The sequence below is a fragment of the Paramylibacter ulvae genome (assembly GCF_014652655.1).
GTDB lineage: Bacteria > Pseudomonadota > Alphaproteobacteria > Rhodobacterales > Rhodobacteraceae > Amylibacter > Amylibacter ulvae.
Map to the genome: position 1 here is coordinate 57,672 of NZ_BMZF01000005.1, position 57,671 is coordinate 115,342.

Consider the following 57,671-nt stretch of genomic DNA (forward strand, 5'->3'; position numbering starts at 1 on the left):
TTGATCCCAGGGCGCGATGCGCCAAAGCTTTGGCTCGAAGATATGGTTGCCTTGCAAAAACCAGGTTCGGTTGTTGTTGATTTGGCAGCGGAACGTGGCGGAAACTGTGATTTGACAGTTGCCGATGAAAAGATCGTTTCAAAAAATGGTGTCACAATCATTGGCTATACTGACCTTCCATCACGCATGGCGGCGCAGTCATCCACGCTTTATTCCACCAACATTCGCCACATGATGACGGATTTGACCCCTGAAAAAGACGGTCAAATCAATCACAATATGGAAGACGACGTTATTCGCGGTGCAACGGCAACGTTTGAAGGAGATATTACATTCCCGCCGCCGCCGCCAAAGGTGGCTGCGATTGCTGCGAAAAAACCAACCGCACCAGAACCAACAGCCGAAGAAATAGCCGCCGAACAGGCCGCCGCGATGAAAAAGGCAGGAACACAGCAAACAGCATTGCTCGCAATTGGCGGTGTTTTGATGTTGTTGATCGGTGGCTTTGCCCCGGCATCATTCATGCAGCATTTCATCGTATTCGCGTTGTCGTGTTTTGTCGGCTTCCAAGTTATCTGGAACGTGAGCCATTCATTGCATACGCCATTGATGGCCATCACAAACGCGATTTCAGGGATTATCATCCTTGGCGCGTTGCTCCAAATCGGGGGTAATGGTTTTATCGTTGGCCTGTTGGCAGCGGTGAGCGTTTTGATTGCAACCATCAACATTGTGGGCGGGTTCATGGTGACGCGTCGCATGTTGAACATGTTCCAAAAATCATAAGGGGGCGATCATGAGCATTGGTATCGTTACCGCTGCATATATCGCAGCATCTGTTTTGTTCATCCTCGCACTTGGCGGGTTAAGCAATCAAGAAAAAGCCAAACGTGCCGTTTGGTATGGCATTGTTGGCATGGCAATCGCCGTGATCGCAACGGTGTTTGGGCCAGGCGTTGGTGGTTGGTCATATGCCGTATTGATTCCACTATTGGGGATTGGTGCATTTTTGGGCATGACCGTAGCACAACGTGTGGAAATGACAGAAATGCCGCAATTGGTTGCCGCATTGCACAGCTTTGTCGGTTTGGCGGCGGTGTTTATCGGTTTAAACTCCGATATCGTTGGCACGCATGATTTAACCCGAGCGGAAATTGTGATCCATGAAATCGAGATTTTCCTTGGCGTGTTTATCGGCGCGATTACCTTTACCGGTTCAATCGTTGCCTATGGTAAACTGGCGGGAAAATTGGACGGCAAGGCATTGGTTTTACCATATCGCCATGGATTAAATGCAGCCGCATTGGTGATCAGCTTTATCCTGTTGATTATGTATATGAACCATGCGGGAAGTTGGACATTATATTTGATGATGTTCATTGCATTTGCCGTTGGTGCGCATTTGGTTGCGGCCATTGGTGGTGCGGATATGCCCGTCGTGGTGTCAATGTTGAACAGCTATTCTGGCTGGGCGGCAGCGGCAACGGGCTTCTTGCTCGGCAATGATTTGTTGATTGTGACGGGTGCGCTTGTTGGGTCATCTGGTGCGATCCTGTCATACATCATGTGTAAGGCGATGAACCGTTCGTTTATCAGCGTTATCCTTGGTGGTTTTGGTGGGGCAACTGGCCCTGCGATGGAAATCGATGGGGAAATGGTGGCAACAGATGTGAATACGGTTGCCGCACAGTTGCAAGATGCTGACAGCATCGTGATTGTTCCAGGCTACGGTATGGCCGTGGCACAGGCACAGCAATCCGTGTCCGAGCTAACCCGTCGTTTGCGTGACAAGGGCAAAAATGTGCGTTTCGCCATTCATCCCGTTGCGGGTCGATTGCCAGGCCACATGAACGTGTTGTTGGCAGAGGCCAAAGTGCCATATGACATCGTGTTGGAAATGGATGAAATCAACGATGATTTCCCTGAAACCGATATGGTAATCGTGATTGGTTCAAACGACATTGTTAATCCAGCCGCACAAGAAGACCCCAATTCACCCATCGCGGGCATGCCCGTTTTGGAAGTGTGGAAAGCGAAAAATGTGATCGTGTCCAAACGGGGCCAGGGTACGGGTTATTCCGGTATCGAAAACCCGCTGTTTTTCAAGGAAAATACGCGGATGCTCTATGGCGATGCCAAGGCAAGCCTTGATCAATTGCTACAATCCATCAGCTAAGTTTAAGGGCCCCATGTGGGCCCTTTTATTTGCGTGCATCGATAAATTCAAAAATCGCGGGTTGCCCGCCAACCGACCATAAATCGGTATGATGCCCGCCCTTTACAATTTCCATCACTTTGTCCGCAGCAGGGGATGCGGCGAACACAGATTGCCCAATGGCAAGCGGGACTTCTTGATCTGCATCACCATGAATAACAAACAGCGGTACTTCGATATTTTGCAACGTATCCTTTGACATCCACATCGGGCCAAGCGCAAGGCGCACGGGAAAATATGGATACATGCCCGCCGCCACGTCGATTAGGGATGTAAACGGTGCCTCTAACATCAATGCCGCTGGTGGGTGTGTGTTGGCAAGTTGGATTGCAACGGCCGTGCCAAGACTTTCGCCATAATAGAAAACTTTGCCCGCTGGTGGGGTTCCCAATATCGCGGATAGGTTTTCAATCAGATAAATCGAATCTTGTCTGATCAAGGCTTCATTTGGATCACCCTCTGATCCTGATGAACGCCGATAGGCCATTGCCACCAATCCATATCCACGATCCAAAATGGCCTGAAACCGTGCCGCACGATTGGCCAGATTGCCCGCATTCCCATGAAAATAGATTATGGTCGGATTGTCTTCGATTGCGGGCTGAGCCCAAACGATCAAATTGGTGTTGTCAAAGCTTTTGAAATCAATGGTTTTGACTTGCGGCAAGCTAAACGCAGCAGGGTTATGTTCGGTTGTGTCAAACGAATAAATGACATGGAGCCGCAACGCGTATAGCACCGCGAACGCCCCAAGATATAATATAACCCCTGCAAGAATAAGCTTTCGCATCTTGAACCCTTTTGATGCCTAAAAACAGCAGGATAGTACGGATTATATTTAATGCAACTCGCTTCGATAATGGTCATCAATGCGATCGGCAATCAAATCAAAGATTTCTACAGCAAACCAGCCAACGATAACCCCGACGCCAGCGCCCAAAAGAAAAGACATTTTTTATTCCTTTTCTACTAAAACTTGTCGTTATTTTAGGATGTAGTTTATTAAAATTTGGTTAGCCTGCGCATATGCGAGAGGTTTTTTTTACAATTATTCACGCATGGACGGCATCACACAAAGGAACGGACATGACCAAAGCACCCAATATTTTGATCATTATGGTCGATCAATTAAACGGCACGCTTTTCCCCGATGGACCTGCGGATTGGTTGCATGCGCCCAATTTGAAAAAACTGGCAGCGCGATCAACACGATTTAAAAATGCCTATACCGCATCACCGCTTTGTGCACCGGGGCGTGCATCGTTCATGTCTGGGTTATTGCCAAGCCGAAGCCGCGTTTATGACAATGCGGCGGAATTTGCATCCGACATTCCAACTTATGCCCATCATCTGCGCCGCGCGGGATATCAAACCTGTTTGTCAGGCAAGATGCATTTCGTTGGCCCTGATCAAATGCACGGGTTCGAAGAACGCCTTACCACCGATATTTACCCCGCTGATTTTGGCTGGACTCCAGATTATCGCAAACCGGGTGAACGCATTGAATGGTGGTATCACAATATGGGATCTGTCACGGGCGCGGGTGTGGCCGAAATTTCCAACCAGATGGAATATGATGATGAGGTTGCTTATAATGCAACGCGCAAGGTTTACGATCTGGCGCGTGGGCTGGATGACCGTCCGTGGTGTTTAACCGCCAGCTTTACCCACCCGCATGATCCCTATGTCGCGCGCAAAAAATATTGGGATTTATATGAGGATTGCGAACATCTGTTACCCGAAGTTCCTGCAATGGCATACGATGATCATGATGCACATTCCAAACGCATATTTGATGCGAATGATTGGCGCAGTTTTGATATTACACAGGATAATATCAAACGCGCACGGCGGGCATATTTTGCCAACATCAGTTATCTTGACGATAAAATCGGAGACATTTTGGATGCGTTGGAAACGACGCGCCAAGAGGCAACGATTTTATTTGTATCCGATCATGGCGATATGCTGGGCGAACGTGGGCTTTGGTTTAAAATGTCGTTTTTTGAAGGATCGGCACGTGTGCCATTCATGATTTCATCACCAGAAATGGATGCAGGGCTGATTACCGCACCCGTGTCCAACATCGATGTCACACCAACGCTTTGCGATTTGGCAGGGGTGAGCATGGATGAAATCGCCCCTTGGGTCGAAGGTGAAAGCGTTGTGCATTTGGGACAAGGGGGTGAACGTACATCCCCCGTGGCAATGGAATACGCGGCAGAGGCATCCTATGCCCCGATGGTTTCCCTGCGATATCAACAATGGAAATATAACCGCTGTGATTTGGATATGGATCAGTTGTTTAATCTCGACGATGATCCGCATGAATTAAACAATCTGGCAGAAGCCCCCCAACACCAAGGTACCTTGGCACAATTGCGCGCAAAATCAGAAGCGCGATGGAATCTGGATGCATTCGACGCCGCCGTGCGCGAAAGCCAAGCACGACGATGGGTGGTTTACGAGGCATTGCGCAATGGTGAATATTTTCCATGGGATTACCAGCCACTTCAAAAAGCATCGGAGCGTTATATGCGCAATCACATGAATTTGGATAATCTGGAAAATGACAAACGTTTTCCGCGCGGTGAATAATTACCGCGCAAGCAATAATGCCGCCACATCGCGAACAGCGCGGCGTGCGTCGGCGGGGGCGAGCGGCTCTTCTGCCTCTGTTTGCGCCTCTTCCAACCAAACCCCGTCCATATAGGCTTGCAGCGCACGGCGCACGGTTTCACGGGTGTTCGCTGGCAACAGTCGTTTCAGCTCTGCGCGAAAATGCGAACGGACACGTGATCGGTTTATTTGATGCAAACGCGATAGGCGTGGGGAATAGGGCGCGTGTGACCAAAACTGAATCCACACGCTTGTCTGTTCGACAGTAAATAATGCGTCATCAAAATTGGCATCGCAAATCGCCATCAGCCGTTCATGCGGTGTGCGTGCCGTTTCAAGCCGGCGCAACAATGCCTGTTTCAAAATATCTAGTAAACGGCGCATCGTTGCTTCCATCAATTGTTCTTTGCTACCAAAATAATAATTAATGCTAGCCGCAGACGTACCCGCACGCGCCGCGATTTCAGACATGGTCACAACACCATACCCGCGTTCATGCACTGCAAGAATCGCTGCATCTATCAATTCTTCGCTTCGAATATCGCGGATGGTTTTTCGTGTCATGAAATTACAGTGCAGATTTTTCTCTGCTCTTTCAATAGTTTAATTGATTGTTAAAAACTTAAATGGCTATTTAAATTTTTGTTTTGAAATATTAAATTTGCTGCGTATGCTCTGATCACCAAAAAAGGGCCAAAAAGGTCTGATAAAGGGAGGGTACCAATGCAATTAATACTGACTTTTGGCGTATTGCTGGCGTTCGCGCTGGTGATTTTTTGCGTCATCAAATGGTGGAACGTGAAATGTATCGGGGTAACACCGGTGCCATTGTTCACATTCATCGCAATTTTGTTCACGTCCGGATTGGATGTTGGGCTGATTATGTTTCCGTTGACGGAATTTGGGGGATACGCGGAAGAGGCCGCATATTCATTCACAAATCCATTGGCAATTGAATTTGGATTTTGGGGGTTCCTGATCTGGGCCTTTTATTTCCTGACAGCGTTTTATTTCTGTGTCATCGAACCAAGGGTGAAATTTTTTGAAATTCCTGCCGTTCGGATATTAAATAACATCGTGATTATCGGCACATGCGCGTTCACGGCCAGTTTGTTTTTAATCTATCTGCCCGGGTATATTCCCGAAATTGGGGATGGTGAATCGGTGGTTGCCACATTTTATGTGATCGTGTTTGCGGTGATTTTGGCCGCAGCATATTCCAGTACGGACATTAAATTTGTGCGTATCCTAAGTGTGGGATCAACATTTTTATTCATGGCGCTGATATTGGGCATGTGGATTTACGCTGGAATGAGCCTATCTGAATTTGGTTCAACCATTGGCAATATCGGTGGTTATTTTGGCAATCTGCATAAATTCGTTTTGCCACTGACGGATTATCATGAATTCTATCTGTTCTGGTGGTTTGCATGGTCAATCATGATCGGGCAATTTACATCCCGTTTTGTGGGCGGGCTGACAACTTGGCAAGTATTGCTATCGTTGTTGATATTCCCATCCATTCCGTTGGCCGTTTGGTTTAGCGTTTTGTATTTCTATCATCTGAATGAAATACCAACCGCTGGTGTTGTGAATTTGGCCATGATCGTGGTGGGCATTACATTTGTGATTAACTCGCTGGACAGTTTGATCCGCCTTTACACCGATAACCTTTCGCTGACCGCGGAACGTTTCGGGCGCCCGTTGTATATCGCGGGTAACGTTGCGGTGCTATTCTTGTTGACCATTTTGTTCAAGAGCCAATGGTTGCAAATCCAATGGATTGGTGCTGTGGTTGTCGGAATTTACTTTGCATGTTTGTTGTTCATCTTGTTCACAAAACGCAGCGAAGTGACGGCCATTACTGCGTCACCCAAAGATCGCACCGTTGATTTTACGAAAATCGACAATGCACATTAACATATAACTTATTGCGGTTTTCGGCACTGTCGAAGACCGCGCAAATCAAAAAGAAAGTATCGCAAATGCGCGCACAACCCAAAGCAAGCCATTTTATCAATGGCGAATATGTCGAAGACACCGCAGGCAAAGTGATCGAATGCGTTTACCCCGCCACGGGCGAAGTGATTGCAAAACTTCATTCGGCGACACCAGCCATCATTGAACAGGCCTTGAATGCCGCGCGCGATGCACAAAAAGCATGGGCAAAATTATCGGGCACCGAACGTGGCCGTGTATTGCGCCGCGCCGCCGACATTATGCGCGAACGTAATCATGCATTGTCTGAATTGGAAACGCTGGATACTGGCAAACCAATGCAAGAAACGCTTTATGTGGATGCAACATCGGGTGCGGATGCATTGGAATATTTCGGCGGCTTGGCGGGCAGCTTGACAGGTGAACATATCCAATTGGGTGAAGATTGGGTTTATACAAAACGCATTCCATTGGGTGTGTGTGTTGGGATTGGTGCGTGGAATTATCCAACGCAAATCGCATGCTGGAAAGGTGCACCAGCATTGGCATGTGGCAATGCGATGATATTTAAACCATCGGAAACGACGCCGCTTTGCGCATTGAAAGTTGCAGAAATTTTGATCGAGGCGGGCGCACCCACTGGTATTTACAATGTTGTCCAAGGATATGGCGATGTGGGTGCGGCATTGGTCACAGATCCGCGCGTGGACAAAGTATCACTCACAGGTTCCGCGCCAACAGGGCGCAAGGTTTATGCCGCCGCGGCCGAGGGTATGAAACATGTCACCATGGAACTGGGCGGGAAATCCCCGCTGATCATTTTTGATGATGCGGATGTCGAAAACGCCGTGGGTGGTGCGATGCTGGGGAATATGTATTCCACGGGTCAGGTCTGTTCAAACGGGACACGTGTGTTTGTGCAAAAGGGGATTAAGGATAAATTTCTGAAACGTTTCGCTGAACGTGCAGAGCAGATCAAATTGGGTGATCCATTGGATGAAGAAACCCAAATGGGCCCGATGGTTTCGAAAAACCAACGCGATATCGTTTTGGGTTTTATCGAAAAGGGTAAATCAGAGGGCGCGACCCTAATCACAGGTGGCAACGCTGTGGATGGTGACGGGTATTATATCCAACCAACCGCATTTGCCGATGTGACCGATGATATGACCATCGCACGCGAAGAAATTTTTGGCCCCGTGATGTCTGTGCTGGAATTTGACACAGAGGAAGAGGTGATTAAACGCGCCAATGATACCGATCTTGGTCTTGCTGCCGGTGTGTTCACCAATGACATCACCCGCGCACATCGTGTGATTGATCAATTGGAAGCGGGCACATGTTATATCAATACCTATAACGATGCACCTGTCGAGGCACCGTTTGGTGGTGTGAAAATGTCGGGTGTTGGGCGTGAAAATTCCAAAGAAGCGATCAACCATTACAGCCAAATGAAAACCGTCTATGTGAAAATGGGCCCCGTGGATTCACCTTACTGATATGACTATCACTGCTGATTATGTAATTGTTGGTGCTGGCTCTGCTGGTTGTGCCATGGCCTATCGCCTGTCCGAGGATGGGCAACATTCTGTGCTGGTCATCGAACATGGTGGCACAGATATGGGGCCGTTTATTCAAATGCCTGCGGCACTGTCATATCCGATGAACATGCCAATGTATGATTGGGGATATCAAAGCGAACCAGAACCTCATCTGGGTGGGCGCAAATTGGCCGCCCCACGGGGCAAGGTGATTGGTGGATCATCATCCATCAATGGTATGGTTTTTGTGCGTGGTCATGCACGTGATTTTGATCATTGGGACGAAAGTGGCGCGCAGGGCTGGAGCTATGCCGATGTGTTACCGTATTTCAAACGGATGGAAACATGGCATGGCGGTGCATCTGAATTTCGCGGCACTGATGGCCCATTGCATGTCACACGCGGCCCACGCAAAAACCCACTGTTCCATGCATTTGTGAATGCCGGTGAACAGGCGGGTTACGAGGTGACAGATGATTACAACGGTGAACAGCAAGAGGGCTTTGGCCCGATGGAACAAACCGTTTACAAGGGGCGGCGTTGGTCGGCGGCAAATGCATATCTGCGCCCTGCGTTGAAACGCAAAAACTGTAATCTTGTAAATGGTTTGGCGCAAAAAGTTATTGTTGAAAATGGCCGCGCCGTTGGAGTGCAAATCGAACGCAATGGGCGCATCGAAACAATCCGCGCAAACCGCGAGGTGATTTTAGCCGCATCATCATTCAATACGCCAAAATTGTTGATGTTGTCGGGCATTGGTCCCGCGGCGCATTTGCGCGAACATGGCATTGATGTCGTTGCGGATCGCGCAGGTGTTGGGCAAAACCTACAGGATCATTTGGAATTGTATATGCAGGTCGCAAGCCTGCAACCGATCACGCTTTACAAACATTGGAATATTTTTAGCAAGGCTGTGATTGGTGCGCAGTGGTTGTTTACCAAAACGGGGCTTGGTGCATCAAACCAATTTGAATCGGCGGCGTTTATACGATCGGACAAGGGTGTTGATTATCCAGATATTCAATATCATTTCTTACCCATGGCGGTGCGCTACGATGGTAAAGCTGCTGCCGAAGGGCATGGATTTCAAGCACACACGGGGCCAATGCGCTCTACTTCGCGCGGGTCTGTGACGCTGAAATCATCGGATCCCAAGGATGCGCCCAAGATCCTGTTTAACTACATGTCCACCGAACAAGATTGGGCCGATTTTCGTAATTGCATCCGCTTGACGCGAGAAATCTTTTCCCAAGATGCGTTTAAGCCATATGCAGGCAAAGAAATTCAACCAGGTGCAGCGATGCAAACGGATGAAGAGCTGAATGAATTTATCAGCGAACATGTCGAAAGCGCGTATCACCCCTGTGGCACGTGTAAAATGGGTGCGATTGATGATCCAATGGCGGTGGTTGATCCTGAATGTCGCGTGATTGGTGTTGACGGTTTGCGTGTTGCTGACAGCTCTATTTTCCCACGAGTGACGAATGGGAATCTCAATGGCCCATCGATTATGGTTGGGGAAAAGGCGTCGGATCACATTTTGGGTAAAAAGATGTTGCCAAAATCAAATCTGCAACCTTGGCTGCATCCCGATTTTGAAAGCACTCAGCGCTAATATTTACGCTGCGATCCGCACGGCACGTTCGATGCGGATCGTAAAAACCGACGTGATTAGTGCGATGAGAGAGCTTGCAAAAATACAGGCAACCAGTGGAATCGCGGTGGTGCTGTCCACCAACAAATAACCAGTAAGTCCCGCCAGTAGCGCACCACCAAATGTTAACAATGCACCACCAAGACCAGATGCAGATCCCGCGAGGGCTGGGTTCACATCCAGCAAACCCGCATTTGCGCTGGGTAACACCATGCCATTGCCAAACCCGATGAAAAACGTGAATGCAAACAGGCCCAGTGGATGGGTTACACCCGCCGCAATAACTGCCATGGAAATAACCATGGGCACGACAGTAACCATCCCACCGACAAGAAGCATACGTTCGATCCCCATCACCGTTGAAAACCGCCCACTGATGCCATTACCGATCATATACCCAATCGGTGTGATCATCAGATAAATGCCGATTGTGCTTGGTCCCAATCCGTACACCTCTTTTGCGATAAACGGGGCACCGCCAAGATAGGCAAAAAACGTGCCCGCCGCGAATGCGTTGGTGGCTGCGTATCCCCAAAATCGCCGCGATGTTAACAATTCGGGATAGGCACGAAACTGTGCGCCGATGCTGGTGGATTTATTGATATTGGTTTCGCCCTGATCAAAATATGCAAGCAAAAATACCAACGCACCAGCGCCCGTGAGAACATAAAAATTGGCCTGCCATCCAAACGCGGCACCCAAAAAACCACCGATGGGTGGTGCAATCATTGGCGCCAATGACATGCCCATGGTGACATAACCGATCAAGCTCGCAGCCTTGTTGCGGGGCACCATATCACGCACGGTAGCACGAGAAATCGCCATACCAGTGCTCGCTGCGGTTTGAAATGCCCGAAAAATCATGAATATGACAAAGCTTTGGGATAATGCCGCGCCGACCGATGCCAATATGAAAATGGCCAATCCAACCAGCGTTACAGGCCGCCGTCCGAACCTGTCCGACAGTGGGCCGATGATCAATTGAATCACTGCCGTCAGCGCCAAATACCCAGATACGGCCAATTGCATCATTGAATTGGGCGTATCAAAATATTCGGCCATCGCGGGCAGGGTTGCCAAAAAAATGTTGAGCGGGATCGCGGCAACACCCGCAATTGCAACAAGTGTGAGGATATGCGGCGGGGTCTCTTTGTTTAGAAACGTGGGGGGTGGAAGATGTTTCATAGGGGAATTGCTATGCCCATGCCCATGGCTTGTCCAGAATAAAGTTAACCTTGTTATCTTTTATCCTAGCCGATACGGCACTACTCCGCGCGCCTGCATATCAATATCCAATTTGCGTTCCAGCGGGGGCACCGAACGTTGATGGCAATTTTCCCGCTCGCATATGCGACAGGATATGCCGATGGGTTCAAATGCGCTGTCTTTGCGTGGGGCAAGGTCATCGGCGTAAACCAACGAAGCGGCATGTTTCACCTCGCATCCCAGCCCAATAGCATAGCGCCGTGTGGGTGCGTGAAATGATCCGCCCGGTTTACTGACTTCGCGGGCCAAACACAGATATCGCACGCCATCGGGTGTTTCCGCCAGTTGGCGCAAAAACTGCCCCGGTGTTTCAAATGCACGGTGCACATTCCACAGCGGACAAGCGCCGCCAAATCGGGCAAATTGCATCCGTGTGGATGAATGTCGTTTGGTAATCGTACCCGCCTGATCCACACGAACAAAGAAAAACGGTATCCCCTTTAATCCTGGGCGTTGTAATGTGGACAGGCGATGTGCAACCTGTTCCACAGAAGCCCCAAACAGATGCCCCAAATGTTCCAAATCATGGCGGTGTTCCTGTGCAGCCTGCAAAAACTTTGCATAGGGCATCACTGCAGCACCTGCGAAATAATTCGCCAGCCCGATTTTGCAAATCGCGCGCGCCGCATCGGATTGAAACCGCGCAGTATCCAATGTCATTTCCAACAAATCGTCATGTTCGATCAGCGCGGTTTGGTGAATGATTTGAAACAATTGCGTTTCGGCGCCCACATGTTGGTTTAAAAACAGGATGTTTTGATCGGGATCAAATCGGCGCAACTGTGTGTCGTGATCATAGGACACGCTGACACCGTGGCGCGCCATCAACCAATCCGCGGCTGCCTTGCGCCCATCGCCATCCAAAATATCCGCCTTGGCGGCATAGCTTTCTGCGGCCTTGTCCACGGCATCAATGTAATTATCGCAATAATGGAAAAAATCGCGCACTTCTTCCCATGGGGATTGCACGATACCGGTTTCTTGACGGCCCAATGCCTCGTCAAGTGATGCGAGGCGCTCTTGAGTTTGTTTGTAATTGCGATGCAATTCTAAAAAAGCACGCGTTAGGGTGGGCGCGTTGGTGGCCATCAATTGCAAATCGGCCATGGGTGGAGATAGTTCGGCAAACACAGGATCGGCCAATGCTTCTTTCATATCCGCAAGGGATCGTTCCGCGCCCCCTTGGCGAAGTTGCGTCACATCAAACCCAAAATTCTGAGCAAGCGCCAAAATCACCGAACTGGCAATCGGGCGATGGTTGTTTTCCATCTGGTTGAGATAGGGCAGGGACACGCCCAAGCGCTGCGCAAATTCTTTTTGCGTTAAATCAAATTTCTGGCGTGTTTCGCGCAGGGCAACGCCCGCATAAAGCTTGTTGGACATATTGAAAACTTTGCAAATTTGCAGTTTGCAATACAGTAATTGCCAAATATTTGCAACTATGCCATCTAATTCTTTATTGCAGGGCAAAATTTGCTACAACCAAGAAACACTTAAGGGAGGATACCGTGCAAGATATTATTCAAGCGCTGGAAGAGCGGCGTGACCAAGCGCGCCAAGGCGGCGGAGCAGAACGCGTTGCCGCGCAACATGGCAAGGGTAAATTGACCGCGCGTGAACGTATCGAAGTCTTGCTCGATCTGGATTCCTTTGAAGAATACGACATGTTCGTTGCGCACCGCTGTACCGATTTTGGCATGGCGGATAACAAGGTTCCTGGTGACGGTGTGATCACGGGGTGGGGCACGATCAATGGGCGTATGGTTTATGTCTATTCCCAAGATTTCACCGTTTTGGGTGGGTCATTGTCCGAAACACACGCCAAAAAGATCTGTAAAATTCAAGAAATGGCGATGCGCAATGGCGCACCGATCATTGGCTTGAACGATTCAGGTGGTGCGCGTATCCAAGAGGGCGTCTCGTCCCTTGCGGGTTATACGGATGTGTTTCAAAATAATATCCTTGCCTCTGGCGTTGTACCACAGATCAGCGTGATCATGGGGCCATGTGCGGGTGGTGCGGTGTATTCGCCAGCGATGACCGACTTTATCTTTATGGTCAAAGGCAGCTCTTATATGTTCGTGACAGGCCCCGATGTGGTGAAAACCGTCACAAACGAAGTCGTCACCGCAGAAGAGTTGGGTGGCGCCAAAACCCACACAACCAAATCATCTGTTGCCGATGGTGCATTTGAAAACGACATGGATGCATTGATGGAAGTGCGCCGCTTGGTTGATTTTTTGCCTTTAAATAACCGCGAAAAACCACCCGTGCGCCCGTTCTTTGATGATCCAACGCGCCGCGAAAAATCGTTGGATACGTTGATCCCAGAAAACCCCAATACGCCTTATGATATGCACGAGCTGATTGAAAAAATCGGCGATGAAGGTGATTTTTACGAAATCCAACGGGATTTTGCGAAGAATATCATAACGGGCTTCATGCGACTTGAAGGCAGCACCGTTGGTGTTGTTGCCAATCAGCCGATGGTGATGGCGGGTGTTCTGGACATCGATAGTGCCCGAAAGGCTGCGCGATTTGTGCGTTTTTGTGATGCATTTGACATTCCGATCCTGACCTTGGTTGATGTGCCAGGGTTTATGCCCGGAACATCCCAAGAATATGGTGGTGTGATTAAACATGGTGCGAAACTTCTCTATGCCTATGGCGAGGCAACAGTGCCAAAGGTTACGGTGATTACACGCAAAGCATATGGCGGCGCGTATTGTGTGATGGCCCCCAAACATTTGCGCGGTGATGTAAATTACTGTTGGCCAACAGCAGAAATCGCGGTGATGGGCGCCAAGGGCGCAGTTGAAATTTTGTATCGTTCCGATTTGGGTGATCAGGAAAAGATCGACGCCCATGTTGCCGATTACGAAGACCGCTTTGCCAATCCATTTGTCGCAGCAGAACGTGGTTTCGTGGACGAAGTCATCTTGCCCCGCAACACCCGAAGCCGCATTTGCCGCGCATTCGCAGGATTAAAAACCAAGAAATTGGATAACCCGTGGAAAAAGCACGACAACCTGCCGCTATGATCAAATATGGCGCGATAGGATTGCTGGCAATTGCTGGTGGGGCAATGGCACAACCCGTGCCTGATTTGCCATCTGGCTTGGTGGTGCAGCTTTATGATCTGCGCCAAATTGTCGAGGATGGTGAACCATCGCTCTTATATCTTGGGTTTCTTGCTGATGATCTTTCGTCTGTTGAATATGAAACGGCATCGGTTGATCTGGATTATCTTTGCGAAAACTTCGCACTGGCAGAGGTTGCGCAAAGCGGACAAGAAACAGACGAAGTTTCGATACGCATCATGGATCAACCAATCGCATATGGCGATGCCGATCCGGACGTAAAACAATTCATGTCATTTTATGACATCACCACGGGTCAATGCACGTGGCACTAACAAAAAAGGCTGAAATCAAATGATCAAACATCGTGGGTTTCCATCACGTCTGCCCAGTTCAGACTTTCAATTCACTATCCGCCGTCCCAACAAGGCGGGTGCAACACCGCTCAAGGCACGCGAACGTTATGCGGATCGCCGTCATGCGGATCGGCTAGCCGATCAGGCATTTTTGGAAGCACTGATCGAGCATTTTGGCGAAGAGCCGTTTGAGCGCGGCAATCTGGATGCTGGGCGGCTTGGTTGGCTGTTGGGGCGCGAGGTCATGCCCGTGGGTGAATTTGATCCAGCAGATTACGAAGCATTGCTACAGGTGAATCTGGCCAAGGCTATGGTGAATTTTCCACAGATATTTGAAGAAGAATGACCATGAATTGGCCCGTAAATCACCAAATTTGGCGGCAAACTGCCGATAATGTATTCACGAAAATGTTAAGAATTGCCGTGGCGCCAATGTCGCCCTACGCTCGTTCTGGGCACATGGAAAACACCGTTTTTCATATGGGCACTAAACGGTCGTTGATGCCGTTTGTGGACGCCTGTCCAACACCTATCAACACTGTTGAGATGGCCAATTTGGTTAATCCAGTTCGCTGTTTCATTTCCCCTCTACTGACCCCCATTCGCAATTGGCGAGCGGGGGTTTTTTTCATGGCGCGCGCGCCTGAAATCCATTCCCCAATCCGTAATTCCAATGCAAAGGGCATATGATGTTTGATAAAATTCTGATCGCAAACCGTGGTGAAATCGCATGTCGTGTCATCAAAACCGCGCGCAAAATGGGCATCAAAACCGTGGCTGTTTATTCCGATGCGGATAAAAACGCGCTGCATGTGGAAATGGCGGACGAGGCTGTGAATATTGGCGCTGCGCCCGCATCCGAAAGCTATCTTGTGATTGATAAAATCATGGATGCAATCAAACAAACGGGGGCACAGGCGGTGCATCCGGGTTATGGGTTTTTGTCCGAAAACAAACTGTTTGCGCAGGCCTTGGAAAAGGCAGGTATCGCATTCATCGGTCCAAACCCGCACGCGATTGAGGCGATGGGTGATAAAATCACGTCCAAAAAATTAGCCGCAGAAGCAGGCGTTTCAACGGTTCCCGGTTACATGGGGCTGATTGCCGATGCAGATGACGCTGTGAAAATCAGCAACGAAATCGGATATCCTGTGATGATCAAAGCCTCCGCCGGTGGCGGGGGCAAGGGCATGCGTGTGGCATGGAACGATGCCGAAGCCCGCGAAGGTTTCGCCCTGTCAAAATCAGAGGCTGCGAATAGTTTTGGCGATGATCGCATTTTCATTGAAAAATTTGTGACCCAACCGCGCCACATTGAAATTCAGGTACTTGGTGATGGGCATGGCAATTGTATCTATCTAAATGAGCGTGAATGTTCCATTCAGCGGCGCAATCAAAAGGTGATTGAAGAGGCCCCAAGCCCATTTTTGGATGAAAAAACCCGCAAAGCCATGGGGGATCAATCCGTCGCGTTGGCCAAGGCCGTTGATTACAACTCCGCAGGTACGGTCGAATTTATCGTAGACGGAGATCGCAATTTCTATTTCTTGGAAATGAATACGCGCTTACAGGTGGAACATCCCGTGACCGAATTGATCACAGGTGTTGATCTGGTGGAACAGATGATCCGCTCCGCGGCAGGTGAAAAATTGACGCTTAAACAATCGGATATTGGCATTAACGGCTGGGCGATTGAAAGCCGTCTTTACGCCGAAGACCCATATCGCAATTTTCTCCCATCCATTGGTCGCCTGACACGTTATCGCCCGCCAGCGGAAATCCAAACTGACAGTGCAATCGTGCGCAATGATACTGGCGTTTTTGAGGGCGGCGAGATCAGCATGTTTTATGATCCGATGATCGCCAAACTGTGTACATGGGCGCCAACACGCGCTGATGCGATTGACGAAATGCGCACTGCATTGGATAGCTTTGAGTTAGAAGGCATTGGCCATAACTTGCCGTTCCTGTCTGCTGTGATGGATCATGAACGATTTGTTTCAGGCAATATTACAACCGCATTCATCGAAGAAGAATACCCAGACGGTTTTGCTGGTGTGACGCTCCCTGATGTATCCTTGCGCAAGGTCGCCGCATCCGCCGCCGCCATGCACCGCGTTGCCGAAATTCGTCGCGCACGTGTTTCAGGGCGGCTTGGCAATCACGAACGCAAAGTGGGGCGCGATTGGGTTGTCACATTGCAAGACACCCAATTTGCGGTGACGATTGATGCAGATCGCGATGGCTCAACCGTGGTGTTTGATGATGGTGAAACTGTGCGGGTAAAATCAGATTGGAAACCGGGCACGAAACTCGCGACATTTTTGCTCAACGACGAACCATTTGTGATGAAAGTGTCCAAGGTTCCCGGTGCAATCCGCATGCGTGTACGCGGCGCTGATTTGGTGGTGAATGTGCGCCTTCCACGCCACGCGGAGCTGGCCGAATTGATGCCCGAAATCATTGTGCCGGATACGTCAAACATGCTTCTCTGCCCAATGCCTGGATTGATCGTTTCCATGGATGTTGCCGTGGGCGATGTTGTGGAAGATGGTCAGGCATTGTGTACTGTTGAAGCGATGAAAATGGAAAATGTACTACGTTCTGAAAAACGCGCAACCATCACCAAAATCGCGGCACAAACAGGTGACAGCTTGGCCGTTGATGACGTGATCATGGAGTTTGAATGATGTCTGACGTTGAAAACTGGAAAATCGTTGCAAATAAAGAGCTTCGCGGCAAATCTTTAAGTGATCTTACGTGGGATACACCCGAAGGTATCGCGGTAAAACCGCTTTATACCGAACAGGATACGACTGGTTTGGGTCACTTGGGTTCAACACCTGGGTCCGCGCCATATCTGCGTGGCCCAAAGGCCACGATGTATGCAGGGCGCCCATGGACGATCCGCCAATATGCAGGGTTTTCCACGGCCGAAGAATCCAATGCGTTTTATCGCAAAGGTTTGGCCGCTGGCCAACAGGGCGTGTCTGTTGCATTCGATCTGGCCACGCATCGTGGATATGATTCCGATCATCCGCGTGTGACGGGTGACGTGGGCAAGGCGGGCGTTGCGATTGATAGTGTTGAGGATATGAAAATCCTGTTTGATGGCATCCCGCTGGATCAGGTTTCTGTATCAATGACAATGAACGGCGCGGTGATCCCGATTTTGGCCAATTTCATCGTCGCTGGCGAAGAACAGGGCGTATCTGCGGATAAACTGGCGGGCACCATACAAAATGATATTTTGAAAGAATTCATGGTGCGCAACACCTATATCTATCCGCCTGCGCCATCGATGCGGATTGTGTCAGATATTATCGGTTACACCTCTGAAAAAATGCCAAAATTCAATTCCATTTCAATCAGTGGTTATCACATTCACGAAGCGGGTTCGAACCTTGTCCAAGAACTGGCGTTCACACTTGCCGATGGTAAGGAATATGTGAAAGCGGCAATCAAGGCAGGGTTGGATGTGGATGCGTTTGCGCCGCGCCTGTCGTTCTTTTTCGCTATTGGCATGAATTTTTTCATGGAGGCGGCAAAATTGCGCGCCGCGCGGTTGTTGTGGCACCGTATCATGGCAGAATTTGAACCAAAGAACGAAAAATCAAGCATGTTGCGCACCCACTGCCAAACCAGTGGCGTATCATTGCAAGAACAAGATCCGTTCAACAACGCGATCCGCACTGCATACGAGGCCATGTCCGCCGCATTGGGTGGCACACAATCCTTGCACACCAATAGCTATGACGAAGCAATTGCGTTGCCAACGGATGAATCTGCGCGACTTGCGCGGAACACCCAGCTGATTTTGCAAAATGAAACGGGGATAACCAATGTGGTCGATCCGTTGGCGGGGTCTTATTATGTGGAAAGCCTGACCAAAGAATTGGCGGATAAAGCGTGGGAATTGATCTGCGAGGTTGATGCATTGGGTGGCATGACCAAGGCCGTTGAAAGCGGAATGCCCAAGTTGCGGATTGAGGAGGCCGCCGCCCAACGCCAAGCACGCGTTGATCGCGGCGAAGATGTGATCGTTGGGGTGAACAAATTCCAACGCGAGGAAGAGCCCAAAATTGACGTGCGCGAAATTGATAATGCGGCTGTGCGTGATGCACAGATTGCGCGACTGAAACAGGTGCGCAAGTCCCGCGATACGGCGGCTTGTGACGCCGCACTGGCGGCATTGGAAATGGGTGCGAAAAACGGTGGCAACCTGTTGGCACTGGCCGTTGATGCGGCGCGTGCGCGTGCAACGGTTGGTGAAATTTCCGATGCGATGGAAAATGTATTTGGTCGCCATAGCGCCAAGGTGAAAACCCTCAAAGGCGTATATGGTGCAGCTTACAAAGACGATCCTGATTTTGCAGCGTTGCAAACGGAGGTGACAAAATTTGCAACAGATCATGGCACGCCGCCCAAAATGTTGGTGGTGAAGCTTGGTCAAGATGGTCATGATCGCGGCGGCAAAGTGATTGCATCTGCATTTGGCGATATCGGGTTTGATGTCACCATGGGCCCATTGTTCCAAACACCGGACGAGGCTGCATATGATGCGGTGGAACAAGGCGTGCATGTGGTTGGCATTTCATCACAAGCAGCGGGGCATACCACGCTTGCTCCGCAATTGATCCATGCGCTCAAGGATAAAGGCGGTGAAAATGTGATTGTGATTTGTGGCGGGGTGATCCCGCCCGATGATTACAATTATTTGCGCCAATGCGGTGTACGCGCAATTTTCGGCCCCGGTACGAACATCCCGCAAGCGGCAAAAGAGGTTCTGCAATTGGTACGCCAAGTGCAAAAATAATATCACATATCGTAAGAGGAGACGATAATGTACAAACAGGTTTACAAAGCATGGCAACAAGACCCGGAAAAATTCTGGATGAAGGCCGCAGAGGCGATTGATTGGGTTAAACCACCCAGCAAAGCATTGTTTGATGACAATGCGCCGCTTTACGAATGGTTTTGCGATGCCGAGGTGAATACCTGTTACAACGCCGTTGATCGCCATGTGGAAAAGGGCAAAGGTGATCAAACTGCAATTATTTACGATAGCCCAATCACAGGGCGCAAATCCAAGATTAGCTTTGCTGAATTGCAAGTCAAAACTGCCAATCTGGGCGGTGCACTCTTGGCGCAGGGCGTGCAAAAAGGTGATCGCGTCATCATCTATATGCCGATGGTGCCAGAGGCGATGGTGGCAATGCTGGCCTGTGCACGTATTGGTGCGGTGCATTCCGTGGTGTTTGGTGGATTTGCCGCGAACGAGCTGGCGACACGTATTGATGATGCCACGCCCAAGGCGATTATCGCCGCATCTTGTGGGATCGAACCATCGGGGGTGATCGCCTACAAACCACTGGTGGATGGCGCAATTGAATTGGCCAAACATAAACCCGACACGTGTATCATTTTACAACGCGATGAATTACAGGCCGATATGGTTGCTGGGCGCGATGTGGATTGGCATGAATGCCAACAAGGTATCAGCCCCGCCGAATGTGTGGCGGTTAAGGGTAATGATCCGCTATATATTCTTTATACCTCTGGCACGACGGGTCAGCCAAAAGGCGTTGTGCGCCCCAATGCGGGGCATTTGGTGGCGCTGAACTGGACCATGAAAAACGTTTATGGTGTGAATCCGGGCGAAGTGTTCTGGGCCGCATCCGATGTTGGTTGGGTCGTCGGCCATTCGTATATTTGTTATGGGCCATTGATCCACGGCAACACCACGATTGTGTTTGAGGGCAAACCAATTGGCACACCCGATGCGGGGACATTTTGGCGCGTGATCGAAGAGCATGATGTGAAAACATTTTTCACCGCACCCACCGCATTTCGCGCAATCAAACGTGTTGACCCAAAGGGCGAATTTGTCAAAAAATATGACCTGTCTGGTTTGCGCTATTTGTTTTTGGCAGGAGAGCGTGCAGATCCCGATACAATCAAATGGGCGCAAGACCAACTTGGCGTTCCTGTGATTGATCATTGGTGGCAAACCGAAATTGGTTTCCCCGCAGTCTGTAACCCTGTTGGCATTGAAGAATTGCCAGTAAAATTGGGATCACCCGCCGTGCCGATGCCCGGCTTTGATATTCAAATCGTGGATGATGCGGGCAATCCATTACCAACGGGTGAGCTGGGTGCGATTGTTGCCAAGTTGCCTTTCCCACCTGGAACACTTCCGACGCTTTGGAATGCAGAGGATCGTTATAAATCCGCATATCTTGAAACATTTCCAGGGTATTATGAAACCGGTGATGCGGGATATGTGGATGAAGATGGTTATCTTTATATCATGGCGCGCACGGATGATGTGATCAATGTGGCGGGGCATCGTCTGTCCACAGGACAGATGGAAGAGGTGTTATCAAACCATCCCGATGTTGCCGAATGCGCCGTGATTGGTGTGAGTGATGCGCTTAAGGGGCAATTGCCGATGGGTTTTTTGTGCATCAACGCAGGTGTGGATCGTGATCCATCCGAAATTGTGGCCGAATGTGTGAAACTGGTGCGCAGTGAAATCGGCCCTGTTGCCGCATTTAAATTGGCCACGGTGGTGGATCGGTTGCCCAAAACACGTTCGGGCAAAATTTTACGTGGTATCATGGTGAAAATCGCCGATGGCGCGGAATGGAAAATGCCCGCAACCATTGATGATCCCGCGATTTTGGGTGAAATTGAGACCGCGTTGTCCGATCTTGGCTATCCCGCCAAAGGGTAATCTTTGCAAGTTGCAAAGATTTGGTGAAAAATCTATAGTTTAACAAAGCCCTCTGGTTGAGTTGGATTATAGATGTCACCGCGTAGGTTAAAGCCCAGTTTACAAAGCAAATCCGCCAAGTCAGCGCAAGATCGCCCGATGATCACGCATGATTTGCAATCGGCCATGTCGGATGTAATTAATGGGCTAAAGCTCATTGAAATTGATGAATTAAGCGGTGAAAATCAGATTCATTATGATCGTGCGTGCAGCGCCAGCGACACATTGCAACGTATGCTGGCCGTTTTGTTTGACAATCTAAAGGGTGAAAAAAACGATCTGGCCACAGAAATCAGAGCATTCGAACTTGCGAAATTCGTAAGCGATATTCAACGCCGTTGGCATAGCCGTGCATCGGCCAAACAGATCGAATTTAAAATTACTTCTGCGCCAAACTTGCCCGAAAAAATTCAAATTGATCGCACTGCGTTGGAACGTATCCTGTCCAACATTTTGGAAAACGCGATCAAGTTTTGCGACGAAGGTTTGGTACAGCTTGATATTGGGATCAATCTTGATGAAAATCTGATGTTTGTTGTGCGCGACAATGGCCCAGGGTTTAGCAAAGAAGCATTGAACCTGTTATATGAATACAAAGGTCGTCCAGAAAATTCGGCAAAGTCGGGGACGGGGCTTGGGCTTCATATTGTGAAACGTTTGGTTGATCAGTTGGACGGCACAATTGATGTTTTCAATCAAACCACGGGTGCATTTGTAACCGTGGAAATACCATATAGTTCATGGCGCGTATCAGAACAATCCAGCAAAATACCCGATGATGAATTTGATCTGTCTGGGCTGCGCATTTTGTTGGCAGAGGACAATCAGACCAGCCAAATGGTGCTGCGCAAACAAATCGAAGGCTTTGGTGCGATTCCAACTCTTGTCGACAATGGACTGGATGCATTGCGACAATTGGAGACCGAAGACTTCGACGCCGCATTGATGGATATCGAAATGCCTGTGATGTCTGGCTTGGATACAATTATGCAGCTACGCAAACGCGATGATATCAAAGGGGCCATTCCGATTATCGCTGTATCGGCATATGTGATGCCAGGGGATCGCGAAAAAATAATGCTGGGTGGTGCGGATCATATCGTGACCAAACCTGTCACGGATGCCGCCGCCTTTCGCGCAACAATTGGTGCAACAATTGCGGCCAAATCCGATGAAAACCAACGCCGATTTGCCACGCAAAAAATTAGCCGCGAACCGTTGATCGACCAAGACATCTATACCGCATTAGAAAGCTCTGTCGGACGCGAAGATATGCACGAGCTGCTGTCCAAAATCCTGATCGATTTAAAATCCGTGGCGGGTGCGTTGAAAAAATTTGTCGCCGCCATGGATGTGGCAGGTGTGCGTGCACAAACCCATGTGTTGGTATCCGTGGCAGGTGCAATTGGCGCAAAATCTGTGCAAAAATCTGCTGAAAGCTTGAACATTTCCGCCAATCACGAAGAAATCAACCAAGTGCGCGAATATTATTTGGAATGCGCGACGGGGTTGACCAAATTAATTGTCGAAGTTGATCACCTGAAACAGCAAAACGCGTTTATCTCATCATGAAAAAAGTATTGTATGTTGAAGACACGATTTCAATCTCAATGCTGTATGCGTCCTATCTCAAAAAGGCAGGATACGAACCCGTCACTGCTGCCACCGCACAAGAGGCTGAACAGGAATTTATGGCCTATGATTACGAAGTGATCTTGGTTGATCTTGGGCTTCCAGATCGCAACGGGCTTGAACTTCTCTCAGATTTTTTGTTGCGAAAACCCAAGTTGAAAATCATTGTGATCACCGCCAATGGTTCAATGAATATCGCGGTCGAAGCGATGCGCATGGGGGGCGCTGATTTTTTGGTGAAACCTGTCAGCCAAGAAAAATTTTCAGCAGCCGTGAATAACGCGTTTGCGCAGCTTGAACAAACCGCCGTGCCAGTTACCCACCAAGATAGCGTATTTGATGACCGTCTTAGTGAACGTGTGCGCCCGTTGATTGGGTTGCCGTTTGACAAGGTTGAACGCGCCCTTATCGAGGCCACAATCCAACATTGCAACGGATCATTGCCAAAGGCGGCGGATCTGCTGCAAGTGGCGCCATCCACGCTTTATCGTAAGAAAGAAAACTGGAAATAGGTACGAAAATTGCCATATTTTACAGTATAAGAAACTTCAAATTAACATTGTGATGCTTGAACAATCCAATAATAGCGTTACAAATGTGGATAAATCCGGTGTCGCGCACCACATTTACAGGAAATAATGATGATTAACTTAAGAGATTTTGCAATTTTGGCCGTGGTGTCAAGCATCGCCGCAACTGGTGCCAATGCACAGACATTGGCCAATTCCAAGGGCCCTGCAAACACACCACCTGATACGTATGGCGGGTTGCAATTCGTGGATAGCAAGGGCTGTGTTTTTGTGCGTTCTGGATATGCGGGCAAGGTAACGTGGGTTCCGCGCGTGGATCGCAAACGTCGCCAACTATGTGATTCATCGTATCTTCCGACATTTGGTGATGGCAAAGTTGCCGAGGCGCAAACGGGCGGTGGCTTGTTCGCCAAAAAAACTAAACCTGCCGAGTTAGAGGAACTGCCAGAGCCAAGCGAAGAGACAAGTGTGGCGACGGTTGAAGAAAAACCAAAGAAACCCAAAAAGGGTCTGTTCGCAAAACGGGTAAAACCAGCCGTAACGGAAGAGACAGTTTCCGTACCTGTTGCCGAACCCGAAGTTGTGGAAAAGGTTGCCAAAGCCCCCGCGAAAACAGAAGAAACACCAAAGGTGCGTAAACCGTTGTTTGGTTTGGGCAAGAAAAAAGCGAGCATCACAGAAACTGCAGATGCCCCCATGGTGTTGGATAAACCCAAACCAGTTGCCAAGATTGAAACGCCCGCAAAAAAACCGAAAATCGTGATTTCAAAACCAGCCAAAGTGGCGGTCGAAGAACCTGTAGAGGCAAAACCAGTTAAAAAGGTCGCCAAGGCGCCAAAACCCAAGAAAATCGCAAAACCAAAACCGGTTAAAACACAATCATTCAAAGAGGGTTATTATGTACGCGTTGCGAATTTTTCCAACGCGGATAAGGCCAGCGAAACACTTGAGTGGTTCAAAACATCTGGCCATCGTGGCTTGATCACGCCCGTTGGTGCAAAATCAGAATTGAACGTTGGCCCATTTAGCAGCGCCGCCGCCGCAAAAGCGGCGTTATATCAAGCGGTTGGCGCGGGATATAAATCTGCCAAGATCGTCAGACATTAATCGAAAGGGCGCCATAGTTGGCGCCTTTTTAATATTGTGCGTATGATTTTTCTTCGACCAATGCAGAGCCAAGCGCCAAATTGATCTGTTTTTTCAAATCGGCGCGTTTATCATTGGTCACATAAACTGCGCGTGCTAATTTCACAAACGTATCACCAAAATCTTTGGCACGCTCACAATCGCGGATATCGTCTTCGATCACCCAAAGCTGTTTGTTTACGTCCAACAATGCCTGCTGTAATGCGTTGATTTGGGCTGTATCTGGGATGTGCTGATCGGCAACGCTCTGTAACGCCGCCCGTTCGATTTCAACATTCGCAAGTTTGGCGCTATCGCTGATATTTTCGGATTTGATTTCCAAAATGGTTAACTTATCCAGCAATTCACCAGGTGCGATGGGGGTCATAATTTCGGTCATGATTGTTTTTTCACCAATTGTTTAATGTCTTTGTAGAGCGATTTAAAAACGCCATCCCAATCGCCCGCCGTTTTCTGACGGATCAGGCACATGGTTGGATACCACGGCGTTTCCTTGGGGTGGGGTTCGTATAGCCAGTAAGCCTCGGAATGGAGCAGATTCCAAACTGGCACGCCAAGTGATCCCGCAACATGCGCGATGGCGCTGTCCATTGTGACAACTAAATCAAGCTGTTTAATTAACGCAGCACTATCTGCGAAATCACGATCATGCCCTGCCGCATCAACAATAAACGCATTCGCGCCATCCTTGATGAAATCGTCATGCAATGGTCCCTTGTACAGTGAAAACATTTGCAGGTTTTCGATATCCGTCAGTTCCAAAAATTTGTGATGATCAAACGATCGTTTGTGGTTAGCGCGGTAGGTTATAGAACCCGACCATAACACGCCCAGCTTAAATTGATCGCCAAATGGTGCGATTATTGCGTTTGCACGCGCGATTGAATCCGCTGGCGTATGCAATGTGGCGGGGGCAGGAACGGTATCAAACGTTGTCCCCAAATATCGCGGTAAATCCATCATTGGCACCCAATAATCGGCACCTGCAATTTCTGACTTTTTACTGACGAATGCATCAATGCCCGCTGTGCGTGACAGCAATCGTACCAATGGTGGTTTGCACAAGAATTTCACGTAGGCACCGCGTGCCTTTAGCCCCGCAAAAAAACGCGCCATCAATATCGTATCACCAAACCCTTGTTCGGGCGTGACGACGATTGTTTTGCCGTTCAAATCTTGGCCGCGCCAAATTGGAAAATCAAAGTCAGGCAGCGATATTTCATCCCCCTGCCAGCGCCATTCAAATTCGTCAAACCCCTGTGGGTATTCTCCCAATGACAGATGGGCCATCGCCAGTTGAATGTGTAACTCGGCGTGATCGGGGAATTTTTTCACACCCGATTGCAATATTTTTTGCGCGTCTTTGTATTTACCGGCACCGCGATAAAATTTGCCCAACATCGCGTGGTTCATTGGATCATCGGGTTCAAGTTTCAGCAACTGTTTGCGTAACTTTACCGCTTGTTTTGGATCACCTGCATCGAAATATGCATTACTGGCATTGCCTAGTATCTGTGCGGTATGTTTCCCGCGCAACGCACGTTCGTGCGCAATAACCGCGTAATCGAATTGTTGCGTTGTGCGAAACAGCGCGCCCAGATTTGACCACATGACATGATCATGCGGGGATGTTTCCAAATACCGCGCATACGACTTTTTTGCCAAATCGTATTTTTTCGCGCTGTGCTGGGAAATTGCCGTTTGGCGTAATTCTGAAGGTTTCATAATTTACGTACCAATAATTTTATTTGCATCAAATAATGCCTCGTTGGGGGGAATATAGGCACTATATCAACGGTTTGACAGTAAAAATTAATACTGTTTCACATTGTTGTATTCAATGCATGGTTTTGGTTTATACATACACGAAACACGCGATGTGTTGCAAATACGGGGCCGCCAAATGACAGATACATCCAGCATTGAACACGCACAAACGGATCGCGCGTATGAGATTGATTCAGGGTTTATCAATGCAGTTCTTAGCGCGGTTGAGGATGGCGCACGCGATGATTTAATCGCGCTGTTTGAACCACTTCACGCCGCTGACATCGCCGATGTATTGGAACAAGTCAGCCCCGCCGAACGCGAAGCTGTTGTTGCCCTGTGGGGCGACGAGGTTGACGGCGAGGTTTTCGCCGAAATGGACGAAGATATCAGTGTCGAGCTGATGGAAAACCTGTCCGATGATATCATCGGCGAGGCAATGCGTGATCTGGATACAGATGACGTTGTCGATTTGATCGAAGACATGGACGAGCCGCAAAAAGAGCGGGTTCTTGAAACATTAGAAGAGGCTGATCGCGCCGCCGTTCAACAATCGCTGTCCTATCCGGAGGAAAGCGCAGGGCGTTTGATGCAGCGCGAATTGGTTATGGCGCCAACGCATTGGCTTGTTGGTGATGCGATTGATGAAATGCGCAAATCCGATGATCTGCCTGAACGGTTTTATGATGTTGTGATTGTTGATCCACGCCTGAAACCCGTGGGCAAGGTGCCGTTATCCAGCCTTATGTCGCACCCGCGTGATACCCCGTTGACCGAAATTATGGACGAAGAATTTCGCACCATCCCCGTCAGCCAATCCCAAGAAGACGTCGCATATGCGTTTAACCAATATAACATGGTGTCCGCACCCGTGGTGGATGCACAGGATCGTCTGGTTGGTGTCATCACCATGGATGACGCGATGGAAGTGTTGGAAGAAGAGGCCGAAGAAGACATCATGTTATTGGCGGGTGTTGGCGATGAAACCCTGCACGACAGCACATGGAACACGACCAAATTGCGGTTTCCTTGGCTTGCGGTAAACCTTGTAACATCGATTTTGGCATCGCTCGTGATCGCGCAATTTTCCAGCACGATCGAGGCGATTGTCGCATTGGCGATCCTGATGCCGATTGTGGCCTCTATGGGGGGGAACGCGGGGACGCAAACTTTGACCGTGGCCGTGCGCGCACTTGCAACCAAGGATTTAACGCCATCTAACGCTTGGCGGGTGATACGCCGCGAAATGTTTGTGGGTCTGTTAAATGGTTGTATTTTTGCAGTAATTATCGGGATTGTCGGGGTTGCGTGGTTTGGCACACCGATGTTGGGCGTTGTGTTGGGCTTGGCGATGGTCGTGAACCTGTTGGTCGCGGGATTGGCGGGAATCATGGTGCCGATTGTGCTGGATAAAATGGGCGTTGACCCAGCATTGGCATCGAGCGCGTTTGTAACAACCGTTACCGATGTTGTCGGGTTTTTCGTATTCTTGGGGCTAGCAGGCGCGCTATTGCTGTAATTACTTGGTGATCAACAAGGTGCGATTGCGTGAACCTTTGGTGATTTTGACTGAACTTTCACCAATGCCAGATAATTTCCAGCCACTGACACGTTCACCATTTTTCAATGTCACATAACGCCCACCTGGCGTGCGAAATAATGCACGGCGTTGTTTTGGCGTACCAAAAACACCAACGAGGCTGAGCTGGTTTTTTTGAAACACTTTGCTTGGCGTACCCCGCGTTGTCACGCTTTCTCTTTTGGTTTGCGTTGCAGGTGCAGAGGCAAGTTTGATTTGTTCTTTTTTCGTTTTTGCAACGGTACGGGCAAAGCTGGATGATTTACGCGGTGGAAATGGGCTTACGCGGATGGCGCTGCGCGATGCTTTGGCGATGTTGGATTGGATTTCACGCAATCGTGCCTGTTCCGCAGCGCGCGCACGTTGTGCGGCGATTTCTGCGGTTGTGTATTGTGGTTGCGCTGGTTCTGGGGCAACCGTTGGTTCGGTTTTTGCCACAGGTGCAACCGTAGCCGTGAATTGTTTTGGGCGCGATTTTGGCGCATATCCGCGCAACGCAGGGTTCGCGCGATCTAACATGCTGGGCGCGGGGGCATTGGTTGTAATGCCGCTGGGTCGCGCACGCGGCCGTTCGCCTGCCAATTCAGGGTTTGCCAGCGCCAACATATCAACCACTGGGTCTTGTGGCGTTTCGGGAACAACAGCTTGTTGTTCGGGATCGATGGGTGAAACGGGGCTGTCCGTTTGCACGGCAACGGGTGTTTCAACGGGTGCGGGGGTATCCGCATGATCGCGCATCTTAGGGCGATATTTGGCCAATTCAGGATTGGCCAGCGCTAATAAATCAACTTCTGGTGCGCTGGTTTCTGGTTTTGGCTCTGTGACAGGCGTCGTTTCCACAACCGTTTGCGCTGGTATTGACGCGGATGAATCAAGCGGCGTTACGGGCAACACATCGGTGACCTGTGGCGCTGTGTCCAAAACTGTGGGTGTTGAGGCTGTTTCAGGTTTTTCATCCGTGGTCATATGAGCAGGGCGCATTTTTGGGCGCGGCTGATCCGCATCCGGTTCCACACGCGATGGGGGCAATACCGATGGCTTGCCGCTGAACAAGGTGAAACCATCGGGGCTGATCGTTCCGTTAATGCTTGGCTCCAGTGCAGCAAGGCGCACAAAGTCATGTGAAATCGCTTTGCTCGTGGTTTTTACCCCTTTGATTTTTTCATGCGCGATGACAGATTTTAGCGTGGCTTGATCTGTAGGCACAATGTTGCGCACCACAGGGCGTTTTTGTACAGCATCCACAGATGCGTTGATGGTGATATCCGCCACGATGGGCTGTGTTGGGATCGTCTCAGATGTATCGGCATCCACATTCCAGTCAGCCTGCCAAATTCCAAACCCTATCATTACCATACCAACCGTCGCGAGGGCTGGCTTTATCCTGTTCCAGATATTGCGCGGAGCGATAGGTGGCTGAAACACAGGTTCATTTGAAAATCCAAATTGGCGCCAACGGGATGTGTATCCAGACGGGCTAAACCCTAGCGTTTGGGCGTATGTGGCGGCCTCTTCTAATGTGGTGGCATCAACGGCGGCGACATTATTTTCACAGCTCATCTCTGCCATGCAAATTACCAACCGTTCTGCAGGGATATTTGTGAGCGTTGAAATTTTATGCGCGACGGTTGTTTCATCGGTTTCGTCGATGGTGGTGAACAATACTTCGCTGGTGGGGATCATCACGGCAACGCGTGCGGGCATCGCGGGAACGGGCTGCGCTTGTTTGCGCATGTCTTTTATCACGTTTTTGAAATCGGGTGCATCGGTTTGTGTTTCGATCAACGGAATCCAAACATCATCGGTTGCGCGGTGTAACAAACACACGCGTTCATTTGAAAGTTCTAATGCATAATTTGGTCGAATCTTCACGTTCGTTTTACCTCTGCGTTGCCCACCACGCTGTAAAATTATCCTATACGTTTTTTCCTGACTGTAAAAGGAAAGCTATTGTGTAATTGGCATTACAAGCGATTTTTTACCGATAAATCAGGCTGATAATCGGGAAATGATGGGTTAGGTCATCAATCGTGGATATTCGATTTTTGGACATCGATTTTGCACCACTTGCAGCCCCGCATCAGCCGCGGTTTTTGCGGCGCCATCGTGCTCAACACCCAGCTGCGCCCAAATGGTTTTTAGCGAGGGCAGGGCGGTGATTGCCTCACTGATGATATCAGGCAGGTTTTCAGAGCGGCGAAAAATGTCGATCATATCAATATCGATGTCTTTCGGGATGTCGGACAGACTGGCGTAAACGGTTTCGCCAAATAATTCTTGTCCGGCAAGCCCGGGGTTCACACCAATCACACGATAACCAAGATCCTTGAGGAACAATGAAACATAATGGGATGGCCGCGCGGGGTTTGCCGATGCGCCCACACAAGCGATAGTTTTTGTTTCGGTGAAAATCTTGTGAATCAATACGTCTGTCATATGAACACCTTGGCGCGTTACGATTGAAATGCAAAGAAAAAAGCGCCCAGAAACTGGGCGCTAAGTGTGGAACGAGGGACAGTTATACGATGAGTTCCAACATCGTATTCTTTAGATAGGGATGATTAGCCATATTTAAAGGGTTTGATCATTTCAACACATCTGGCCAATTGGCGTTTGCGCGGCTGATATTGCCAGCCGTGTCTTGTTGCCATGTGGCGCGTACATCGGTGTTGAAATTTAAATACAGCTTATCATCAACGATGGTCCATGCATCTGGATCTGTTTTTGCCGTTGCACCATTTGCCACTGCATATGCACAATATCCACCGTATTGCGGTGCATATTTTTCAGGGTTTTCGATGAACATGGATTTATTCTGTTCGGTTGCAAACAACCACGCGGAACCGTGCCAATCATATGAAATGTCACGATTTCCCTTAACGGGAGCGGATTGGGTGAAATACGCCACGGGATCATATCCATTAATCGCCGTACCATCGTTGGCAAACACAGGTGGCTTGGACGCATGAACCGCGGTGGCAAGGGTGGCAAGACCCGCAGCAAAAGCATGGCGCAATACGCGACGACGAGAAAAAACCATTGGGTTAACCTTTCTAAACTCTGATTTGAAATCAGTATAGAAATTCTTAACCACCACGCAATTTGGGATACGCGAATGTGAAATCGCGTTACTTCTTCATTGGCCCAAGTGATGTGCGCGCCGCATAGAGCGATACCGCCGCTGCATTGGATACATTCAACGATCCAAATTCGCCTGCAAAATCAATCTTGGCCAAAATATCCACGGTTTCTTTAGTCAAATCGCGAAGCCCGGGACCCTCGGCACCCATTACAATCGCGGTGGGGCGATTTTTATGCACGAATAATACATCATCCAACACATCATTCGCCGCGCCATCCATTCCGATCAGGAAATACCCCATGTCCTGTAAGGTTTTCATCGCCGTCACCAGATTGCGAATTTTGATATATGGTTGGCGTTCCAACGCGCCCGATGCGGTTTTCGCCAACGCACCTGTTTCGGGTGCACTGTGGCGGGTGGGGGCGATGACGGCGCGCGCGCCAAACACTTCGGCAGAACGCAAAATCGCACCAACGTTATGGGGATCGGTCACACGATCAAGCAATATGATCAACGGGTTGTCACCGCGCGGGGCACAAGATTCGGATAAACTCCCCCAATCCAGTGGTTTCACCTCTAGGGCGGCACCTTGGTGAACTGAATTTGGATCAATGGGCACATTGAATTTGCGCGGGTCTTGGATTTCGGGTGTCATTCCGCTTTTGGTGATGGCATCGGCCAACCGATCGGCGGCGTTTTTGGTCACTACCAACCGCAAGCGTTCGCGCATGGGGTTTTCCAAGGCATCGCGCACCGCGTGAATACCAAATAACCAAACCGTTTCCGCTGCACTTGCTGCGCGTGCGCGTTCTTTTTCAACCACCCAGATGGGTTTTTTCTTGTTTCGAGGGGCCATAATTACCAAATTTCCTGTGTTGATCCGTCTTTACACGCAACAGATGACAGAGCAAGTCATCTTGTGTCACATTTCTTGTGCTTTTGTGGTTGACGCAGTGCGACGGGCTGACTATTCAGGCGCTCGTTGATAGGCGAATATGCAAATCAATGGGCGACGCGCTGCAAGGTGCGGCAGTGGACTGTAACTCCGCCGAGGTAACTCATGCCTGGTTCGATTCCAGGGTCGCCCACCACTTTCTTTCTTTGATGTAAAATCCGCTCAAATTGGTCTGGTTGATCTTTATGGCTATTCTTTTGGATGAAAATTTCTTAAAGACTGTGCCAAGTCATAAGGGGTAAAATAGTGAGCCAGCCATATAACATTTGTGCAATTGTTCAGGCTGGGCGGCTGGAATTTGAGGCGTTGATTTTCACGCTCAGCTTTCGCCATCACAATCCCAATTTTGCGGGGCGTTTGATTCTGTTGCAACCTGAACAGGGCGATAAATGGGATCACGACACGCATGTATCACCTGATGTGCGCGCACTTTTGGAACAGCATGGCGCGGAAATTATCATGTTTCAAAACCATGATTTCGGGCAATGGTATCCACAGGGTAACAAAATCGAAGCACTGGCGGCCATGCCCGCAAACCAACCCTTTGTGTTTTTTGACACTGACACTTTGTTCACGGGATCAATTGATGATGTGCCATTTGATTTTGACCGCCCATCGGCATCGATGAAACGTGAAAACACTTGGCCCAAGATCGAATTATATGGTCCCGATGCGCACGTGATTTGGAATTCGCTCTATGATAAATTCGGGCTTGATTTCGATGCATCCCAAGACACCAGTTTCCCCCACGGGTATTGGCAACGATATCTATATTTCAATGCGGGCTGGTTTTTTTACAAAGACGCGCACGAATTTTGCGAAATTTATCGCCAATATGCCCATGACATTTTGCATGATTCCCCGCCGGAATTGGTGACGCAAACGTTCGATCCATGGTTGGATCAGGTGGCATTGCCGTTGGTCATTCATCGCCTTGGCGGCGCACGCAACACCATTCCAACGGGATTGTTGGACGGGTCGGTAACGTGCCATTATCGTGTGATTTCGCTGCTCTATGCGAAAGAGCCCGATGAAACGGTGGCGTTTTTACAAGAATTGGTCGCGCCCAACAAAATCAAAAAAGTCTTGAAACGATATGATCCATTCAAAAAGGCGATTTATCAATCAAAGGGTAAACGCGCGCGCGACATGTTTGATCGCGATAACCTGCCGCGCAAAGAAGAAGAAATCCGTAAGCGTTTGAAAAACCGTAATCTTTGGGAACGATAACGGTTTATTTTTTCTTGCGCTCGGCCTTTTCAACCAATCCTGATTTGCCTTCGCGACGTTCCAATTCTTCTAAAACGTCTTCGTATTTTACGCCGCATGATGACAGCATGATCAACAGGTGAAATAAAACATCTGCCGCTTCTTCGGTTAGCTTTTTACGCCGTCCCTTGGCCGCTTCGATGATTGCTTCGACCGCTTCTTCGCCAAATTTTTCCGCACATTTTTCAGGGCCACGTGCAAAAAGTTTTGCGGCATAAGATTTCTTTTCGTCTTCGCCTTTGCGCTTTTCAATTGTGTGGGCAAGACGTGTTAATACATTTGGCATTGCTTAAATCCTGACAGGCACACCAGCGTGCTGCATATACTCTTTTGCTTCTTTTATCGTGTAATCCCCAAAATGGAAGATAGAAGCGGCCAAAACTGCTGATGCGCCGCCCTTTGTCACACCCTCAACCAGATGATCCAGATTGCCAACACCACCTGATGCAATCACGGGTATGTTCACCGCATCACTAATGGCGCGGGTCAGGGGCAGGTTATAACCATCGCGCGTACCATCGCGATCCATGCTGGTTAACAGGATTTCACCCGCACCTTTGGATGCCACCAATTTGGCGAATGCAATCGCATCTATGCCCGTACCCTTGCGCCCACCATGGGTGAATATTTCCCATTTTCCAGGGGATACGGTTTTCGCATCAATGGCGACCACAATGCATTGGCTGCCAAAACGGTTGGCACTGTCTGCCACCACATCGGGGTTGGCAACAGCGGCGGAATTAAACGATACCTTATCCGCACCGGCCAATAACAGATTGCGCACATCATCGGGCACGCGCACCCCACCACCAATGGTAAGCGGCATAAAACACTGTTCCGCTGTGCGCCGCGCCACATCAAACATCGTACCTCGGTTTTCAACCGTTGCAGCAATATCCAGAAAACACAGCTCGTCCGCGCCAGCGGCGTCATAGGCCTTGGCCGATTCAACGGGATCACCCGCATCGATCAGATCGACAAAATTGACCCCCTTGACCACGCGGCCATCTTTGACGTCCAAACAGGGAATTATGCGTGTTTTTAACATGTTAGCCTTTCAATAACGCAGTGGCCTCTGCCACATTGATCGCGCCATCATATAGTGCGCGCCCTGAAATGGCGCCATTCAGCGGCGCGCCACAGTTCTTCAATGCGCGTAGATCAGCCATCGATGAAACGCCGCCCGATGCAATCACGGGGATGGATACCGCATGGGCAAGGGCGGCTGTGGCCTCCACATTGGGGCCTTGCATCGCACCATCGCGGTTGATGTCGGTGTAAATGATGGCTGCAACGCCGGCGTCTTCGAATTGTTTGGCCAATTCTGTGACCTCTACATCGGTTTCTTCGGCCCAACCGCGTGTGGCAACCATGCCATTGCGCGCATCAATGCCAACGGCCACATGGCTTGGGAATTTTGCCGCTGCTTCGCGTACCAAATCGGGGTTTTCAACTGCAACCGTGCCAAGGATCACGCGTTGTAACCCTTTCGCCAGCCAGTTTTCGATTGTTGCGATATCACGAATGCCACCACCCAGTTGGGCGGGTACGTTGCAAGCGGCCAAAATCGCCTCGACAGGGGCGGCATTGACGGGTTCACCTGCGAATGCGCCGTTCAGATCCACCAGATGCAACCATTCGCATCCATCGTTTTGAAATGATAACGCTTGGGCGGCTGGATCATCGTTAAAAACCGTCGCTTGTTCCATCTCACCCTTGTAAAGTCGCACACAATTCCCATCTTTTAAATCAATAGCAGGGTAAAGGATCATGACGATGGCTCCGCAGTTTGGTCATTTTTGCTCCATTTATCCTGTTCGGCGAAACATTGCAAAGCCTGATCGCGCCGTAACGTTCCGCTTGACGTAACAAGGGCAAATTTTGCACAGTTTGCCCAATCTAGGGAGGATTAATTATGATGAAACGTACACTTTTGGCAGCGGTAATCGCGCTGACCCCATCTTTTGCATTTGCTGATGATATTTTCGGCACTTGGCAAACGGTAAAAGACGACAATGGCAACTATGGCCATATCAAAGTCGAAGCATGTGGTTCAAAAATCTGCGGCACATTGATCAAATCATTCAAATCAGACGGCAGTGCGCTGAAAACCGATAATGTCGGTAAAAAACTGATCTGGGATATGACGAACAAAGGTGGCGGAAGCTACACAGGTGGCAAGGTTTATTCACCTGATCGCGACAAAACCTACAAAGGCAAAATCAAGCTGAACGGCAATAAATTGACGGTTCAGGGTTGTGTTGGCCCGATCTGTCGTGATGGCGGTACGTGGTCACGTATCTAAACCATTGCAAAATTAATTGATCTGACCCGCCATTTTTGGCGGGTCTTTTCGTTTAGGGATTCCAACGTAGGAAATTGCCGATTAAACGAAGGCCGGTTTCTTGGCTTTTCTCAGGGTGGAATTGCGTGCCAATAATATTATCGCGCCCCACAGCAGCAGTGATCGGTTCGCCATATTCAACCGTGGCCAGCAGATCAGACGGTGCATCTGGCAACATGTGATAGCTGTGCACAAAATACGCATGATCGCCTGTTTTGATTCCGTCAAACACGGGGTGATCCGACAGGATATTCAACGCATTCCATCCCATATGCGGGATTTTCAACGATGGATCACTGGGTTTTAGATGCACAACTTCGCCCTTGATCCAATCAAACCCTGTGTGATCGCCATGTTCACGACCCCAAGTCGCCATCATCTGCATCCCAACACATATGCCCATAAACGGAACACCTGCATTCACACGCGCCTCGATCGCACCAAACAGCCCGTCAATCGCGCCCAGTTCACGCCGACAATCGGCAAATGCGCCAACACCGGGCAACACAACACGATCGGCACTGCGCACCACGTCTGGATCGGCGCTGACAATCACATCGCCCGCGTCAAATTCCAGTGCCATGCGTTGGAAACTTTTCTCGGCTGATCGCAGGTTGCCAGAATTGTAATCAACAATGACCGTTTTCATTCGGATAAGGTGCCTTTGGTTGATGGAATTGCATCCGCCTTGCGCGGATCGGTTTCCACGGCGTGGCGTAATGCTTGTGCCACCGCCTTAAACGCGGCCTCTACAATATGGTGGCTGTTGAAACCATCTAAGGCCTCTACATGCAATGTAATCCCACCTTGCATCGCAAATGCGGTGAAAAATTCGCGCACCAACTCTGTATCAAATGTCCCGATTTTATCGGTTGGAAGTGCCAGTTTCCAAACCAGATAGGGGCGACCCGATAAATCAAGCGCCGCGCGTACCAATGCATCATCCATCGCGAGCAGGCTGGAACCATAACGGCGAATGCCTTTTTTATCGCCAATCGCTTGGCTCAATGCCTTGCCCAATGCGATGCCCACATCCTCTACCGTGTGGTGATCGTCGATGTGCAAATCACCGTCCGCACGCACGGTCATATCAATCAAGGCATGGCGCGACAGTTGATCCAACATGTGATCAAAGAAACCAACGCCCGTTTGATTGTCGTAAACGCCTGTACCATCCAAATTGATGTCCACGCTGATTTTGGTTTCCGCCGTGTCGCGGGTGATTTTTGCAGTTCGCATATACTTGCCCAATTGTGGTGAAAGTCATGTTTCAACGCCGTTGAAACAAGGGTGTTATAGAGCGTGGCGCACGCCCTTCCAAGAGGATAACGCGCAGATCGCGCGATCTGTTGCGCCCGCGTGTCAGTCGAACCGATCAACGGTAAGTGCGGATATATCCGCATTGGGTGTTTGGTTGCGTACAATCTGGGTTGTGAATTGCGCCAATTTGGGTGCAATGGTCAGGCCTAGATGTTGTGATCCAAAGGCGAAAATCACATTTGGATTGGATTTTGCCCGTCCCAGCATTGGCAGGCTGTCAATTGTGGACGGCCGGTTGCCCATCCATGTTTCTTCGCCATTCCATGTTAAATTTGGAAAAACCTCTTGCGCTGTTTTGCGTAACAGATTGATCGGCATCTGCGACGGGGCGCTATCCAACGGTGCAAATTCCGTTGTCCCCGCACAGCGCAGCCCCATTTCCATCGGCGATAACGCCAGTTTCGCATCCGTAACCAAATAGGGTGTTGTGGGTGTCAGATTTGGCGATTTTAACAACAAATGATACCCGCGCTCGCCTTGCAGGGGCACCTTGTGCCCCATCCCAGCAGTTAGGGATTTTGACCACGCGCCAGCGGCTAAAATAATATTATCACCGCGCAGCGTATCCCCGTTTCGAAGGATGACTTCGTTGCCATTGATAGCCGTCACGGATTGTTGCACAAATTGCCCGCCATGTTTTTGAAAATGCGCAAACAGTGCCTGTAAGTATGCCGCTGGGTTTGAAATGCTGCCATTCGCGCCATAGCGCGCGCCAAAATGATAGGCATCACCAATCGCGGGGTCTGCCGCCTGTAAATCTGCTAAATCCAGCTTGTCAGGGATACAGCCTAAGCTGGCCTTTAATTCATTGGCAAATGTGCTGTTTTCGTAATCCGCGCGGGTGCGATACAGATACGTAAGCGTACCCGATGTGATGTATTTTTCCGCGCCCGTACCCTTGGCCAATTGAATATGTTGATCCACGGTATCATGGGTTAACATATCAATTGATGTCGCGATTTTGGTCACACGCGCCGCACTGGCATTGCGCAAAAATCCAAGACCCCAAGGCGCAAATCGGGGCAGATATGACCAGCGCAGGCGCAGCGGGCTATTGCGTGAAAACAACAATTTTGGAAGCTGTGCAAAAACGCTGGGTTCGGCGGCGGGGATGATGGCGGCGCGTGCCAACAATCCCGCATTGCCAAATGACGCCTGCGCGGGGTCGCCCACGGGCACGCGATCAATCAATGTGACCGCCACGCCATCGCGGCGCAATTGTTCGCCAATGCAAACCCCCGTAAACCCCGCACCAATGATCAAAGCCGTTTTTGTCATGTCTTCACATTCGGTTTTAATTGCACAGTGTCAAGCAGCGCGATAAGGTTTTCCAATGAATATCGCGGCGATGCGCCCCCAAGATGAAATGCAAAGGCACTAAATGGTTGATACCCCTGGCAAAATGACCCTCTGGGCCGTTGAAATATTCGTCGCAGCGGTTGAAGAAGGCACAATTTCATTGGCTGCCAAGCGGTTGAACGCTAGCCCATCATCGGTATCACAACAACTTACAAATCTGGAAGCGGGACTTGGCGTTCTGCTCTTGAACAGATCAACACGCCCGATGGAACTAACATCCGCTGGGCGATTGTTTTTGCGCCGTGCACAAAACATTCTGGGAGAGGTGACACAGGCCAAGGCCGAGTTGGCCGTGTTCAATTTTTCCAAAATGGTACGTTTGCGTATTGGCGTGGTGGATGATTTTGATGCTGATGTGACGCCTTCATTGATGGCGCAATTGTCCAAAAAAATGGATGGTTGCCAGTTTTTGCTCGAATCCGCGTCCAGTTATCAATTGGCCGAGGCATTGGATTCTCGATCCATGGATGTGATCATCACCGCAGATGCCGATATGACCGAGGATTGGATGGATATCCATCCGCTGTTAGTGGAACCGTTTTTAGTGGTCGCACCAAAAGGCAGCGTCGATCAATCGGGTGATGTGATGGAACAATTGTTGACCATGCCATTCATCCGTTATTCATCGCGCACCATGATGGGCCGCCAAATAGAGGCGCATTTGGCGCGTCAGCGGATCAATCTGCCTAACCGATTTGAATTCAACAATTATCACGCCATCATGTCGATGGTCGCGGACAAGGCAGGGTGGACAGTAACAACGCCGCTTGGCTATCTGCGCGCGCATCGTTTCATTGAATCTGTTGATGTTATGCCATTACCGTTCAAGGAAATGACACGCGGCATATCCTTGATTTCACGCAAAGACGTGATGGATCGCATCCCCCAAGACGTCGCCGATCTGGCGCGCCCCTTGTTACAGGAAAAACTGGTTGGGCCATGTGTTGAAAAACTGCCATGGCTCAAGGAGAAGTTTAAGGTGCTGTCTTAATTATTCCGCCGCTTGCTGGCTTGATTTCACCGATGCAAGGCTGGATAGGATAATCTCTGCGAGGGTATCCAGATGTTCGCGTTTCAACGCAGCTGGTAATCGCAGATCACAGGCACGCATCAACATCGCACGGGTTTTGGGCAGCTCTGGCAGATTTTTCAAAAACTTCCAATTCCAAAAAACACGTGCATTTTCAGACTGTAAGCCGAAGATGCTAATGTTTAGTCCGTTGCCAGCACAGGTTTGAACAAACCGCGTTGCATCCGCATCGGAAAATCCGTTTAGGTTAAATTGCATGGAATCTGGTGCGCGATGTTCACCGGTTAGCGCATCGGGAACCGTCACAAATTCCGATTGGTTTAATTTAGCGGCCAGATATTCATAATTGGTTAAACCATCGCTCGCACGGCGCGCAACCTCGGCCAATTGGGGGCGGATCACAACGGCGGACAGGTTGGACATGCGTGTGTTATAAAGTGGCAGCGTATTTTGATATTTCGCAAAAATATTCGCATCCGTTTGGTGTTTTTTCCAATTGTTTTCATACGCGCCAGACATGATAACGGCCTGTGCGTAAATATCCGCATCATTGGTGATCATAATGCCGCCTTCGCCGCCATTGACCAATTTATAAGATTGGAAGCTGAAGCAGCCAACCGCGCCAATGGTGCCGATTTTTTGCCCGTTCCATGTGGTGCCAAGCGAATGTGCCGCGTCTTCGATCAAGGGGATGCCAGCCTGTTCACAGGCGGATTTCAACGTATCCATATCGGATGTGTGACCGCGCATGTGAGATACCAATACGGCCTTGATATCGCTGGTTAATTTGGTGGCGAAATCATCCATATCCATACGGTAATTTTCGCCAACTTCAACCAACACAGGTTCGCAACCCGCATGCACCACCGCCGATGGCACAGCGGCGAATGTGAAACCAGGGATAATCACCTTGTCACCATCGCCAAGCCCAAGTGCGCGCAATGACAAAAACAACGCTGCCGAACAGGATGCCACGGCCACAGCATATTTTGCACCCATCATCTCGGCGAATTCTTTTTCCAGCAAAGTCACAGGCGCATTTTGCGCGGCGTGATAGCGAAACAGATCGCCCGATTGCATCAATTCTGTCAAATCTTGCAATGCTTTTTCTGGGATGGGTTCAGCGGTGTGTAGGTTCTTACCGATTGTCATTTTCTGTTCTTTCAGTTTTTCCGAAACTTACATTCGGGAAATGTTTAGCAGAAAGGCGCGGCAAAAAATAGGGTAAATACCCGTTTTATTTCAGATACTTATCAGATTGCTATTGGAACGGAATTGTTAGGTTACACCTTTGATTGCACCCGTTGGCGTGCCAATGCACTGTCGCGATCATTCACACCCAGCAGGTTCGCAACCAAACGTAGGAAACTGTTTTCCTCGTTGTCGCGATGCCCATCGGCCAGCACCAATTCCCACAGCGATTCAACCACACCAATGCGATCATCGTAATCAACGCTATCCTTGACCACGCGGGTGAAACGCACGGTATCGGGGGCTTGTTTTTCCAATTCCTCGGCCTCGCGACGCAATTCATTTGCGCTCGCTTCGTCCAGATGAAAACGGCTGCGTAATACAGCGGAAATGGTGGCCATTTCTTCGGTGGCGTAATCGTTATCGACACGCGCCAAACGCACCATCAATGCGGCGAGCGCAAGGCGGGCGTCATCTGTGCCAAATGGGGATGGTTCGGGGGCGGAAAACGCAGCAAGGATATTTTTTAACATGGGCAAAAAATAAGTTCGCGAACGTTGATTTGCAAGCCACAAAAACGTGTATGTTAGGTGCCGGACATGCGTCGGACATGTGGGGGGCAAATGGCGGACAGGTTCGCCGCGTTTCGCGTATTACCCAGAGGCGAGAAATTGTTGTTCCATCACGCGTGTCGCATAAAATGCACCAGTAACATCCTTGCTAATATTCTTGGCGCGAAACAGGGAAATGATACGCCGATAGGGGCGCAAGCTTTTGGCGATATTGCGAAAGTTATCGGAGTGATCGCGATGAGCAGTTGCACGGTACAGTTCAAACAATTCCAAAAGATCATCACTGATCAGCGTCATGAATTCGGTTGCAGACCCAAGGAACAACCAGATATCGCGCGCCTGTGCATCGGCGATCGACATCACATTGGTTGGATTTTCTTCTAGATCCAGAAACGAGATAACGCCGTCTTCGGAAACCGCCATATCCTTAAGGTGGGGGCGGCCATGTGCCAAATCCGCGTTATGGATGTTTGCCAACCCGACAATTGCAGAATTGATCAGAGATTGGCGCGTATCTGGATCATGGGTTTCGCGCAACACCGCACGCAATTGGCGGCCACAATCGGACAATACCACATGATCGGAGCCTTGGTGCAAAACCACAGGGACTGGTATGCCAGCTTGTGCCATTTCGGTTAGGCGTTTTGCTTCGGATAAAATCGCTTCAAACCCACCCGCGGCATTGGTTGGCTGCAACGCAGCGGGCAGCAGTTTGCCCAAGACCCGATGTAGGAATACAAATCTGCTTTCGCGATGTTGTTCTGCGCGTTTGATCCAGGCGGATTGGCCGTTAAATGTGGTTTTTTCAATGCGCGGAGCAAGAGCCATATATGTATTCCAGTTTTCGTTCTTGGACGCTGTGAATACATATTACGAAACAGGGCGGGCAGGTCTGCAATATATTTTTTGAGCGTCCAAAAAAGATATATTTACCGACCCTGAATGGCAAGTTCGAAAGCCACAAGCAAACAGTTGGACAGGCATCATGTTCCCACGTCACCTGTCCAATATTTCATTATTCGGTTGCTTTGATCGTTTTAAATGCTTCGATCAGCATGGGTTTTAACGCCTCTGCCTCCCCCTCGGCTGTGTGGAGGGAAAACAGTTGCATGTATCCTTCGGGGGATGATGTTGCGATCATCACCGCGTCTGGAATGCCAAGCTTTTTATAATCGGACAAATCTAACATTGTGGATACAACCCATGCGTCGGTGCCATCAATGTTTTCATATGTACGCCCCGATATATCGGCGCATTTATAGTTTTCGCACAGACCTTCCAAAAAACCATCAACGGTTTTTTGCTTGATGCTCGCACCCATCATCGCCATCGGGTTCTTTTTAAGATAGGTCATGGCCGACACCATGGTGAATGGTTCGTGCCCTTCGGGGGATGATGCAACGATTGTGGATTGCTGGCCAGTAAGGTCGCTATTCACTTCCCACACCAGATCGCCGCCCAATTGCATCGTGTATTTGGCGTGGGTGTCTGTCAACTCAACAGGGTCTTGTGCCAATGCAACGCTGGTTGAACAGGTCAGAGCCACACAAACAGGGGCGATGATTTTTCGAAAGTTCATTTTTTATCCAATACAAATTATACAAACTGTATTTTTACTTAACGGGATTGGGGAGATGTTTTCCACGTCAAAAAAAATCGAACGTCTGCTCATTGCAATATTTCGCCAAAAGGATGTGTTATGTAGAAAAGATTGTTTAAATTTAGAGAAAAATCGCGAAGGAAAGGCTATGCTTACAGTAAGTTGTGACGTGAATGTAAATATAAAGCCGCTGAGAAAACTCGAACAGGAAAACAAAATAAAAATTTACGCAGTCGCTATTGAAGGAATTGAAAAAAATAAAAAAATTTCAAATAAAGAGCTTCCGATCGCAGTTATTGGAAGCGCGTTTTTTAAGATTGGCAGCGCAAAGATAGCGTCAGTTGATACAGCGTATACTAAAATACAAAAAATAATTGGGAAACCACATCATGGTGACGTGCTTTATTTAGAAGGTCACATTTCATCTGGGCGAGATATCTTCGTAACTGACGACAATGATTTCTTATCGAAACGAGATGTGCTGCAAGATGAATTCAATATTGTTATTAAAACAACTTCCGAGCTGATTGCAATGTGGGAGTAGAGCACTCGACCGTGCGTTATGGTTTGGTTTTATTTTACCCGCTATTTTATTGAATGGTGATTTCTTGAACCTCTTTTTTCTCAAGCCCAAGGTGACGTGCGAGCATGCGTGCGGCGCGGATTGTTTTGGAGCGGTCTTTTGGGGCTTCGTCGATGATGTACATCGTGGCGAAATCTTTGCTCCAGAAAATCAGATCGCCCTCTGCGGCGTAATACACGGATGTGTCGGTGATCGGGTAGCCCTGCAAAAAGGGGATGTTTGGATCATAGGCATCAAGCAGGATATCACCCAACGCGTCACCCCTGGTGTTTGGTTTTTTGTTAAACGAATACATGCGCAAACTGATCACACCGCCATTGTTGCCAATGGCGTTACAATTGCTGATGCGCAGATCGCCCTTGCCAAATGTGGCGCTATTATATCCGATTGGCTCTGCCAGCATCGGGCCAAAATCCGCGGCGCGCATGAGTTCACATGCAGGGCCATCTTGGCCCGCCATTGCGCTGGCAGGCAGGGACATCAACAGGGTGGTGAATAATCCGCGTATCGGATTTTTCATGACTGTTAAACCAAACGGCTTTGTTCAACTGCTGCTTTCACAAAATCGCGGAACAATGGGTGCGGTGCGAATGGTTTGGATTTTAATTCAGGGTGGTATTGCACGCCGATATACCAAGGGTGGTCTTTCACCTCGACAATTTCGGGCAATTTGCCGTCGGGCGACATACCAGAAAAGATCAGACCGTGTTTTTCCAATTGGGCGCGATATTTTGTGTCCACCTCGTAACGATGGCGGTGGCGTTCGGAAATGGCGGTGGTGCCGTAAACTTCGGCCACTTTTGATCCTTCGACCAATGTCGCGTTATAAGCGCCCAAGCGCATAGTGCCGCCTTTGTCATCGTTGACCGCGCGTTCAACGGTGCGGTTGCCCTCGACCCATTCTTTTAAGTGGTAAACCACGGGTTCAAAGCGTTTTGCGCCTGCTTCGTGGTCGAATTCTTCGGACCCTGCGGTATCGATCCCTGCCAAGTTGCGTGCAGCCTCGATCACCGCCATTTGCATACCCAAACAAATGCCCAGATAGGGCACCTTGTGTTCGCGTGCGAATTGCGCGGCCTTGATTTTACCCTCGGTTCCGCGCTCGCCAAAGCCACCTGGCACAAGGATTGCATCATAACCTGTCAGGTGTGCTGCGGGGTCTTCTCGTTCGAAAATTTCCGCATCAATCCATTCGGTGCGTACCTTAACACGGTTGTACATGCCGCCATGAGTCAATGCCTCTGATATGGATTTATAGGCATCTTCGAGTTGGGTATATTTCCCAACCACGGCAACCTTTACCTCGCCATCGGGGTGGTGAATCCGATCGGACACGTCTTTCCACGTGGTCAGATCGGGTTGTGGGGCCGGGGAAATATTGAACGCATCCAACACCGCCTGATCCATGCCCGCCTCATGATAGGCCAGAGGCGCATCGTAAATGGTTTTCAGATCATATGCAGGGATCACGGAATCTGGGCGCACGTTACAAAATAGCGCCAGTTTTGCGCGTTCCTTTTCAGGGATTTCCGTTTCCGAACGACACACAAGGATATCAGGCGCGATCCCGATGGAGCGCAATTCTTTTACAGAGTGTTGTGTTGGTTTGGTTTTCAATTCCCCAGATGCCTTGAGGTAGGGGAGCAATGTTAGATGCATGAAAATGCATTGATTGCGTTCTTTGTCTTGGGAAAATTGGCGGATGGATTCGAAAAACGGCAAGCCTTCGATATCGCCAACCGTACCGCCGATTTCACACAGCATAAAATCAACCTCGTCATCGCCAATGTCGATGAATTCTTTGATTTCGTTGGTCACATGCGGGATCACTTGGATGGTTTTACCCAGATAATCGCCACGGCGTTCTTTTTCCAACACGGTTGTGTAAACGCGCCCTGATGAAATGGAATCGGTTTGGCGTGCAGCCACGCCCGTGAAGCGTTCATAATGGCCCAAATCCAGATCGGTTTCCGCGCCATCGTCGGTGACGAATACTTCGCCATGTTCAAACGGGGACATCGTGCCCGGATCAACGTTCAAATATGGATCAAGTTTGCGAAGGCGCACGGAATAACCACGTGCCTGTAACAATGCGCCAAGTGCGGCAGAGGCAAGACCCTTGCCCAAGCTTGAAACCACACCACCAGTAATGAAAATATAACGCGCCATGGTTCAGGCTGCCCCCGTGTTTTTGTTTATTTTTGGCTGAAACCACCACGATATTCGATGGGCAAAAGCCATGTATCACGGGATTTAATCTATATTGGATTCGCGAGATTCTGACAAGCCTTAAACCGCAACATGCTGTGACGTCACGGATAAAACCATCAAATTATTGATATTATTCCGCGGTTGGCGGTAATGCGGGTTCATCGCTGGATGATGGTGGCAACAGATCCCCGCCCAAAGGCGAAGTTGCAGGCGCATCGGATGTGACAGGTGGTGTCAGGCTATCCACAACGGAACCATTGCCCGCACCGCTTGCGGCCAGAATGGTTAGTGTGATGCTGGTTGCCAGAAAACACGCCGCTAAAATCCAAGTCAGTTTTGTCAGCGCATTTGCCGCTGAACGACCCGCCGTATTGGCCCCGCCGCCGCCGCCAATGCCCAAACCGCCACCTTCTGAACGTTGCATCAGAACGACGCCGATCAGGCCAAGCGCCAAAAGAAGGTGAATAGTAAGTACGACATTTTGCATGTGATGCGGCCTTGGGTAAATTTGTTGCAGGTTGTTATGTAGTAAATCAACACGCGCTTGTCGATGGGTATTTACCCACTATTTTGCGATCATTCAGCAGGGCAGGTTTCACATATTTGTGTCACACTGATCTGTTGGTTCAAAATTTCGCCTAATGTTGCGTCATCATTATATTGCGTGGATTTGGTCAGCGTGGTTTTTGATATGCGATTTTCAAACGACAATGTTTCGCTTTGCGACAAACCATCGACGCCGCGCGTGTAAATAATGTTCAGCCCTTGTGAAATTACCTCGGATTCTGTTGGCCAAACCTTGATAATCCGCGGGGATTGCGGGTGGTCATAAACCACCACCAAAACATCGCGTCCATCATGTTTGTGAATGGAAAAATACACATCATCGAATTGGCGCGATTGGTATAAGCGTTTGGAAACACAGCTAAAAAATGCATGATCTGGATTTGTGGGCAACACATCAATGCATGGGCTGGCCAAATCTGTTTCACGCGCAGGGATCATTTCGCGCCCTAGATAGGTGTAAAAATTCGCCGCGCGTAGCCCCGATATATGGTATTCACGCATGGCGTTTGGATCGGCATATGATTGCCCCGCGGAAAATACCGCAAGGGCGATAAACAAAGCGGTTCGCATGTGATGAGTCCTTTGCAAATCCCGCAAATTTTGCGGTCATGAATCAATTCTATAACGGTTTTGCGCCATCCGCGACTAAATTGTTGTTTCACCCTGCGCGACGCTTGGCTATACACAGCGTCGGAGTTCATAACCGAAAGAATCTAAATATGGCCAATGTAGTTGTTGTCGGTGCCCAGTGGGGCGATGAAGGCAAAGGTAAAATCGTAGACTGGTTGTCAGAACGCGCAGATGTTGTTGCGCGATTCCAAGGCGGCCACAATGCGGGGCATACATTGGTTGTGGATGGCAAGGTTTACAAATTGCACGCATTGCCATCGGGCGTTGTACGGGGCGGGAAATTATCGGTAATCGGTAACGGCGTGGTTCTTGATCCGTGGCATTTGATGTCTGAAATCGAAACCATTCGCGCACAAGGCGTTGAAATCACACCTGAAAACCTGATGATTGCAGAAAACACGCCGCTGATCCTGCCAATCCACGGCGAACTGGATCGTGTGCGTGAAGAGGCGGCGAGCAAGGGAACAAAGATCGGCACAACAGGGCGGGGCATTGGCCCAGCTTATGAGGATAAGGTTGGCCGTCGTTCCGTGCGCGTTGCCGATTTGGCCGATGCTGCCACGCTAGAGGCGCGCGTTGATCGCGCATTGCAACACCACAACCCATTGCGCAAAGGTTTGGGTTTCGATGAGATCGATCGCGACGAGCTGATCGCACAATTACAAGAAATTGCACCGCAAATTTTGCCCTATGCCGCACCTGTGTGGCAGGTTTTGAAAGAAAAACGCAAAGCAGGCAAACGCATTTTGTTTGAGGGCGCACAGGGTGCGTTGTTGGATATTGATTTTGGCACATACCCGTTTGTGACATCTTCAAATGTGATCGCAGGACAGGCGGCAACGGGTGTTGGACTTGGCCCAACAGCGATTGATTATGTTCTGGGTATTGTTAAGGCATATACAACACGTGTTGGCGAAGGCCCGTTTCCAACAGAATTGGAAGACGCAGATGGCCAACGTTTGGGCGAACGCGGCCATGAATTTGGCACAACAACAGGGCGTAAACGCCGTTGTGGTTGGTTTGATGCTGCATTGCTGCGCCAAACATGCGCCACATCAGGTATCACTGGTATCTGTTTGACAAAACTCGATGTTTTGGATGGTTTCGAGACGCTGAAAATCTGTGTTGCCTATGATTTGGACGGCAAGCGTTTGGATTATTTGCCAACAGCGGCGGACGAACAGGCGCGTTGCGTTCCAATCTACGAGGAAATCGATGGCTGGTCAGAAAGCACCGAAGGCGCACGCTCTTGGGCGGATCTGCCGGCCAATGCGATTAAATACATTCGCCGCGTCGAAGAATTGATAGATTGCCCTGTTGCATTGGTGTCCACATCACCCGAACGCGAAGATACTATTTTGGTCACTGACCCGTTTAATGATTGATCGGGGCAGGGCGCAATGAGCGATAAAACCAAAGGCATGTCATACAAAACACGTCGGCGCTGGTCGTTGTTCGTGCTGTTGATTGGGCTGCCAGCCTATATCATCATTTGTGTGACGATCATGAACCTGTTGCCACGATTGCATCCGCTGTTGGAATTGCTGATCTATGTGGTGATGGGGGTTGCGTGGGCATTTCCAATCAAGGCCGTTTTTATGGGCGTTGGCAAAGAAGACCCTGAAAACACCGATACATAATCAATCGCTAAAAATGTGAAGGGCCGCAAACCGAAGTTCGCGACCCTTCCCAACCGAGATAGGTTGTATCTAGGTTATTATTTACGATTTGCAACCAGCACGAGGTTATCTTCATCCGCTGCTTCGTCATCTAATTGCAAACGAATGCGTTTAAAGCTTTGTGCGACCGCGATTTTGTCTTCGTCAATCGGGTCAACTTCGGCCAATGTTGGTTCTTCGATGCTTGGCGTTTGCGCGACTATTGTTTCTGGCAAATCAACAACAACGTCATCCAATTCTGGCAACAATGCAGACGGTGCTGTTTCTGTTTCACCCTCTGTAACACCAAATTTCAAGCTTGGCGCTCCGCGCATGCTTGCCAAAAGTTGGCTCGCGCGGTCATCGTCGTTCGATGCGGTTTCTTCTGCTGGCAAAACAACCTCTGGCTCTTCGTAAGTGCTACGAATGATGCGCAGTGGGCGGCGGAAAACGCGGCTTGTGTCGAATTTGTCGATCTCTTCTGCGGATGCATTCAGCGCCGCTGTCAGGCCATCGTCATTATAATACGGGTCTTCTGGAATTGTTTCGTCCAGGATCAAACGATCTGCGGTATCGTCTGGTTCGATGTATTTTGTGTCGAAATCATGTGTGTCAAAGTTGGCTTCAACGTCGTCTTCGACGAAGATTTCCGCATTTTGATCGTCTTGGGCATATTCCAGATCATCATCCAGGTTCAAATCGGCGCGTGGCAGGATAACCAGGCCGCTTTTGGTTGTGGTGATGCTCATTTCATTGTCTTGCAATGTTTTGGCAATGATGTCCAATGCGCGCGTTTGATCGTTTTCAGACAAAGTACCAAACGTTTTGTCGTCCGATGCAATACGGCGGAAATATTCGGTAACGCGTTTCATGATCGGGAAAGGATCATCGAATCCTTCGAGTGTGATTGTAAATGTGCCGTAACTAATCGTTAGTGCTTTGTTTTTTACATTCGATGTCATTTGACCCCCCCGGGTTTGGTTTCGTTTCCAAATCGCCCTTCGCAAGCAGGACTAGATTTGCAGCAATTTATCTCATAATCAACTAATGACTGCCGTTTGTGGCGAAATAGTGGAATGATCATGGAAACAGCGCGGTTTAAACACGAACATGGTGTCACTTTGATTGGTGCGGGACCCGTTGAAAACACACAAGTTTCAACCATTACGGGTATGGCAAATACCGTTTATTGTGCTGATGGGGGCTTGGCCAATGCGCTGTCTGAACCCCAAGCTGTGATCGGGGATTTGGATTCAGCGACCGAAAAAATGCCTTTTTATCAAAGTGTTAACAAAGTGTTAATTCACGATCAGGATCGCACGGATTTTGAAAAAACCTTGGCAACCGTCGCTGCGCAATATTATCTGTGTGTCGGTTTTACGGGCGGGCGGATGGATCATCATTTGGCGGCTTTTAATACTGTTGCAAAAAACCCAGACCAATCGATTTTTTTGATCGAAAAAAACGAGTTCGCATTTCTTTGGGGCGAAGAATTTGGCGAATTGTGTCTGAACTTGGGCATCGAATCGCCGATCGGCATTTTTCCAACGACTCGCGCGTTGGGCGAGAGTCGCGGGCTTCGCTGGAACATCGATGGGCTGGAATTGGCACCAGATGGGCGCATTGCCACGTCAAATGAAACCGATGCAGATCAAGTGGTTATAAACATCACATCGGGCAAGGTTTTGATAATTTTACCCATTGGTCAACTTTCAAACGTGTTGAATCAGCTGTTTTAACAGGCGGGTAAATTCACCGCCAAACCACCCAAAGATGTTTCTTTGTATTTTTCGTTCATATCCATTCCCGTTTGACGCATGGTTTCGATACAGGCATCCAAACTGACCAAATGTTTGCCATCGCCACGCATGGACAGGGACGCCGCCGAAACGGCCTTGATCGCGCCCAGACCATTGCGTTCAATGCACGGCGCCTGAACCAAGCCTTTGATCGGATCACATGTCATGCCCAAATGATGTTCCAATGCGATTTCAGCGGCGTTCTCGATTTGCTCTGGCGTACCACCCAGCAATGCACATAGCCCAGCCGCCGCCATTGCGGATGCGGAACCGACTTCGCCTTGGCAGCCAACTTCTGCGCCTGAAATCGATGCATTGTGTTTGATTAACCCGCCAACGGCAGCGGCAGTAAGAAGGAATTCTGGGATTTTATCCACGCTCGCATTTGGCACATGATCCAAATAATAGCGCAGGGTGGATGGAATTACCCCCGCCGCACCATTGGTGGGGGCGGTGACAACCTGTGCCCCCATGGCGTTTTGTTCGTTCACCGCCATGGCATACATCGAAATCCAATCGTTGATGATATGGGGGGCTGCAAAATTTTGACCGTGTTCAGCCAACAGGCTATTGTGAATATCCTTGGCACGGCGGCGCACGTTTAAGCCACCTGGTAAAATACCATCGGTTGCCAGACCCGCATCAATACAATCATTCATCACTTGCCAAATCCGTTTGATCCCCTTGTCCAACTCTTCCGCAGGTGTTTCAACGGTTTCATTGGCATATTTCATTTGCGCAATGGTTTTGCCGCTGTCACGTGCCATCGCCAGCATTTCATTGGCGGATTTAAACGGATAAGGCACGCGCGCCTGATATCCTGTGGTTTCAGCACCTGCATTCAATTCAATCGCCGTTTGCACAAACCCACCGCCGATGGAATAATAGATTTCTTCCAAGATCACCCCGCCAAGTGCATCATATGCGAAAAACGTCATGCCATTGGCGTGGCCCGGCAGTGTGTTTTCATAATCAAACCGCACATCGGCATTTGCATCGAAATGATAAACTGGGTGCCCATCGGGCTGAATCTGTTTGTTTTTTTCAATATCGGCAAGGATGTCTTGGGCCAGTTCGGCATTGAAATTATCGGGTGCCATACCCGCCAACCCCATGATGGTTGCGAAATCCGATTGATGGCCTTTGCCTGTAAATGCAAGGCTTCCATGCAGGCTCGCCCCAACACTCGCGGGTTTCAGACCCAGTTCCAAGATACGATCCAAAAACCGTGCGGCGGCCACCATTGGCCCCATTGTGTGGCTGGATGATGGGCCAACGCCGATTTTGAAAATTTCAAAGATGCTTAGAAACATGAATGGGGTCTCCTTTTGTGGTCTTGTAACGTGGCTGTGCGATGTTTCCTATAGGAAACCGACACATCTGTGGCGATTTCGCCCTCGTCGAATGACACCAAACAACCTATAAGGCCTGTAAGAATCTTTTGGGGGGTATTCCACGATGTTAAACGCTGCTGAAACTGGCAAATTTATTTCTGCAAAACGAGCATTGGAATTTGTGCAACCCGATATGAAATTGGGGCTTGGCACGGGATCAACAGCGGCGTGGTTGGTGAAATTACTGGCCGATGCAAAATCAAACAATGGTTTGCAGTTTAGCGCGGCTGCAACATCCAGTGTGACCACACAATTGGCAGAAAGCCTTGGCATTAAAATTCACGCGCTTGATGATATCGGACAGCTTGATCTGGCGATTGATGGGGCGGATGAATTTGATCCTGATCTGAACCTAATCAAAGGTGGCGGTGGCGCATTGTTACAAGAAAAAATCGTTGAAACGGCGGCGGATCAGTTGGTAATCATCACGGATGCATCCAAACAAGTGCAACATCTGGGCGCGTTTGATTTACCTGTAGAGGTGGTGAAATTTGGCTGGCAAACCACGCAGCGCTTGATCGCGGATGTGTTGAAAACGGCAGATGTTGATGGGCAAACCATCACACGGCGCGGCGGTGATAACCCATTTGTGACAGACGAGGGGCATTTCATCCTTGATCTTCGCCTAAAAAAAATAGGTAATCCAGCCGCCCTTGCCACTGCGCTCACATCCATTGCGGGTGTTGTGGAAACAGGGCTGTTTTTGGATATGACCACCGCGATTGTGGTGGGTGATGGAAACGGTTTGGCGCGCGTCCAACATAAGGGCAGCGCGGATTGGACCGAACAACAATATGATCTGGACGCAGAGGCGGCATTGATCAAACGCGTGATGGGATAAATGATGGATTACGATTTCGACCTTTTTGTTATTGGCGCTGGTTCTGGTGGTGTGCGTGCCGGGCGTTTGGCGGCCGCAACGGGTGCCAAGGTCGCTGTTGCCGAAGAATATCGTTACGGTGGCACATGTGTGATCCGCGGCTGTGTTCCCAAAAAGCTGATGGTTTATGCATCTGAATTTTCCGAAATGTTCGAAGACGCGGCAGGGTATGGTTGGACTGTTGGTGAAACCTCGTTTGATTGGGCGACATTGATCGCGGCCAAAGACAAGGAATTGGAGCGTCTTGAAAAGATCTATGCCAAAAACCTGGGCGGGGCGGGCGCGCAAATGTTTGATACCCGCGCAACTGTCACGGGGCCGCATAGTGTGAAATTGGCCAGCGGCGAAGAATTTAGCGCCAAAACCATTCTGATCGCCACAGGTGGCCGTCCGTTTGTGCCAAATATTGATGGCAGCGAGCATGTGATTACATCGAACGATATTTTTCACCTGACCAGCCAACCAAAACGCGCGTTGGTTGTGGGCGGTGGCTATATCGCCTGTGAATTTGCGGGAATCCTCAATGGCATGGGCACACAGGTCACACAGTTTTACCGCAGCGAACAAATCCTGCGCGGGTTCGATAACGAAGTGCGCGATCATGTTGCCAATGAAATGCGTGCCAAGGGGATTGATCTGCGCGTGAATACCGATTTGGCGGGTGCGATCACCAAAGTGGGCAATGAATTGCATCTGACGGATAATAATGGCGATAAATATGTGTTTGATACCATTTTATATGCAACAGGGCGCGTGCCAAACACCGATAACCTTGGCCTTGAAACTGCGGGTGTAGAGCTCGGCAAAAAAGGCGAGGTCATTGTTGATCAATACTCACGCACCAACGTCGACAGCATATATGCCATTGGTGATGTGACAGACCGCGTTCAATTAACCCCCGTTGCCATCCGCGAAGGTGTGGCATTTGTGGAAACCGTTTTCCATGATAACCCAACCAGCCCCGATCATGAACTGATCCCAACGGCGGTATTTACACAGCCCGAAATCGGCACGGTGGGCATGGGCGAAGAAGAAGCGCGCAGCAAAGAAGAGATCGAAGTCTATTCCGCCGCATTTCGCCCAATGAAACATATCCTTGCCGGTAAGGATGAAAAGATGCTGATGAAATTGATCGTATCAAAGGCAACGCGAGTGGTTTTGGGCGTGCATATCGTCGGCCACGCAGCGGGCGAAATGATCCAATTGGCAGGGATTGCTGTGAAAATGGGTGCAACCAAGGAACAGTTTGACGCAACCGTCGCCGTGCACCCCACAGCGGCAGAAGAACTAGTCACAATGAAGTCACCAACGCGCTAGCACACTTGAAATTTTGACAAATGGCTACAGTTATCATTTGATAGCATAAGACCGTAACGAAAGGACGCATTTAACAATGCCAGACAACAAGGGCGGCCCATGGGGCAGCGGCGGTGGAAACCGCGGTTCAGGGAATAACGGCGGCGGAAATCAAGGCGGTGGAAACCGCGGCGGCGGACGGCCACCTGTAAATGAAATCGACGAAATTGTCCGCAAAGGCCAGGAACAATTGCGCGCCATCATGGGCGGCAAATCTGGCAAGGGCAGCGGCGGGGGCAATCGCCCATCTGCGCCATCTGGCGGATTTGGCGCGGGGTCTATGGGGCTGTTTGTTATCGCTGCAATCGCGCTCTGGCTGTTTGCCAGCGTTTATCGCGTTCAAGACGGTGACAATGCGGTTGAATTGTTTCTGGGCGAATGTCGCGGTGAATGTGTCGAAGGTGCGGGCATTAACTTTGCGCCTTGGCCTGTTGTGACCAAGGAAATCTTGCCTGTATCACGCGAAAACACATTGTCCGTTGGCGTTGCGCGCGGCGCAGGGGACGACAAGGGTTTGATGCTGACAGGTGACGAAAATATCGTGGATATCGATTTCCAAGTTGTTTGGAACATCATTAGCCCCGAAGATTTTTTGTTTAACCTTGCTGCACCAAATGAAACCATCGCGGCCGTGTCTGAATCCGCGATGCGTGAAATTATCGCGCGTTCCAACCTTGCACCAATTTTGAACCGTGATCGCGGCGCGATTGCGCAAGAATTGCAAGAATTGATTCAAAGCACGCTGAACAGCTATGACGCTGGTGTAAATATTGTGCGTGTCAACTTTGACCGTGCCGATCCACCCCGCGAAGTGATCGACGCTTTTCGTGAAGTACAAGCAGCAGAACAAACACGCGATACGTTGGAAAAACAAGCAGATGCCTATGCCAACCGTGTGGTTGCCGAGGCACGCGGTGAATCTGCACAGTTGATGGAACAAGCCGAAGGTTATCGCGCACAGGTCGTGAACGAAGCCGAAGGTGAAGCATCACGTTTCGTCGCCGTGTATGATGAATATGCCAAGGCCAAAGACGTGACACGCAAACGTCTTTATCTGGAAACAATGGAAAAGGTTTTGGGCGGTATCGACAAAATCATTCTGGATGAAAACAGTGGTGGTCAGGGCGTTGTGCCATATCTGCCGTTAAATGAATTAAACAAAAAAGCGGGGACAAACTAATGAACCGTTCTGCATTTATTATGCCAGTATTGCTGGTGGCTGTTGTGGCCGTGATGTCATCGGTGTTCATCGTGGATGAACGCGAAAAAGCATTGCGTCTGTGGTTTGGTGAAATCACCCAAGAAATCGATGAACCAGGTATGTATTTCAAAGTGCCATTTGCACATGAAATCGTCATTTACGACAAACGTATTTTGCCCCTTGATACCCAAGCGTTAGAGGTCACACCACTTGATGATCGTCGTTTGGTTGTGGATGCATTTGCGCGCTGGCGCATTGCGGATGCAACAAAATTCCGTCGTGCGGTGCGCACGGGTGGTGTTGAATTGGGGTCACGTCGATTGGAACCGATTTTAACTGCTGAATTGCGCCAAGTATTGGGTGGTGTTACATCAAACACAATTCTATCGGCAGATCGTGTTGGTCTGATGACGCAAATCCGTGATGGTGCCCGCCAAGAAGCATCTGCGCTGGGTGTGGAAATCATTGACGTGCGGATCAAACGCGCCGATTTGCCCACGCAAAACCTAGAGGCCACATTCGCACGTATGCGTGCTGAACGTGAACGCGAGGCGGCGGATGAAATCGCGCGCGGTAACGAGGCGGCGCAACGTGTGCGCGCTGGCGCTGATCGTACGGTTGTTGAAACTGTATCAGAGGCAACCAAAAACGCCGAGATTATTCGCGGTGAAGCAGACGCAGCGCGCAACGCTATTTTTGCAGAGGCTTTTGGCCGCGACCCCGAATTCTTTGCATTTTACCGTTCTCTTAGCGCATATGAAAATGCCTTGAAATCTGGAAACTCATCCATGGTGATGTCTCCAGACAGCGAGTTTTTCGAATATCTGAAATCAGATAACGTAAAATAAATTGCGATAAATAGAATTGAAAAGGGCCGATGTTCGCATCGGCCCTTTTTGCATGCGTTTGACACATCCCCATAACAGGGGTTAATCTGTAATCACTTCCAATCAGAATATTCAAATATAGCGCAGAGATGCGCAAAATTTTACGTACCAATGCGGAGCAATTTTATGCAAAAAATTAGGTATGTGTTGTTGGGTTTGATCACCGCATTTCATGCGTCAGCTGTGATCGCGCAACAATTGGATGTTGAAATCAAAGTAATGAAAGGCGACGGTCAAGCCGCGATTTGCGGGTCCAGCAGGGTGGAGGGGCTCAACCCAAATGGCGATGGATTTTTGGCCGTGCGCACTGGCCCTGGATCAAAATATCGCAAAATAGATCAAATATATAATGGCGATATCGTCGCCGATTGTAATCAACGTGGAAAGTGGCACGGCATTTTTTATGGCCCCAATAACAAAAAAAAGGGCTGGGTGCACGGCAACTGGTTGGTTTGGGTTGCTGGATAATCGCAAAATTTGCGCTGAACTCCGCCGTTCACAAAATTAATGCCAATTATTCACATCTATTTGACAGGCTGTGCGTCAGTTAGGCTTGCATTGTTGCTAAAAGACTACAAATTATAGAACAGGCGCCAGACTTTGGCGCGTCGAAGATGTTCCCAAGGAGGATATAAAGTGAAAAGCATCGCGATTACTCGGTCTGATACGACCGAACACAGGCAGACATATTTAATCGGTGCGGTTCTGACGCTGGCGCTGTTGATGGCACAAGCGGTCGTCACCCACGCACGCGGCGCCCCAGATAGCTTTGCCGATCTGGCGGAACGGTTAAGCCCATCCGTGGTCAACATCACGACGACAACAACGGTCACACAACGTGCGGATCAACCGATGATGCCACAAGTGCCCGAAGGTTCGCCGTTTCGCGAATTATTCCCTGATTTATTTGGTGGCCCAGATGGACAGGCACCATCACGCCGTGCATCAGCGCTGGGTTCTGGTTTTGTAATTTCTGCTGATGGTTTCATCGTCACCAACAATCACGTTATTGATAAGGCCGACGAAATTATTATCGAATTTTTCGACGGCAAAGAATTAGAGGCCACATTGGTTGGCCGCGATGAAAAAACCGATGTTGCGGTGTTAAAGGTCGAAGCCTCCGAACCGCTCCCGTTTGTGACATTTGGCGACAGCGATGTATCACGCGTTGGCGATTGGGTCATGGCCATTGGTAACCCACTGGGCCAAGGTTTCACCGTGACCAGCGGTATTATTTCCGCACGCAACCGATCCTTGCGCGGCACATATGACGATTACATCCAAACAGACGCTGCGATTAACCGTGGTAACTCTGGTGGGCCACTGTTCAACATGGACGGCAATGTTGTGGGCGTGAACACCGCAATCATTTCACCAACGGGTGGTTCCATCGGGCTTGGCTTTGCGATGTCATCAAATGTGGTTTCCAAGGTTGTTTCTCAATTGCAAGAATTTGGCGAAACCCGTCGCGGTTGGTTGGGTGTACGCATCCAAGACGTTGATGCGGAAATGGCCGATGCTCTTGGCTTGGACAAGGTCGCAGGCGCGTTGGTATCAGACGTACCAGAAGGCCCGGCAACCGAAGCAGGCATTTTGGCAGGCGATGTGATTTTGCAATTTGATGGCAAAGACATCGAAGACACACGCGAATTGGTGCGTATCGTTGGTAATTCAGGCGTGGGCGA

55 protein-coding genes and 1 tRNA gene (2 of these 56 cut by a window edge) are annotated in these 57,671 nt (G+C 49.5%); 30 read left to right on the forward strand and 26 right to left on the reverse strand.

Features of this window, described 5'->3' with window-relative positions; all coding sequences use genetic code 11:
• Together IE094_RS10320 and pntB are read left to right on the forward strand one after the other, a co-directional pair.
• A protein-coding gene (locus IE094_RS10320; RefSeq protein WP_189640632.1) for a Re/Si-specific NAD(P)(+) transhydrogenase subunit alpha crosses the window boundary here: on the forward strand, window positions 1-786 show its 3' portion. It extends 783 nt beyond the left edge of the window; the window shows 786 of its 1,569 coding nt (coding positions 784-1,569); the start codon falls outside the window, past its left edge; its stop codon occupies window positions 784-786.
• Window positions 787-796: 10 nt separating this feature from the next.
• Window positions 797-2,176, forward strand: coding sequence for a Re/Si-specific NAD(P)(+) transhydrogenase subunit beta (gene pntB / locus IE094_RS10325; RefSeq protein ID WP_189640633.1), 1,380 nt, complete (start codon window positions 797-799; stop codon window positions 2,174-2,176).
• A gap of 25 nt (window positions 2,177-2,201) precedes the next feature.
• On the opposite strand, the gene IE094_RS10330 is transcribed toward pntB, so the two are convergent.
• On the reverse strand, window positions 2,202-3,005 hold the full coding sequence (locus IE094_RS10330) for an alpha/beta hydrolase (RefSeq protein ID WP_189640634.1): 804 nt from the start codon (window positions 3,003-3,005) through the stop codon (window positions 2,202-2,204).
• A gap of 296 nt (window positions 3,006-3,301) precedes the next feature.
• Here IE094_RS10330 and betC point away from each other — a divergent pair, with 296 nt between their 5' ends.
• Window positions 3,302-4,813, forward strand: a complete 1,512-nt coding sequence (gene betC / locus IE094_RS10335; protein ID WP_189640635.1) for a choline-sulfatase — start codon at window positions 3,302-3,304, stop codon at window positions 4,811-4,813.
• Here the strand turns inward: betC and betI are convergent, their stop codons facing one another.
• Window positions 4,814-5,398 (reverse strand): choline-binding transcriptional repressor BetI, encoded by a 585-nt coding sequence (gene betI, locus IE094_RS10340; protein WP_189640636.1) that lies wholly within the window; start codon window positions 5,396-5,398, stop codon window positions 4,814-4,816.
• A gap of 159 nt (window positions 5,399-5,557) precedes the next feature.
• Here betI and IE094_RS10345 point away from each other — a divergent pair, with 159 nt between their 5' ends.
• The 3 genes from IE094_RS10345 (at window position 5,558) to betA (ending at window position 9,928) form a co-directional block, all read left to right on the forward strand.
• Entirely contained in the window at window positions 5,558-6,754 is a 1,197-nt protein-coding gene (locus tag IE094_RS10345) for a BCCT family transporter (RefSeq protein WP_189640637.1), read from the forward strand.
• 65 nt (window positions 6,755-6,819) lie between these two features.
• Entirely contained in the window at window positions 6,820-8,271 is a 1,452-nt protein-coding gene (gene betB / locus IE094_RS10350) for a betaine-aldehyde dehydrogenase (RefSeq protein ID WP_189640638.1), read from the forward strand.
• A 7-nt stretch (window positions 8,272-8,278) separates the two neighbouring features.
• A complete protein-coding gene (gene betA, locus IE094_RS10355; protein ID WP_189640748.1) occupies window positions 8,279-9,928 on the forward strand; it encodes a choline dehydrogenase in 1,650 nt (549 codons plus the stop codon).
• Between the two features lie 3 nt (window positions 9,929-9,931).
• Here the strand turns inward: betA and IE094_RS10360 are convergent, their stop codons facing one another.
• Both IE094_RS10360 and IE094_RS10365 read right to left on the reverse strand, forming a co-directional pair.
• Complete coding sequence (locus IE094_RS10360; RefSeq protein ID WP_189640639.1) at window positions 9,932-11,152, reverse strand: multidrug effflux MFS transporter; 1,221 nt, start codon at window positions 11,150-11,152, stop codon at window positions 9,932-9,934.
• Between the two features lie 60 nt (window positions 11,153-11,212).
• On the reverse strand, window positions 11,213-12,616 hold the full coding sequence (locus tag IE094_RS10365) for a helix-turn-helix domain-containing protein (RefSeq protein WP_189640640.1): 1,404 nt from the start codon (window positions 12,614-12,616) through the stop codon (window positions 11,213-11,215).
• Window positions 12,617-12,741: 125 nt separating this feature from the next.
• Here IE094_RS10365 and IE094_RS10370 point away from each other — a divergent pair, with 125 nt between their 5' ends.
• From IE094_RS10370 to IE094_RS10410, 9 genes are all read left to right on the forward strand, one after another.
• Window positions 12,742-14,274 (forward strand): acyl-CoA carboxylase subunit beta, encoded by a 1,533-nt coding sequence (locus tag IE094_RS10370; RefSeq protein ID WP_189640641.1) that lies wholly within the window; start codon window positions 12,742-12,744, stop codon window positions 14,272-14,274.
• Window positions 14,271-14,648, forward strand: coding sequence for a DUF6497 family protein (locus tag IE094_RS10375; protein WP_229802242.1), 378 nt, complete (start codon window positions 14,271-14,273; stop codon window positions 14,646-14,648). Before IE094_RS10370 ends, IE094_RS10375 begins: the two co-directional genes overlap by 4 nt.
• Window positions 14,649-14,667: 19 nt before the next feature.
• Window positions 14,668-15,015 carry a hypothetical protein gene (locus IE094_RS10380; protein ID WP_189640643.1) on the forward strand — a complete coding sequence of 116 codons (348 nt, stop codon included), beginning with the start codon at window positions 14,668-14,670 and terminating at the stop codon, window positions 15,013-15,015.
• 343 nt (window positions 15,016-15,358) lie between these two features.
• Window positions 15,359-17,359 (forward strand): acetyl-CoA carboxylase biotin carboxylase subunit, encoded by a 2,001-nt coding sequence (locus IE094_RS10385; RefSeq protein WP_189640644.1) that lies wholly within the window; start codon window positions 15,359-15,361, stop codon window positions 17,357-17,359.
• Window positions 17,356-19,485, forward strand: coding sequence for a methylmalonyl-CoA mutase (gene scpA / locus IE094_RS10390; protein ID WP_189640645.1), 2,130 nt, complete (start codon window positions 17,356-17,358; stop codon window positions 19,483-19,485). Before IE094_RS10385 ends, scpA begins: the two co-directional genes overlap by 4 nt.
• A 24-nt stretch (window positions 19,486-19,509) precedes the next feature.
• Window positions 19,510-21,405: a propionyl-CoA synthetase gene (locus tag IE094_RS10395; RefSeq protein WP_189640749.1), complete on the forward strand. Its 1,896-nt coding sequence runs from the start codon at window positions 19,510-19,512 to the stop codon at window positions 21,403-21,405.
• Window positions 21,406-21,477: 72 nt separating this feature from the next.
• Entirely contained in the window at window positions 21,478-23,016 is a 1,539-nt protein-coding gene (locus IE094_RS10400) for an ATP-binding protein (RefSeq protein WP_189640646.1), read from the forward strand.
• Window positions 23,013-23,588 (forward strand): DNA-binding response regulator, encoded by a 576-nt coding sequence (locus IE094_RS10405; RefSeq protein WP_189640647.1) that lies wholly within the window; start codon window positions 23,013-23,015, stop codon window positions 23,586-23,588. The genes IE094_RS10400 and IE094_RS10405 overlap by 4 nt, the downstream gene beginning before the upstream one ends.
• Window positions 23,589-23,714: 126 nt before the next feature.
• On the forward strand, window positions 23,715-24,713 hold the full coding sequence (locus tag IE094_RS10410) for an SPOR domain-containing protein (protein ID WP_229802243.1): 999 nt from the start codon (window positions 23,715-23,717) through the stop codon (window positions 24,711-24,713).
• Window positions 24,714-24,741: 28 nt separating this feature from the next.
• On the opposite strand, the gene IE094_RS10415 is transcribed toward IE094_RS10410, so the two are convergent.
• Window positions 24,742-25,131 (reverse strand): DUF6165 family protein, encoded by a 390-nt coding sequence (locus IE094_RS10415; protein ID WP_189640649.1) that lies wholly within the window; start codon window positions 25,129-25,131, stop codon window positions 24,742-24,744.
• Window positions 25,128-26,477 carry a tetratricopeptide repeat-containing glycosyltransferase family protein gene (locus IE094_RS10420; protein WP_189640650.1) on the reverse strand — a complete coding sequence of 450 codons (1,350 nt, stop codon included), beginning with the start codon at window positions 26,475-26,477 and terminating at the stop codon, window positions 25,128-25,130. The genes IE094_RS10415 and IE094_RS10420 overlap by 4 nt, the downstream gene beginning before the upstream one ends.
• Window positions 26,478-26,655: 178 nt before the next feature.
• Between IE094_RS10420 and mgtE the strand changes: the two genes are divergently transcribed.
• The gene (mgtE, locus tag IE094_RS10425) at window positions 26,656-28,038 is read left to right on the forward strand and encodes a magnesium transporter (RefSeq protein WP_189640651.1); all 1,383 of its coding nucleotides are present in this window, start codon (window positions 26,656-26,658) and stop codon (window positions 28,036-28,038) included.
• Here the strand turns inward: mgtE and IE094_RS10430 are convergent, their stop codons facing one another.
• From IE094_RS10430 to rlmB, 4 genes are all read right to left on the reverse strand, one after another.
• Window positions 28,039-29,970 carry a hypothetical protein gene (locus tag IE094_RS10430; protein WP_189640652.1) on the reverse strand — a complete coding sequence of 644 codons (1,932 nt, stop codon included), beginning with the start codon at window positions 29,968-29,970 and terminating at the stop codon, window positions 28,039-28,041. It abuts the gene before it with no gap.
• Between the two features lie 144 nt (window positions 29,971-30,114).
• Window positions 30,115-30,534, reverse strand: coding sequence for a CoA-binding protein (locus IE094_RS10435; protein ID WP_189640653.1), 420 nt, complete (start codon window positions 30,532-30,534; stop codon window positions 30,115-30,117).
• A 148-nt stretch (window positions 30,535-30,682) separates the two neighbouring features.
• Window positions 30,683-31,138, reverse strand: a complete 456-nt coding sequence (locus IE094_RS10440; protein ID WP_189640654.1) for a YHS domain-containing (seleno)protein — start codon at window positions 31,136-31,138, stop codon at window positions 30,683-30,685.
• Between the two features lie 88 nt (window positions 31,139-31,226).
• Complete coding sequence (gene rlmB / locus IE094_RS10445; protein WP_189640655.1) at window positions 31,227-32,036, reverse strand: 23S rRNA (guanosine(2251)-2'-O)-methyltransferase RlmB; 810 nt, start codon at window positions 32,034-32,036, stop codon at window positions 31,227-31,229.
• 151 nt (window positions 32,037-32,187) lie between these two features.
• On the opposite strand from rlmB, the gene IE094_RS10450 reads away from it, so the two are divergent.
• Together IE094_RS10450 and IE094_RS10455 are read left to right on the forward strand one after the other, a co-directional pair.
• Window positions 32,188-32,271: transfer RNA gene (locus tag IE094_RS10450), tRNA-Tyr, on the forward strand.
• Between the two features lie 110 nt (window positions 32,272-32,381).
• Window positions 32,382-33,365 (forward strand): GT-B fold glycosyltransferase domain-containing protein, encoded by a 984-nt coding sequence (locus IE094_RS10455; protein ID WP_229802245.1) that lies wholly within the window; start codon window positions 32,382-32,384, stop codon window positions 33,363-33,365.
• A gap of 4 nt (window positions 33,366-33,369) precedes the next feature.
• Here IE094_RS10455 and IE094_RS10460 read toward each other — a convergent pair whose 3' ends face one another.
• From IE094_RS10460 to hisA, 3 genes are read right to left on the reverse strand one after another with little or no spacing between them, the layout of a single operon-like run.
• Window positions 33,370-33,690 carry a phosphoribosyl-ATP diphosphatase gene (locus IE094_RS10460; RefSeq protein WP_189640656.1) on the reverse strand — a complete coding sequence of 107 codons (321 nt, stop codon included), beginning with the start codon at window positions 33,688-33,690 and terminating at the stop codon, window positions 33,370-33,372.
• Between the two features lie 3 nt (window positions 33,691-33,693).
• Window positions 33,694-34,452 (reverse strand): imidazole glycerol phosphate synthase subunit HisF, encoded by a 759-nt coding sequence (gene hisF / locus IE094_RS10465; protein ID WP_189640657.1) that lies wholly within the window; start codon window positions 34,450-34,452, stop codon window positions 33,694-33,696.
• 1 nt (window position 34,453) lies between these two features.
• Window positions 34,454-35,176 (reverse strand): 1-(5-phosphoribosyl)-5-[(5-phosphoribosylamino)methylideneamino]imidazole-4-carboxamide isomerase, encoded by a 723-nt coding sequence (gene hisA, locus IE094_RS10470; protein ID WP_189640658.1) that lies wholly within the window; start codon window positions 35,174-35,176, stop codon window positions 34,454-34,456.
• A gap of 143 nt (window positions 35,177-35,319) precedes the next feature.
• On the opposite strand from hisA, the gene IE094_RS10475 reads away from it, so the two are divergent.
• Entirely contained in the window at window positions 35,320-35,709 is a 390-nt protein-coding gene (locus IE094_RS10475; RefSeq protein ID WP_308429216.1) for a DUF2147 domain-containing protein, read from the forward strand.
• Between the two features lie 52 nt (window positions 35,710-35,761).
• On the opposite strand, the gene hisH is transcribed toward IE094_RS10475, so the two are convergent.
• The 3 genes from hisH to IE094_RS10490 all read right to left on the reverse strand — a co-directional run bounded on the left by hisH (window position 35,762) and on the right by IE094_RS10490 (window position 38,346).
• Entirely contained in the window at window positions 35,762-36,397 is a 636-nt protein-coding gene (gene hisH / locus IE094_RS10480) for an imidazole glycerol phosphate synthase subunit HisH (protein ID WP_189640659.1), read from the reverse strand.
• The gene (hisB, locus tag IE094_RS10485) at window positions 36,394-36,987 is read right to left on the reverse strand and encodes an imidazoleglycerol-phosphate dehydratase HisB (protein ID WP_189640660.1); all 594 of its coding nucleotides are present in this window, start codon (window positions 36,985-36,987) and stop codon (window positions 36,394-36,396) included. The genes hisH and hisB overlap by 4 nt, the downstream gene beginning before the upstream one ends.
• 123 nt (window positions 36,988-37,110) lie before the next feature.
• The gene (locus IE094_RS10490; RefSeq protein WP_189640661.1) at window positions 37,111-38,346 is read right to left on the reverse strand and encodes an NAD(P)/FAD-dependent oxidoreductase; all 1,236 of its coding nucleotides are present in this window, start codon (window positions 38,344-38,346) and stop codon (window positions 37,111-37,113) included.
• A gap of 103 nt (window positions 38,347-38,449) precedes the next feature.
• Between IE094_RS10490 and IE094_RS10495 the strand changes: the two genes are divergently transcribed.
• Window positions 38,450-39,418, forward strand: a complete 969-nt coding sequence (locus IE094_RS10495) for a LysR family transcriptional regulator (RefSeq protein ID WP_189640662.1) — start codon at window positions 38,450-38,452, stop codon at window positions 39,416-39,418.
• On the opposite strand, the gene IE094_RS10500 is transcribed toward IE094_RS10495, so the two are convergent.
• From IE094_RS10500 to IE094_RS10515, 4 genes are all read right to left on the reverse strand, one after another.
• Window positions 39,419-40,609, reverse strand: coding sequence for a DegT/DnrJ/EryC1/StrS family aminotransferase (locus tag IE094_RS10500; RefSeq protein WP_189640663.1), 1,191 nt, complete (start codon window positions 40,607-40,609; stop codon window positions 39,419-39,421).
• 131 nt (window positions 40,610-40,740) lie between these two features.
• A complete protein-coding gene (locus IE094_RS10505) occupies window positions 40,741-41,181 on the reverse strand; it encodes a tellurite resistance TerB family protein (RefSeq protein ID WP_189640664.1) in 441 nt (146 codons plus the stop codon).
• A gap of 120 nt (window positions 41,182-41,301) precedes the next feature.
• Window positions 41,302-42,048, reverse strand: a complete 747-nt coding sequence (locus tag IE094_RS10510; RefSeq protein ID WP_189640665.1) for a BUD32 family EKC/KEOPS complex subunit — start codon at window positions 42,046-42,048, stop codon at window positions 41,302-41,304.
• A 187-nt stretch (window positions 42,049-42,235) separates the two neighbouring features.
• Window positions 42,236-42,799 carry a hypothetical protein gene (locus tag IE094_RS10515; protein ID WP_189640666.1) on the reverse strand — a complete coding sequence of 188 codons (564 nt, stop codon included), beginning with the start codon at window positions 42,797-42,799 and terminating at the stop codon, window positions 42,236-42,238.
• A gap of 55 nt (window positions 42,800-42,854) precedes the next feature.
• Here IE094_RS10515 and IE094_RS10520 point away from each other — a divergent pair, with 55 nt between their 5' ends.
• Window positions 42,855-43,364 carry a hypothetical protein gene (locus IE094_RS10520; RefSeq protein WP_189640667.1) on the forward strand — a complete coding sequence of 170 codons (510 nt, stop codon included), beginning with the start codon at window positions 42,855-42,857 and terminating at the stop codon, window positions 43,362-43,364.
• 46 nt (window positions 43,365-43,410) lie between these two features.
• Here the strand turns inward: IE094_RS10520 and IE094_RS10525 are convergent, their stop codons facing one another.
• The 4 genes from IE094_RS10525 to IE094_RS10540 all read right to left on the reverse strand — a co-directional run bounded on the left by IE094_RS10525 (window position 43,411) and on the right by IE094_RS10540 (window position 46,751).
• Window positions 43,411-43,923 carry a hypothetical protein gene (locus IE094_RS10525; protein WP_189640668.1) on the reverse strand — a complete coding sequence of 171 codons (513 nt, stop codon included), beginning with the start codon at window positions 43,921-43,923 and terminating at the stop codon, window positions 43,411-43,413.
• Window positions 43,924-43,928: 5 nt separating this feature from the next.
• Complete coding sequence (gene pyrG / locus IE094_RS10530; RefSeq protein WP_189640669.1) at window positions 43,929-45,572, reverse strand: CTP synthase; 1,644 nt, start codon at window positions 45,570-45,572, stop codon at window positions 43,929-43,931.
• Between the two features lie 172 nt (window positions 45,573-45,744).
• Window positions 45,745-46,101, reverse strand: coding sequence for a preprotein translocase subunit SecG (gene secG / locus IE094_RS10535; protein ID WP_189640670.1), 357 nt, complete (start codon window positions 46,099-46,101; stop codon window positions 45,745-45,747).
• A gap of 89 nt (window positions 46,102-46,190) precedes the next feature.
• Entirely contained in the window at window positions 46,191-46,751 is a 561-nt protein-coding gene (locus IE094_RS10540) for a hypothetical protein (protein ID WP_189640671.1), read from the reverse strand.
• Window positions 46,752-46,900: 149 nt separating this feature from the next.
• Between IE094_RS10540 and IE094_RS10545 the strand changes: the two genes are divergently transcribed.
• Both IE094_RS10545 and IE094_RS10550 read left to right on the forward strand, forming a co-directional pair.
• Window positions 46,901-48,196 carry an adenylosuccinate synthase gene (locus tag IE094_RS10545; protein WP_189640672.1) on the forward strand — a complete coding sequence of 432 codons (1,296 nt, stop codon included), beginning with the start codon at window positions 46,901-46,903 and terminating at the stop codon, window positions 48,194-48,196.
• Between the two features lie 15 nt (window positions 48,197-48,211).
• Complete coding sequence (locus IE094_RS10550) at window positions 48,212-48,451, forward strand: DUF2842 domain-containing protein (RefSeq protein WP_189640673.1); 240 nt, start codon at window positions 48,212-48,214, stop codon at window positions 48,449-48,451.
• Window positions 48,452-48,528: 77 nt separating this feature from the next.
• On the opposite strand, the gene IE094_RS10555 is transcribed toward IE094_RS10550, so the two are convergent.
• A complete protein-coding gene (locus IE094_RS10555) occupies window positions 48,529-49,431 on the reverse strand; it encodes a hypothetical protein (protein WP_189640674.1) in 903 nt (300 codons plus the stop codon).
• A gap of 114 nt (window positions 49,432-49,545) precedes the next feature.
• On the opposite strand from IE094_RS10555, the gene IE094_RS10560 reads away from it, so the two are divergent.
• On the forward strand, window positions 49,546-50,208 hold the full coding sequence (locus IE094_RS10560) for a thiamine diphosphokinase (protein WP_229802246.1): 663 nt from the start codon (window positions 49,546-49,548) through the stop codon (window positions 50,206-50,208).
• Here the strand turns inward: IE094_RS10560 and IE094_RS10565 are convergent.
• Complete coding sequence (locus IE094_RS10565; RefSeq protein WP_189640676.1) at window positions 50,205-51,581, reverse strand: L-serine ammonia-lyase; 1,377 nt, start codon at window positions 51,579-51,581, stop codon at window positions 50,205-50,207. The two genes, IE094_RS10560 and IE094_RS10565, sit on opposite strands and share 4 nt — an antisense overlap.
• A 145-nt stretch (window positions 51,582-51,726) precedes the next feature.
• On the opposite strand from IE094_RS10565, the gene rpiA reads away from it, so the two are divergent.
• From rpiA to IE094_RS10595, 6 genes are all read left to right on the forward strand, one after another.
• On the forward strand, window positions 51,727-52,503 hold the full coding sequence (gene rpiA, locus IE094_RS10570) for a ribose-5-phosphate isomerase RpiA (protein WP_099592858.1): 777 nt from the start codon (window positions 51,727-51,729) through the stop codon (window positions 52,501-52,503).
• A 3-nt stretch (window positions 52,504-52,506) separates the two neighbouring features.
• A complete protein-coding gene (gor, locus tag IE094_RS10575) occupies window positions 52,507-53,859 on the forward strand; it encodes a glutathione-disulfide reductase (protein ID WP_189640752.1) in 1,353 nt (450 codons plus the stop codon).
• 76 nt (window positions 53,860-53,935) lie between these two features.
• A complete protein-coding gene (hflK, locus tag IE094_RS10580) occupies window positions 53,936-55,078 on the forward strand; it encodes an FtsH protease activity modulator HflK (protein ID WP_189640677.1) in 1,143 nt (380 codons plus the stop codon).
• Window positions 55,078-55,947: a protease modulator HflC gene (hflC, locus tag IE094_RS10585; RefSeq protein WP_189640678.1), complete on the forward strand. Its 870-nt coding sequence runs from the start codon at window positions 55,078-55,080 to the stop codon at window positions 55,945-55,947. Before hflK ends, hflC begins: the two co-directional genes overlap by 1 nt.
• Before the next feature lie 165 nt (window positions 55,948-56,112).
• Window positions 56,113-56,454, forward strand: a complete 342-nt coding sequence (locus IE094_RS10590; protein ID WP_189640679.1) for an SH3 domain-containing protein — start codon at window positions 56,113-56,115, stop codon at window positions 56,452-56,454.
• Between the two features lie 168 nt (window positions 56,455-56,622).
• Window positions 56,623-57,671 carry the 5' portion of a DegQ family serine endoprotease gene (locus IE094_RS10595; RefSeq protein WP_373295873.1) on the forward strand. 427 nt of this gene lie beyond the right edge of the window, so the window shows 1,049 of its 1,476 coding nt (coding positions 1-1,049); its start codon is at window positions 56,623-56,625; the stop codon falls past the right edge of the window.

Bases quoted from the DNA above. Each gene is read 5' to 3' on its own strand.
- secG (WP_189640670.1), bottom strand. From the start codon at position 46,101: ATGCAAAATGTCGTACTTACTATTCACCTTCTTTTGGCGCTTGGCCTG.
- IE094_RS10500 (WP_189640663.1), bottom strand. From the start codon at position 40,609: ATGACAATCGGTAAGAACCTACACACCGCTGAACCCATCCCAGAAAAA.
- betB (WP_189640638.1), top strand. From the start codon at position 6,820: ATGCGCGCACAACCCAAAGCAAGCCATTTTATCAATGGCGAATATGTC.
- IE094_RS10545 (WP_189640672.1), top strand. From the start codon at position 46,901: ATGGCCAATGTAGTTGTTGTCGGTGCCCAGTGGGGCGATGAAGGCAAA.
- IE094_RS10360 (WP_189640639.1), bottom strand. From the start codon at position 11,152: ATGAAACATCTTCCACCCCCCACGTTTCTAAACAAAGAGACCCCGCCG.
- IE094_RS10525 (WP_189640668.1), bottom strand. From the start codon at position 43,923: ATGAAAAATCCGATACGCGGATTATTCACCACCCTGTTGATGTCCCTG.
- IE094_RS10590 (WP_189640679.1), top strand. From the start codon at position 56,113: ATGCAAAAAATTAGGTATGTGTTGTTGGGTTTGATCACCGCATTTCAT.
- hflC (WP_189640678.1), top strand. From the start codon at position 55,078: ATGAACCGTTCTGCATTTATTATGCCAGTATTGCTGGTGGCTGTTGTG.
- IE094_RS10380 (WP_189640643.1), top strand. From the start codon at position 14,668: ATGATCAAACATCGTGGGTTTCCATCACGTCTGCCCAGTTCAGACTTT.
- hisA (WP_189640658.1), bottom strand. From the start codon at position 35,176: ATGATCCTTTACCCTGCTATTGATTTAAAAGATGGGAATTGTGTGCGA.
- IE094_RS10330 (WP_189640634.1), bottom strand. From the start codon at position 3,005: ATGCGAAAGCTTATTCTTGCAGGGGTTATATTATATCTTGGGGCGTTC.
- IE094_RS10400 (WP_189640646.1), top strand. From the start codon at position 21,478: ATGTCACCGCGTAGGTTAAAGCCCAGTTTACAAAGCAAATCCGCCAAG.
- rlmB (WP_189640655.1), bottom strand. From the start codon at position 32,036: ATGGCCCCTCGAAACAAGAAAAAACCCATCTGGGTGGTTGAAAAAGAA.
- IE094_RS10475 (WP_308429216.1), top strand. From the start codon at position 35,320: ATGATGAAACGTACACTTTTGGCAGCGGTAATCGCGCTGACCCCATCT.
- IE094_RS10415 (WP_189640649.1), bottom strand. From the start codon at position 25,131: ATGACCGAAATTATGACCCCCATCGCACCTGGTGAATTGCTGGATAAG.
- IE094_RS10505 (WP_189640664.1), bottom strand. From the start codon at position 41,181: ATGTTAAAAAATATCCTTGCTGCGTTTTCCGCCCCCGAACCATCCCCA.
- IE094_RS10375 (WP_229802242.1), top strand. From the start codon at position 14,271: ATGATCAAATATGGCGCGATAGGATTGCTGGCAATTGCTGGTGGGGCA.
- pntB (WP_189640633.1), top strand. From the start codon at position 797: ATGAGCATTGGTATCGTTACCGCTGCATATATCGCAGCATCTGTTTTG.
- IE094_RS10420 (WP_189640650.1), bottom strand. From the start codon at position 26,477: ATGAAACCTTCAGAATTACGCCAAACGGCAATTTCCCAGCACAGCGCG.
- pyrG (WP_189640669.1), bottom strand. From the start codon at position 45,572: ATGGCGCGTTATATTTTCATTACTGGTGGTGTGGTTTCAAGCTTGGGC.
- IE094_RS10555 (WP_189640674.1), bottom strand. From the start codon at position 49,431: ATGACATCGAATGTAAAAAACAAAGCACTAACGATTAGTTACGGCACA.
- IE094_RS10440 (WP_189640654.1), bottom strand. From the start codon at position 31,138: ATGGTTTTTTCTCGTCGTCGCGTATTGCGCCATGCTTTTGCTGCGGGT.
- rpiA (WP_099592858.1), top strand. From the start codon at position 51,727: ATGTTAAACGCTGCTGAAACTGGCAAATTTATTTCTGCAAAACGAGCA.
- betC (WP_189640635.1), top strand. From the start codon at position 3,302: ATGACCAAAGCACCCAATATTTTGATCATTATGGTCGATCAATTAAAC.
- IE094_RS10405 (WP_189640647.1), top strand. From the start codon at position 23,013: ATGAAAAAAGTATTGTATGTTGAAGACACGATTTCAATCTCAATGCTG.
- IE094_RS10410 (WP_229802243.1), top strand. From the start codon at position 23,715: ATGATGATTAACTTAAGAGATTTTGCAATTTTGGCCGTGGTGTCAAGC.
- IE094_RS10510 (WP_189640665.1), bottom strand. From the start codon at position 42,048: ATGGCTCTTGCTCCGCGCATTGAAAAAACCACATTTAACGGCCAATCC.
- IE094_RS10550 (WP_189640673.1), top strand. From the start codon at position 48,212: ATGAGCGATAAAACCAAAGGCATGTCATACAAAACACGTCGGCGCTGG.
- IE094_RS10460 (WP_189640656.1), bottom strand. From the start codon at position 33,690: ATGCCAAATGTATTAACACGTCTTGCCCACACAATTGAAAAGCGCAAA.
- IE094_RS10565 (WP_189640676.1), bottom strand. From the start codon at position 51,581: ATGTTTCTAAGCATCTTTGAAATTTTCAAAATCGGCGTTGGCCCATCA.
- IE094_RS10495 (WP_189640662.1), top strand. From the start codon at position 38,450: ATGGTTGATACCCCTGGCAAAATGACCCTCTGGGCCGTTGAAATATTC.
- IE094_RS10365 (WP_189640640.1), bottom strand. From the start codon at position 12,616: ATGTCCAACAAGCTTTATGCGGGCGTTGCCCTGCGCGAAACACGCCAG.
- gor (WP_189640752.1), top strand. From the start codon at position 52,507: ATGGATTACGATTTCGACCTTTTTGTTATTGGCGCTGGTTCTGGTGGT.
- IE094_RS10540 (WP_189640671.1), bottom strand. From the start codon at position 46,751: ATGCGAACCGCTTTGTTTATCGCCCTTGCGGTATTTTCCGCGGGGCAA.
- IE094_RS10520 (WP_189640667.1), top strand. From the start codon at position 42,855: ATGTTTTCCACGTCAAAAAAAATCGAACGTCTGCTCATTGCAATATTT.
- IE094_RS10560 (WP_229802246.1), top strand. From the start codon at position 49,546: ATGATCATGGAAACAGCGCGGTTTAAACACGAACATGGTGTCACTTTG.
- IE094_RS10490 (WP_189640661.1), bottom strand. From the start codon at position 38,346: ATGACAAAAACGGCTTTGATCATTGGTGCGGGGTTTACGGGGGTTTGC.
- hisF (WP_189640657.1), bottom strand. From the start codon at position 34,452: ATGTTAAAAACACGCATAATTCCCTGTTTGGACGTCAAAGATGGCCGC.
- scpA (WP_189640645.1), top strand. From the start codon at position 17,356: ATGATGTCTGACGTTGAAAACTGGAAAATCGTTGCAAATAAAGAGCTT.
- mgtE (WP_189640651.1), top strand. From the start codon at position 26,656: ATGACAGATACATCCAGCATTGAACACGCACAAACGGATCGCGCGTAT.
- IE094_RS10435 (WP_189640653.1), bottom strand. From the start codon at position 30,534: ATGACAGACGTATTGATTCACAAGATTTTCACCGAAACAAAAACTATC.
- hisB (WP_189640660.1), bottom strand. From the start codon at position 36,987: ATGCGAACTGCAAAAATCACCCGCGACACGGCGGAAACCAAAATCAGC.
- hisH (WP_189640659.1), bottom strand. From the start codon at position 36,397: ATGAAAACGGTCATTGTTGATTACAATTCTGGCAACCTGCGATCAGCC.
- hflK (WP_189640677.1), top strand. From the start codon at position 53,936: ATGCCAGACAACAAGGGCGGCCCATGGGGCAGCGGCGGTGGAAACCGC.
- IE094_RS10385 (WP_189640644.1), top strand. From the start codon at position 15,359: ATGTTTGATAAAATTCTGATCGCAAACCGTGGTGAAATCGCATGTCGT.
- betI (WP_189640636.1), bottom strand. From the start codon at position 5,398: ATGACACGAAAAACCATCCGCGATATTCGAAGCGAAGAATTGATAGAT.
- IE094_RS10345 (WP_189640637.1), top strand. From the start codon at position 5,558: ATGCAATTAATACTGACTTTTGGCGTATTGCTGGCGTTCGCGCTGGTG.
- IE094_RS10515 (WP_189640666.1), bottom strand. From the start codon at position 42,799: ATGAACTTTCGAAAAATCATCGCCCCTGTTTGTGTGGCTCTGACCTGT.